General features: G+C 46.8%; 39 protein-coding genes. 22 read left to right on the forward strand and 17 right to left on the reverse strand.

Translation table 11 applies throughout. The annotated features are described in order from the left end of the window. The first annotated feature begins 122 nt into the window (after positions 1-122). Positions 123-3,194: a PVC-type heme-binding CxxCH protein gene (locus AC23N5_RS13555; protein WP_487755995.1), complete on the forward strand. Its 3,072-nt coding sequence runs from the start codon at positions 123-125 to the stop codon at positions 3,192-3,194. A 36-nt stretch (positions 3,195-3,230) separates the two neighbouring features. On the opposite strand, the gene AC23N5_RS13560 is transcribed toward AC23N5_RS13555, so the two are convergent. Beyond that, the gene (locus tag AC23N5_RS13560; protein WP_487755996.1) at positions 3,231-3,719 is read right to left on the reverse strand and encodes an SRPBCC family protein; all 489 of its coding nucleotides are present in this window, start codon (positions 3,717-3,719) and stop codon (positions 3,231-3,233) included. Positions 3,720-3,881: 162 nt separating this feature from the next. Continuing rightward, the gene (locus AC23N5_RS13565) at positions 3,882-4,910 is read right to left on the reverse strand and encodes a PDDEXK nuclease domain-containing protein (RefSeq protein WP_487755997.1); all 1,029 of its coding nucleotides are present in this window, start codon (positions 4,908-4,910) and stop codon (positions 3,882-3,884) included. A gap of 341 nt (positions 4,911-5,251) precedes the next feature. Here AC23N5_RS13565 and AC23N5_RS13570 point away from each other — a divergent pair, with 341 nt between their 5' ends. The 6 genes from AC23N5_RS13570 (at position 5,252) to AC23N5_RS13595 (ending at position 11,853) form a co-directional block, all read left to right on the forward strand. Next, a complete protein-coding gene (locus AC23N5_RS13570) occupies positions 5,252-6,418 on the forward strand; it encodes an FG-GAP repeat domain-containing protein (protein WP_487755998.1) in 1,167 nt (388 codons plus the stop codon). A gap of 56 nt (positions 6,419-6,474) precedes the next feature. Next, the gene (locus tag AC23N5_RS13575; protein WP_183970967.1) at positions 6,475-7,212 is read left to right on the forward strand and encodes a (Fe-S)-binding protein; all 738 of its coding nucleotides are present in this window, start codon (positions 6,475-6,477) and stop codon (positions 7,210-7,212) included. 65 nt (positions 7,213-7,277) lie between these two features. After that, positions 7,278-8,636 (forward strand): lactate utilization protein B, encoded by a 1,359-nt coding sequence (locus AC23N5_RS13580; protein ID WP_487755999.1) that lies wholly within the window; start codon positions 7,278-7,280, stop codon positions 8,634-8,636. 107 nt (positions 8,637-8,743) lie between these two features. Then, the gene (locus AC23N5_RS13585) at positions 8,744-9,322 is read left to right on the forward strand and encodes a LutC/YkgG family protein (RefSeq protein ID WP_487756000.1); all 579 of its coding nucleotides are present in this window, start codon (positions 8,744-8,746) and stop codon (positions 9,320-9,322) included. 86 nt (positions 9,323-9,408) lie between these two features. Continuing rightward, on the forward strand, positions 9,409-10,788 hold the full coding sequence (locus AC23N5_RS13590; RefSeq protein ID WP_487756001.1) for a neutral/alkaline non-lysosomal ceramidase N-terminal domain-containing protein: 1,380 nt from the start codon (positions 9,409-9,411) through the stop codon (positions 10,786-10,788). A 42-nt stretch (positions 10,789-10,830) separates the two neighbouring features. Next, a complete protein-coding gene (locus tag AC23N5_RS13595) occupies positions 10,831-11,853 on the forward strand; it encodes a PDDEXK nuclease domain-containing protein (protein WP_487756002.1) in 1,023 nt (340 codons plus the stop codon). Between the two features lie 165 nt (positions 11,854-12,018). On the opposite strand, the gene AC23N5_RS13600 is transcribed toward AC23N5_RS13595, so the two are convergent. From AC23N5_RS13600 to AC23N5_RS13615, 4 genes are all read right to left on the reverse strand, one after another. Then, on the reverse strand, positions 12,019-12,342 hold the full coding sequence (locus AC23N5_RS13600) for a hypothetical protein (protein WP_487756003.1): 324 nt from the start codon (positions 12,340-12,342) through the stop codon (positions 12,019-12,021). After that, positions 12,335-12,586, reverse strand: a complete 252-nt coding sequence (locus tag AC23N5_RS13605; RefSeq protein WP_487756004.1) for a hypothetical protein — start codon at positions 12,584-12,586, stop codon at positions 12,335-12,337. The genes AC23N5_RS13600 and AC23N5_RS13605 overlap by 8 nt, the downstream gene beginning before the upstream one ends. Before the next feature lie 314 nt (positions 12,587-12,900). Further along, on the reverse strand, positions 12,901-16,203 hold the full coding sequence (locus AC23N5_RS13610) for a S41 family peptidase (protein ID WP_487756005.1): 3,303 nt from the start codon (positions 16,201-16,203) through the stop codon (positions 12,901-12,903). Positions 16,204-16,212: 9 nt separating this feature from the next. After that, positions 16,213-17,202, reverse strand: coding sequence for an ABC transporter ATP-binding protein (locus AC23N5_RS13615; RefSeq protein ID WP_487756006.1), 990 nt, complete (start codon positions 17,200-17,202; stop codon positions 16,213-16,215). A 48-nt stretch (positions 17,203-17,250) separates the two neighbouring features. Here AC23N5_RS13615 and AC23N5_RS13620 point away from each other — a divergent pair, with 48 nt between their 5' ends. The 6 genes from AC23N5_RS13620 to AC23N5_RS13645 all read left to right on the forward strand — a co-directional run bounded on the left by AC23N5_RS13620 (position 17,251) and on the right by AC23N5_RS13645 (position 26,453). After that, on the forward strand, positions 17,251-18,183 hold the full coding sequence (locus AC23N5_RS13620) for an SGNH/GDSL hydrolase family protein (protein ID WP_487756007.1): 933 nt from the start codon (positions 17,251-17,253) through the stop codon (positions 18,181-18,183). A 126-nt stretch (positions 18,184-18,309) separates the two neighbouring features. Then, the gene (locus AC23N5_RS13625; protein WP_487756008.1) at positions 18,310-20,106 is read left to right on the forward strand and encodes a M14 family metallopeptidase; all 1,797 of its coding nucleotides are present in this window, start codon (positions 18,310-18,312) and stop codon (positions 20,104-20,106) included. Positions 20,107-20,139: 33 nt separating this feature from the next. Beyond that, entirely contained in the window at positions 20,140-21,957 is a 1,818-nt protein-coding gene (locus AC23N5_RS13630; RefSeq protein WP_183970976.1) for a M14 family metallopeptidase, read from the forward strand. A gap of 225 nt (positions 21,958-22,182) precedes the next feature. Beyond that, entirely contained in the window at positions 22,183-23,751 is a 1,569-nt protein-coding gene (locus tag AC23N5_RS13635) for an N-acyl-D-amino-acid deacylase family protein (protein WP_487756009.1), read from the forward strand. 83 nt (positions 23,752-23,834) lie between these two features. Then, a complete protein-coding gene (locus AC23N5_RS13640; RefSeq protein ID WP_487756010.1) occupies positions 23,835-25,667 on the forward strand; it encodes a tetratricopeptide repeat-containing sensor histidine kinase in 1,833 nt (610 codons plus the stop codon). Positions 25,668-25,703: 36 nt separating this feature from the next. Beyond that, the gene (locus AC23N5_RS13645) at positions 25,704-26,453 is read left to right on the forward strand and encodes a glycosyltransferase family 2 protein (RefSeq protein WP_487756011.1); all 750 of its coding nucleotides are present in this window, start codon (positions 25,704-25,706) and stop codon (positions 26,451-26,453) included. A gap of 16 nt (positions 26,454-26,469) precedes the next feature. Here AC23N5_RS13645 and AC23N5_RS13650 read toward each other — a convergent pair whose 3' ends face one another. The 4 genes from AC23N5_RS13650 to AC23N5_RS13665 form a co-directional block, all read right to left on the reverse strand. Beyond that, positions 26,470-26,865, reverse strand: a complete 396-nt coding sequence (locus tag AC23N5_RS13650; RefSeq protein WP_487756012.1) for a type II toxin-antitoxin system VapC family toxin — start codon at positions 26,863-26,865, stop codon at positions 26,470-26,472. Continuing rightward, positions 26,865-27,071 carry a hypothetical protein gene (locus AC23N5_RS13655; protein WP_487756013.1) on the reverse strand — a complete coding sequence of 69 codons (207 nt, stop codon included), beginning with the start codon at positions 27,069-27,071 and terminating at the stop codon, positions 26,865-26,867. Before AC23N5_RS13655 ends, AC23N5_RS13650 begins: the two co-directional genes overlap by 1 nt. A 133-nt stretch (positions 27,072-27,204) precedes the next feature. Beyond that, the gene (locus AC23N5_RS13660) at positions 27,205-28,272 is read right to left on the reverse strand and encodes a branched-chain amino acid aminotransferase (protein WP_487756014.1); all 1,068 of its coding nucleotides are present in this window, start codon (positions 28,270-28,272) and stop codon (positions 27,205-27,207) included. Between the two features lie 248 nt (positions 28,273-28,520). Next, positions 28,521-29,072 carry a cob(I)yrinic acid a,c-diamide adenosyltransferase gene (locus AC23N5_RS13665; RefSeq protein WP_487756015.1) on the reverse strand — a complete coding sequence of 184 codons (552 nt, stop codon included), beginning with the start codon at positions 29,070-29,072 and terminating at the stop codon, positions 28,521-28,523. A 92-nt stretch (positions 29,073-29,164) separates the two neighbouring features. Between AC23N5_RS13665 and AC23N5_RS13670 the strand changes: the two genes are divergently transcribed. Continuing rightward, positions 29,165-29,596, forward strand: a complete 432-nt coding sequence (locus AC23N5_RS13670; RefSeq protein ID WP_487756016.1) for an ABA4-like family protein — start codon at positions 29,165-29,167, stop codon at positions 29,594-29,596. Here AC23N5_RS13670 and AC23N5_RS13675 read toward each other — a convergent pair. Beyond that, positions 29,593-29,931 (reverse strand): Uma2 family endonuclease, encoded by a 339-nt coding sequence (locus AC23N5_RS13675; protein WP_487756017.1) that lies wholly within the window; start codon positions 29,929-29,931, stop codon positions 29,593-29,595. The genes AC23N5_RS13670 and AC23N5_RS13675 overlap by 4 nt on opposite strands. A gap of 66 nt (positions 29,932-29,997) precedes the next feature. On the opposite strand from AC23N5_RS13675, the gene AC23N5_RS13680 reads away from it, so the two are divergent. Both AC23N5_RS13680 and AC23N5_RS13685 read left to right on the forward strand, forming a co-directional pair. Then, on the forward strand, positions 29,998-31,713 hold the full coding sequence (locus tag AC23N5_RS13680; RefSeq protein ID WP_487756018.1) for an IlvD/Edd family dehydratase: 1,716 nt from the start codon (positions 29,998-30,000) through the stop codon (positions 31,711-31,713). A gap of 135 nt (positions 31,714-31,848) precedes the next feature. Beyond that, positions 31,849-32,670 (forward strand): mechanosensitive ion channel family protein, encoded by an 822-nt coding sequence (locus AC23N5_RS13685; RefSeq protein WP_183970988.1) that lies wholly within the window; start codon positions 31,849-31,851, stop codon positions 32,668-32,670. Between the two features lie 2 nt (positions 32,671-32,672). On the opposite strand, the gene AC23N5_RS13690 is transcribed toward AC23N5_RS13685, so the two are convergent. Further along, positions 32,673-33,599 (reverse strand): Ppx/GppA phosphatase family protein, encoded by a 927-nt coding sequence (locus AC23N5_RS13690; RefSeq protein ID WP_487756019.1) that lies wholly within the window; start codon positions 33,597-33,599, stop codon positions 32,673-32,675. Positions 33,600-33,731: 132 nt separating this feature from the next. Between AC23N5_RS13690 and rpsU the strand changes: the two genes are divergently transcribed. Next, the gene (rpsU, locus tag AC23N5_RS13695) at positions 33,732-33,926 is read left to right on the forward strand and encodes a 30S ribosomal protein S21 (RefSeq protein WP_028522494.1); all 195 of its coding nucleotides are present in this window, start codon (positions 33,732-33,734) and stop codon (positions 33,924-33,926) included. 67 nt (positions 33,927-33,993) lie between these two features. Here the strand turns inward: rpsU and AC23N5_RS13700 are convergent, their stop codons facing one another. From AC23N5_RS13700 to rsfS, 3 genes are all read right to left on the reverse strand, one after another. Further along, positions 33,994-34,281, reverse strand: coding sequence for a YciI family protein (locus AC23N5_RS13700; protein WP_183970990.1), 288 nt, complete (start codon positions 34,279-34,281; stop codon positions 33,994-33,996). A gap of 119 nt (positions 34,282-34,400) precedes the next feature. Next, on the reverse strand, positions 34,401-36,377 hold the full coding sequence (gene ftsH / locus AC23N5_RS13705) for an ATP-dependent zinc metalloprotease FtsH (RefSeq protein ID WP_487756020.1): 1,977 nt from the start codon (positions 36,375-36,377) through the stop codon (positions 34,401-34,403). Positions 36,378-36,495: 118 nt separating this feature from the next. After that, positions 36,496-36,879, reverse strand: coding sequence for a ribosome silencing factor (gene rsfS, locus AC23N5_RS13710; protein ID WP_028522491.1), 384 nt, complete (start codon positions 36,877-36,879; stop codon positions 36,496-36,498). Positions 36,880-36,917: 38 nt separating this feature from the next. Here rsfS and AC23N5_RS13715 point away from each other — a divergent pair, with 38 nt between their 5' ends. Both AC23N5_RS13715 and gldD read left to right on the forward strand, forming a co-directional pair. Next, positions 36,918-37,682: a biotin--[acetyl-CoA-carboxylase] ligase gene (locus AC23N5_RS13715; RefSeq protein WP_487756021.1), complete on the forward strand. Its 765-nt coding sequence runs from the start codon at positions 36,918-36,920 to the stop codon at positions 37,680-37,682. Between the two features lie 130 nt (positions 37,683-37,812). Continuing rightward, on the forward strand, positions 37,813-38,400 hold the full coding sequence (gldD, locus tag AC23N5_RS13720; RefSeq protein ID WP_229601229.1) for a gliding motility lipoprotein GldD: 588 nt from the start codon (positions 37,813-37,815) through the stop codon (positions 38,398-38,400). Here the strand turns inward: gldD and AC23N5_RS13725 are convergent. Continuing rightward, on the reverse strand, positions 38,397-39,092 hold the full coding sequence (locus tag AC23N5_RS13725) for a TapB family protein (protein WP_183970993.1): 696 nt from the start codon (positions 39,090-39,092) through the stop codon (positions 38,397-38,399). The genes gldD and AC23N5_RS13725 overlap by 4 nt on opposite strands. 38 nt (positions 39,093-39,130) lie before the next feature. Continuing rightward, positions 39,131-40,006: a geranylgeranylglycerol-phosphate geranylgeranyltransferase gene (locus tag AC23N5_RS13730; protein WP_487756022.1), complete on the reverse strand. Its 876-nt coding sequence runs from the start codon at positions 40,004-40,006 to the stop codon at positions 39,131-39,133. Positions 40,007-40,173: 167 nt separating this feature from the next. On the opposite strand from AC23N5_RS13730, the gene bshA reads away from it, so the two are divergent. The 3 genes from bshA to AC23N5_RS13745 are packed head-to-tail and all read left to right on the forward strand — an operon-like array spanning position 40,174 to position 43,112. Then, positions 40,174-41,370, forward strand: a complete 1,197-nt coding sequence (gene bshA / locus AC23N5_RS13735) for an N-acetyl-alpha-D-glucosaminyl L-malate synthase BshA (RefSeq protein WP_487756023.1) — start codon at positions 40,174-40,176, stop codon at positions 41,368-41,370. A 20-nt stretch (positions 41,371-41,390) separates the two neighbouring features. Further along, a complete protein-coding gene (locus AC23N5_RS13740) occupies positions 41,391-42,152 on the forward strand; it encodes a 5'-nucleotidase C-terminal domain-containing protein (protein ID WP_487756024.1) in 762 nt (253 codons plus the stop codon). A 39-nt stretch (positions 42,153-42,191) separates the two neighbouring features. Beyond that, on the forward strand, positions 42,192-43,112 hold the full coding sequence (locus tag AC23N5_RS13745) for a bifunctional metallophosphatase/5'-nucleotidase (RefSeq protein ID WP_487756025.1): 921 nt from the start codon (positions 42,192-42,194) through the stop codon (positions 43,110-43,112). Positions 43,113-43,318: the final 206 nt, after the last annotated feature.

Here is a 43,318-nt window from a genome sequence, read left to right on the forward strand (position 1 = left end):
GTATTGAGCAAAGTTTTTATTTTTCCACGAAAAAATAGAATGATTTTGGGTAAAAAAGGGTAAGGTTGCCATTTTAGTAGCAAATCCTCTACCCCTTGACCACGATTTCTTCTTCTCGAAAAATGAAAAACATCATTTCGTTTCCTCCTAAACCCTTATTACTTAGTACGGGCTTGTTGTTGCTATATGCGCAGGGTTGCAGTGTACCGCAAAAACAAGTAGTTTCTAAAGATAAATTTGCCGACCACGTTCGCACTACCGAGTTTCGGACGCCTGAGCAAGAACGTCGAGGGTTCACGCTGCCGCCAGGTTTTGAAATTACGCTTTTTGCGTCCGAACCCCAGATTGCTAAACCCATCAATATGGAGTTTGACGACCGCGGGCGGTTGTGGGTTTCGCACTCGCTTGATTATCCGATGCCTGCGGTTTCGGGGGGAGGGAAAGATAAAATCACCATTTTAGAAGATACCAACGGCGACGGGAAAGCCGATAAATTTACTGATTTTCAGGATGGGCTTAATATCCCTATTGGCATCATGCCCGTAACCGACGGTGCTATTGCGTACAGCATTCCCAACGTCTATCATTTTACCGATGCCAACAACGATGGCAAAGCCGACCACCGAAAAGTGGTTTTGGGGGAGTTTGGCTACAAAGATACCCACGGAATGGTGAGCAATTTTGTACGTGGGTTTGACGGTTGGATGCACTCGTGCCACGGTTTTACCAATACGTCCAAAATCGCGGGTACCGACGGTGATTCGGTGACGATGGTGTCGGGCAATACGTTTCGCTTTCGAACCGACGGCAGTCGCGTAGAACAAACGACCTACGGGCGGGTCAATCCGTTTGGATATGCCTACGACGAACGCGGGTTTTTGTACTCCGTCGATTGTCACTCCAAACCCATTTACCAGCTCATTAAAGGCGCTGATTATCCGCATTTTGGCAAGAAACCAACGGGGATTGGTTTTGGCCCCGAAATGATGAGCTATGAACTAGGCTCAACGGCGCTTTCGGGCTTGGCGTATTACATTGGCGAGCAGTTTCCTGCCGAATACCGCAACAGTTTTTACAACGGCGACGTGGTTACGTGTCGCATCAACCGCAACACCATTACCTACAATGGCTCAACACCCGTGGCGCACAAAGAAGCCGATTTTTTGGTCAGCGACGACCCTTGGTTTCGTCCCGTGGATGTGAAAGTTGGCCCCGACGGAGCGCTCTATATTGCCGATTTCTACAATCGAATCATTGGTCACTACGAAGTACCGCTCAATCACCCAGGCCGCGACCGCACCAGTGGACGTATTTGGCGGATTACTTACAAAGGCAGCTCGGCCCAACCCTCTTTGAAAGATTGGTCAAAAGCCTCTATCGACGAGTTGGTGGCAGGGTTGAGCCATCCCCAGCTCAACGTTCGTCTAAAAATAGCGGATCGTTTGGTGGATGGCTGGAAAGAAAAGGCTATTCCGTCTGTGTCGCAGTTGCTAGCCTTGCCTACTACCGATGCCAAGGTGTTTGTACAGGGTCTTTGGATACTTCATCGCTTAAACGCCTTGCCCGCTTCGGCCTTGGAAAAAGCCCTGCATCATCCCGACCCACTGGTGCAAGTACACGGGTACCGCGTATTGGCGGAGTCGGCGGCCATTAGCGATGCCCATCAGGCATTGGCCGTGGGAGCATTGGCCGATAAAGACTCTTTTGTACGCCGAGTAGCGGCCGAAGTTTTGACCCGTTTTCCTGCGTTGAAAAATATCGCTCCATTGGCGGATTTGTACCAACAAACCAACGACGAAGATTCGCATTTGAAATACACAACCCTGCTAGCTATACGTACAAATTTGGCTGCAAAAGGCATGATTCGTCAGGTGGCAAGCGCGACTTGGAGCGAGACCCAACGGGCTATTTTAAGCAAAGCGGCGGTGGATGTTTCCTCGCCCGAAGTGGCATCCTTTGTTTTGGAATATGCTACCCAACGCTCATTGCCCACCGACGAGTTGGCCAAGTACCTGGAATACACGGCTCGCTACACGGATGCCCCTGCGCTCAACGAAACCATTGGCTCTTTGGAAAAACGTTACGCAGATAACCGCGAAGGGCAATTTGCGTTTTATAACGCGCTGCGAAGAGGATTGGCGCAGGGAGGAAAAACGGTGACTAGTCGTATGCAAGAGTGGGGGACAACACTGGCAAAGCAGTTTTTGGAACAACCGTTGGTGGAAAAAGAAACGGCGCAGCAAGTGGCGCGGCGGGTGCAAGCGGCCGAGGTAGCGGGCGAGTTTAAGAGCAAATCGTTGGAGCCGTCGGTGCTTCGTTTGTTTAAAAATACCCAAGCCGACGACCGAGTGCGGGTAGCCGCTGCCAGTGCGCTCATGAGCACCGACGCACCTGCGTACACGCCGCTGATTGGCGGGGTGTTTTTGGAACGTTCGGAAAAGGTATCCTTACGGGAAAAACTGGTTGGGGTACTGACGCGTACCCATACGCCTGAAGTAAACGGATGGCTGCGAAAAGGACTAAACGGGGGAGCGCGTAGCTTACAAGGGGTGATTGCGGCGGCGTTGGCCAACTCCGAGTCGGGCATTGACCAATTGCTCAATGCCTTAAAAGAAGAAGAAATCAATGTGGACGTGGTTAGGGAAGGAGCGGTGAAAGAGCGCTTGGCGTCGAAGATGATGCCTAAGCAGCAAGCTTTGCTCAACGAATTGACGGCGGGGAGCGCCAATGAGTTTGAGGAACGTCAGCAGTTGATTCAGGCGCGTTTGGCGGGTTTTGAGTCGTCGAATGCAACGGCCGAGGCGGGCCGAAATGTATTTGTACAGAATTGCAGTTCGTGTCACCAAATCAAAGGTGCGGGTGGGTTGATTGGCCCGCAGTTGGACGGGATTGGGAATTGGGGTAAAAAAGCATTGGCTGAAAAAATATTAGACCCCAATCGGAATATCTCGGAGGCGTTTCGGAATTACAACATTACGCTCAACAACGGCCAAACCATGACGGGACTGTATCGCCGCACGGAAGGACAAACGATGATTTTTGCCAACAACGCAGGACAGGAGTTTTCGGTAGTGAAAAATGACATCAAAGACTACAAAGCCTCTAAATACACCCTCATGCCCGACCAATTCAGAAATACCATTCCTGAAAAGGACTTTTATGCGCTTTTGGGATTTTTATTGAAAACGAAGTAGTGGATGGTGATAGTTGATTGAACATAATAAACGTGGCTAATGGGACGCCAATAGGTGGTCGAGTTCATCCAAGGTCGCCGTAAATCCTTCTTTGAAGCCCATTTCAATCATTTTCTCCATCCGTTCGAGGGAGTCATTGTAAATGATAATGCTGACTTTTGTCTTGCCGTTTTCCTCCCTGAAACTATACTCCCAATCAGAACCTGGTAGTTCGGGGTTTTCGTCGGCATCCGCAAATGCGTTCAAGTACTTAAAATTGGTTTTGGGCGTAATGGAAGTATATTTCTGAACCGCCCACATCATGTGCCCTTCGGGACTTACCATGGCATAAAACCTTCTGCCACCAACCGTAAAGTCCATTACTTTGGTTTTAGATGCCCAAGGTTTAGGAGCCCACCATTGGTCAAGAATTTCTTGTTTTGTGAAAGCATCCCAAACCAGCGAAAGGTCAGCGGCAAATTCGCGGGTTATGAAAACCGATTTAGCGGCTTTATCAACGGTAAAGTCAAACAATAAATGGTTCATGTTTAGTATGTTTAAATGGTTGATAATTGGTTTTTTAATTGAGAAACTGACTGGTTGCAAATATATGTGCAACTTTTCGGTTTCTCAAAATTTGTCTTAAAAAAAAATAAACGTAGCTTAAACGTTGGGTAGGTGTGAAGGAATGAGGAGTTTGTCGATGACTTATTGATTGTTTTCTTGTTCAATCGCCGAGATTTCGTTCATTATTAAGGCTTGTAGCTCATCTTTGGGCAATAAGAGTTGATATTCGGCTACGCCAATGGGTTTGTTGATGTCTTGCAGTGCAATTTCTACATCCAAGTGATCTTTATCGGCACAAAGAATGATTCCAATGGATTTGTTTTCATTTTCGCCTTTCTCTAATTTATCGAGCAAGGATAGGTACAAATTCATTTTGCCGACGTATTCTGCTTTAAAGCTGCCTATTTTCAGTTCGATAGCCACCAGCGAACGCAAACCCCGATGGAAAAAGAGCATATCTATAAAATACTCTTTGTTATTGTATTCCAAACGGTATTGGTTACCGATAAACGTAAAGCCTTTACCCAACTCCAACACAAACGATTTTATTTTTTCTACTAATCGTTTTTCCAATTCCGCTTCTTTCACTTTTTCGGTTATGCCTAAGAAACCAAGATTGTACGCATCTTTAAAGACTTCGTTGGCATAATCAGCATCAATTTCGGAAAGTGTTTTGTTAAAATTATGTGCTTTGATTTGCTTTTGGGCGTAGGCGTAACTGTCCATTTTTATGGCGTTGAGTAGCCAATCTCGACTCCAACTTTTGGTTATGGCCTCAGTGGCGTAATAGGTAACGGCTTCAAGCGACTGAACTTTGTTGATTAACAGCAAGTTGTGCCCCCACGGCAAAACTGCGACAGCCTGTCGCAGTTTTTGGTCTGCCAAATGGTAACGCTCATAAAAACGCTTCATATCCCACAAATTGCGAGGCGACAGGCCCATGTCGGGAAATTCGTTTTTCAGGTCAATAGAAAGTTGATTGACCACTCCGCTGCCGTAGCCTTCTGAAAGCTGTTTTTCAAAAAGTAATTTGCCCAAATTCCAATAAACTGACTGCGTGGCACTGTTGAGTTGTTGGGCAATAACAATGCGGGCTGTGCGAATTTGTGCTATCGCTTGTTTGAGCACACTGTCGTAGTCTTCTCTGTTTAGACTTAGTTTTTTACTCATTTCTATGCTGTTGTTTTTGGAAACAATCCCTTTGTCTGAATCTTGTTCATCCTTTAATTCTGTAAATTCTTATTCAGACAATGAGGAAAAGAGTTTTTGCATTAACTCGGACTCACTTATGCGGGTTTTAGTGCTCATTACTCTTCTTCAATAAATACTTCCAGAGTTCTTGCAATTTCGTTGGAGTCTAATGAATTTTTGAAAGGTCAAAGATAGGAAGGCAGACTTTACGTTCGCCCACTTCTCCGAAAAAACAAACCAACTGTGGGTAAAAAAGGAGGGGAGGGACACTTTAATTAAAAATTCTCACCCCTTTTCTAAACTCCTTTTTCTCCCCAAAAATGAAAACGCATTCTTTGTCTCTAGCCCTTGGGCTACTTCTAGTGTGGATGAGCTTGCCTGCTTCTGCGCAAACCAACCGCCCCATCAAATTTCAAAAACAAGTGCTCACGAAAATGTTTTTCTCCGAAGGCGTAGCCGTGGGCGATGTCAACCGCGACGGAAAAAAAGACGTGTTGTCGGGTGCGTTTTGGTACGAAGCCCCCAACTGGAAACAGCACGAAATTGCCAAAGGCGATACATTTACGGTCAACGGTGGCTACAGCAATTCGTTTTTGAACTTTAGCATGGACGTCAATCAAGACGGTTGGATAGACTTTATCCGTGTCGATACCCCAGGGGAATCGGTGGTTTGGTACGAAAATCCCAAAAATAAAGCGGGGCATTGGAAAGCGTACACCATTCACAAATCCATTGGAAATGAGTCGCCTGCTTTTACAGATCTCGACGGCGACGGACGTCTTGATATCATCGGAAACGACCCCGAAGCCAAGCAAATGATTTGGCTCAAAGCTCCTTCCAAAAAAGGTGATACCGAGTGGAAACGCTACGTGATTAGTACCGACAATATTGGAATACACAAATACACCCACGGCTTGGGCGTGGTGGACATGAACGGCGATGGGCGGTTGGATGTGCTGATGCGTGAAGGTTGGTGGGAAGCCCCTGCGGATCGTACGCAGCCTAATTGGACGTTTCACCGTGCCAATTTGGGGGAAGAATGCTCGCAAATGTACCTACTCGATGTCAATAAAGACGGCCTAAAAGACGTCATTAGCATGTCGGCGCACAAATACGGCATGTGGTGGCATCAGCAAGGCAAAGATGCGCAAGGGAATCCAACATGGGAAAAACACGAAATTGGGAAGCTATTTTCACAAACCCACGGCTTGGCCTTGGCCGACATCAACAAAGATGGAAACCCCGATTTGGTGACGGGCAAGCGCTTTTTTGCCCATAATGGCAAAGACCCAGGGGCGTTTGAGCCTGCGGTATTGTATTGGTTTGAGTTTAAACCTGGCCCTAACCCAACGTGGATTCCGCACCAGATTGACGATAACTCAGGTGTAGGGTTGCATTTGGTGGTCGAAGACATGAACCGCGACGGGCTGCTGGACATCATTACTGCAAACAAAAAAGGAGCCCACGTGTTTCTTCAACAGAAATAAATAAAACAGGTGCGTACAGGACAGAATTTTGAAAGAAGCTGTCGTATGTTTGTCGTATGAAAGTTGGTTTATTCATCCCGTGTTATGTAGATCAGTTTTACCCCAAAGTGGGTATTGCTACACTCCAATTGTTAGAGAAATTTGGTTGTGAGGTGGGGTATCCCGCCAACCAAACCTGCTGTGGTCAGCCCATGGCCAATTCTGGCTATGAACACCTGACGCATGATTGCAACCGCCTTTTTGTTCAAAATTTTGCTGATTTTGACTACATCGTGGGGCCGTCGGGTAGCTGTGTCTTGCACATCAAAGAACACTTGCATACCGAAGGTGAGGGGGAAGCGAAAGCGACGCACATCCGCCAACGGGTGTATGAACTGACGGAGTTTTTGACCGATGTGCTCAAAGTCGAAAACCTATCGGCGCATTTTCCGTATCGGGTAGGGCTGCACCAAAGTTGCCACGGGCAGCGCGGATTGCACCTTTCGCAGATGTCGGAGTTGGTAGCGCCTGCGTTCTCAAAACCTGAAAAGCTCTTGCGAATGGTCGATGGAATAGAACTGGTACAACTCACGCGTAGAGACGAATGTTGTGGATTTGGTGGAACGTTTTGCGTGGCCGAAGAAGCAGTTTCGGCGCGTATGGGTGTTGACCGCATTGACGACCACATCAAGAACGGTACCCAAGTCCTGACAGGAGGCGATATGTCGTGTTTGATGCACTTAGAGGGCATCATTCGCCGCCGCGAGTTGCCCATCAAAGTAATGCACATCGCCGAAATCTTAACGGCGAATTAACCTCATCTTATATCCCTCTCCTGACGGGAGAAGGATTTTTACATTCTCCTAGAAACTAGTCGGTTATGAATCATTCTGAGGCTGCTGATAAATTTAATAAAGATTTTGACCGCACTACCTGGCACGACGAAACGCTCTGGTGGGTGCGCCAAAAACGCGACCGAGCGGCGTTTGCTATTCCCGAATGGGAAGATTTACGCAACACGGCGTCGCAGATAAAACACAACGTACTGTCCAACTTAGACACGTACTTGATTGAGTTTGAAAAAAATGCCAAGGCCAACGGCGTCACCGTCCACTGGGCTGCCGATGCGCACGAACACAATCAAATCGTCCTTTCGATTTTGAAAGAGCAAGGCATCCAACAAATCGTGAAAAGCAAGTCGATGCTGACCGAAGAGTGCCATTTGAATCCTTTTTTGGCCGAAAATGGCGTTGAGGTGATTGATACCGACTTGGGCGAACGCATCGTGCAGTTGGCCGACGAGCCACCAAGCCACATCGTAATGCCCTGTATTCACTGGAAAAAAGAGGAAATCGGCGTTTTGTTTCACAAACATTTGGGTACGCCCGAAGGCTGCGCTGACCCATCGACGTTGACGTTGGCCGCCCGCGAACACCTGCGCGAAAAGTTTTTGACGCGCCGCGTGGCATTGACGGGCGTGAACTTTGCTATTGCCGAAACGGGAGAATTTGTGGTCTGTACCAACGAAGGTAACGCCGACATGGGTACGCACTTGGCCGACGTCCACATTGCGTGCATGGGCATCGAAAAAATCGTCCCTAAACGCAAGCATTTGGGGGTTTTCTTACGGTTGTTGGCGCGTTCTGCTACGGGACAGCCTATTACAACTTATTCGAGTCATTTTGCCAAGCCCCGCGAAGGGCAACAAATGCACATCATATTGGTGGACAATGGCCGCTCTCGGCAGCTGGGACGGGAGGAGTTTCGTAACTCGCTCAAATGTATCCGTTGTGGGGCTTGTATGAATACCTGTCCTGTGTACCGTCGCAGTGGCGGACACAGTTACCACAATGCCGTGGCAGGACCGATTGGGTCGATTTTGGCGCCCAATTTGGACATGACCAAAAACGCTGATTTGCCGTTTGCAAGTACGTTGTGCGGAAGTTGCTCGAACGTTTGTCCAGTCAAAATCAACATCCACGAACAACTTTACAGCTGGCGACAAGTACTTACCAAAAGCGGACATTCACCCACTGCCAAAACGATAGGGATGAAAGCAATGGCGGCGGTATTATCGAGCCCATCGGTGTATCGTTTTTCGGGAAAAATAGGCCGTTTGACGTTGTCAAACACGCCGTTTGTGGTCAACAATTCCCTGAATCCGTGGTATAAACAACGCGAAATGCCAGAGCCTCCCAAAGAGTCGTTTGGCGAATGGTATAAAAAGAATCGGAAGTAAATTCTGCGGTTTGACTATCGCCTACGGTCTGACTATCGTCTGACCTTTGTTTGATGAAAATAATTTAAACAATCATTCCCCCATTGGGGGGCAGGGGGCTAAATAAAATGAGTCGTGAAAAAATACTGGCGGCCGTGGCCAAAAACAAACCCACGCTGACACCGCTACCAGATATACAAGATTTTGGGAATCCTTACAGCGATTTGGTCGCGCAGTTTACTTCGGTACTGACGACCATCGGTGGTACGGTGGTGGAAGTGCGCAGTTGGGAAGAAATCCAACAGTACGTTCAAACGCACTTTGCGGGGCGGCGTATGGTCACCAACCTTGCCCCATTGGCAGACATGGCCCAACAAAGTTGGCTAACGTCTGATCCTCATTCGTTGGACGACGTAGGATTGGCCATTTTACAAGGACAATTTGCCGTGGCCGAAAATTCGGCAGTGTGGGTTACCGAAGCCGAAATGGGGCAGCGAGTGACGCCTTTTATTGCTGAAACGCTGGCATTAGTCATAAAAAAATCGGCGATTTTGCCCAAGATGCACCACGCCTACGCCCAAATTGGTGCGGCCGAATACGGTTTTGGTGCTTTCATCGCAGGGCCTTCCAAAACCGCCGACATCGAACAATCGTTGGTCTTGGGCGCGCACGGCCCTAAGTCGATGGTAGCCTTTTTGATAGATTGAAAAAAAGGTGAAACTTTGCTAAAAGTGGCTTCCCGAAAGTGCATTAACTTTCGGGAAGTTTTTTATACAAGCAATTTTTCATTCCTATGCGATTCTTAAAGATTCTTCTCAAAGTACTTGGCGTTATTTTATTGCTAATTGTCGCCTTGTTGGCCTGTATGCTCGCTCCCGTCGATGATACGCCTTACCAACAAACCAGCTATTACCAAGACTGGAAAAAGTCGGTAAGCGGTTTAACCTCCACGGTCACAGATGCTAGTCATAATTCCTCATCCGTAATTCCTAATTCATTAAAAGTCGGTTGGGCCAAAGTAAATTTTACGCCCAAATCTCCGACTCCTACGGCGGGTTACGGAGTGCGTCGCGGGGCCTTGTACAAATCGGTGCATGATTCTATTTACGTTCGGGCGGTGGTGTTTGACAATGGAAATACCAAAGCGGCGATGGTGGTGGCCGATTTATTGATTCTTCCCCCCGCCGTGACCGAGCAAATAAAAACCAAGCTTTCGGCGACGGGGATTCCATTTGAACAAGTGTATTTTGGGGCAACCCACACCCACAACAGCATGGGAGGATGGAGTGGCGGCATTGTGGGCGAACTCTTTGGTGGGAAATTTAATCCCGACAATGTGACGTGGGTGGCCGATGCCATCGTAAAAGCCGTGACTTTGGCACAAAAAGACCTAAAACCTGCTACGGTGGCCTATCATCAGTTGGCCGATACGGCAAAAGTACGCAATCGGGCGTTTGATGAAGGAACAATTGACCCGTTTGTACGTACCATTCAGCTCGTACGCAGCGATGGGCAAAAAGCCTTGATTTGCTCGTACGCGGCTCACTCTACGATTACAAGTTCGGACAATATCGTTCTCTCTCGCGACTACCCGGGTGTATTAGTCGATTCGTTGGAAAAAGGCGAAGCCAACTTTGCGGTATTTCTTTCGGGAGCGGTCGGAAGTATGGGGCCTAAAGTGGGCGTAGAGTCGGATTCGGATTGGGTCAAAGTAGCCACCGAAGCCGACAGCTTGGAGTCGGACGTGCAAAAACAATTGCTCCAACTGAAGCCCTTTGAAAACCCTGCCTTGCGCATCGAAACGCTCACCATTCCGCTTCGCGAGCCTAATCCCCGCGTTACGTTGGGGTGGCGACTACGTCCGTGGGTATTTCATTGGGCGTTTGGCGATTTTCCCAATTACGTAAAAGCGCTACGCATTGGCAACGTTCTAATGGTAGGTTTTCCTTGCGATTTTTCGGGGGAATTGGTGGCAGAGATGAGCACTTACGCCGAAAAAAAGGGCCTTAAATTGATGGTAACAAGCTTTAACGGAGGATATATCGGCTACATTACTCCCGACAAATACTACGGCCGAGATACCTACGAAACCCTCACCATGAACTGGTTTGGTCCGTACAACGGCGCGTATTTTCAGGAAATTGTGCGGGATTTGGTGGATAAGATGTCGTAGGGGAAGCTCATTTACTATCAATAAATTATTTCCTCTAGAGCTATGGATATAAACCTAACCATCGAAACTTACGAACAACGCCTGCTCGAACAGCTTTTAAACCTAATTGAGCAGAGTAAAAAACAAGTAGCTATTCAGGTAAATAGTGAATTGACATTGCTATTTTGGCAAGTAGGAAAACACATCAATGAATACGTTCTTCAAAATCAAAGAGCCGATTATGGTAAGCGTATTTTTTCGACACTCTCAACAAAATTGAAGGAAAAATACGGGCGAAACTTCGAGGAAAAAAACCTGCGAAGAATGTCGCAATTTGCCGAGCAATTCAACGACTTTCAAATTGTCGTGCCACTGGCACGACAATTAAGTTGGTCGCACTTCCTTATTTTGTTACCTCTCAAAAACCGAGAAGCTCAACTGTTTTATGCTCAAAAAGCTGTACAGGACGCTTGGGGCAAAAGAGAACTGCGAAGTCAAATCAATCAAAAGGTTTTTGAACGCACTACCATTGCCAATAGCCAACTGCCGATTACAGAGACGTTGATTGCGCCCAATATCTTCAAAGATCCCTATTTTCTGGAATTTTTGGGATTGAAAAATGACTACCTCGAAAACGACCTTGAAAATGCTATACTCCGAGAACTCGAACAGTTTATCTTAGAGTTAGGGCGGGGTTTTGCGTTTGTCGAGCGCCAAAAAAGAATGATTATTGATGGCGAGGATTTTTACCTAGATTTACTTTTTTATCATCGTAAACTCAAACGATTAGTCGCCATTGAGCTCAAAATTGGGAAATTTCAGGCAAAGTTTAAAGGGCAAATGGAGCTGTATCTGAAATGGCTCAACCGCTACGAGCGACAAGAAGGGGAAGAAGCTCCTATTGGTCTTATTCTATGCGCCGAAGCCAGTCACGAACAGATTGAACTCCTCGAAATGCACAAAGATGGGATTATAGTAGCTGAATACTGGACAGAGCTTCCGCCTAAACATGAATTGGAGGCCAAACTTCATCAAGCTTTAATCGAAGCAAAAGAAAGAATCGAAAACCGTAAGATGTTGGGATAAACGTTTCAGGAAATTGTGCGGGATTTAGTGGATAAGATGTCGTAGGGGAAGCAAAAAAGATAAACGAGCAGGTTGTAAGCAGCCTTGGAAAGGTTTTTCAACCTTTCCAAGGTTCAATGCTATTTCTCAGAGCGGCTGTGACGAATAGGATGGAGACTTTATGATTTAATCTAACTCATCCAGCAGTTCTTTCAATTCTTTTTCAGAAATAGTGCCTCTGATTTGCTTATCATAAATAGTTAGTAAAATAACTTCTTCATTGTCAGTAACAACGTAAGTAATAATCCTTGCCCCTCCACTTTTGCCCTTACCCTTACTTTTTATGGCTAATCGTATTTTATAGCAATCTTGCCCCAACGGAGTACCAAGCGTTGGATTTTCTTGAAGTTGTTCGCCTAGTGTAGCTAATTCTTGCCTGAGTGACGCATATTTTTTAATTAATGGCTTGGCCTCCCGCTCAAAACTTCGGGCAGCTCTTACGCTATACATTCTCTAAAAATTCGGTCAAAGTTCTCAGTTTTATTTTGCCTTCACGGTGTAATTTGGCATCTTGCAAGCCTTCTTTTATCTTAGCTTTTAGCTCTTTTTTACTCATAATAGCACCATCAGCATCTGCTTCAATAAGCATCGAAGCCAATTTAGCTCTATCTTTTGGTGGCAATTGCCTTGCCAATTCTACCAACTGACTAAGCGTGAGTTGAATGTTGGCACTAAAATTTAGTGTTGCTTCCATTATCCTAGTGAATAAGTTTTTTTTGCTTTAAAATCATGAATAAGGGCATCAATGACTATAAAAAGCTGCTTACGGTCTTAACAATGGCCTCTATTTAAGTCAAAAATTATGTACAAGTATAGAACAAATCTTATTAGTTTGAAACATAATTAGCCTGTAAAATATTGCCAATTGTTTTTCAATTTGTGCCCTAGCTTGTACCCCTAAACTCCGATTTGGGACAAGCCCTGAACTGCCTCTCCAATTCAAAACGACAAACGGGCATATTGTAAACAGCCTTGGAAAGGTTGAATAAACCTTTCCAAGGTTCAACGCTATTTCTGCGGTCTTCGGTAACGAATAGGAGCTGCTGGCTCGGGTTTGAGCGTGACGCCTTGGGTTTTTAGCAAGTCCAATGCCACTTGCACCGATTTTTCGAGTTGCGGGTCTTCTCCCTTGGCTACTTTGGCGGGGTCTTGGTGTACCTCAATGTCAGGGGCAATGCCTTCGCCTTCTACCGCCCATTTTCCGTCCACGTCATAAAAACCACCGCGCGGAGCTACCATGCGTCCACCGTCGATAAACGGTGGCGTGTCCCACGTACCGACCAATCCGCCCCACGTGCGGGTTCCTACGAGCGGGCCTACTTTGGCTTGGCGGAACAAAAACGGCATCAAGTCGCCGCCCGACCCTGCGCGCTCGTTGACAATCATTACTTTAGGCCCCCACAAGCCTGACATCGGCGTCGTGAAAGGTTTGTGGTCGTTGGCGCGGCTGTTGAAATATCCTTGCAGTTTTCGGGCCAATACGTCCACGATGTAGTCAGCAGCTGAGCCACCGCCGTTGTTGCGTTCGTCGATAACTGCGCCTTTTTTGTCTTGTTGGGCAAAATAATAACGGTTAAAATATTCGTAACCACCGTTGCCCGTGTTGGGAATCCAAACGTAAGCCAATTGTCCCTTAGAAAGCTCATCCACCTTACGGCGATTGCCTTCCACCCAAGCCCGCGTTCGAAGCTGGGTTTCGTTGGCGACGGGCACGACCGTAACCGATTTGGCCGTGGCCAAATCAGGCGTAGCATTGACCTTAATTTTAATTTGTCGGTTGGCCGTGCCTTCCAGCAAACTGTAAATATCCACGTCGGCGGTGAGGGGAATACCGTTGATTTCCAATAAATAATCGCCTTCTTTTACGTCGATGCCAGGGCTAGACAAAGGCGCTCGCAAGTCAGGATTCCAGTTTTCGCCCGTCAGAATGCGCTTGATGCGGTAAAAGCCGTTTACGATTGTAAAATCAGCCCCCAAAAGCCCCGCAGGGTTGTTGTTGTCGAGGGTTGGGAAATCACCTCCTGAGGTATAGGAGTGCCCCACGGCCACTTCGCCCCCCAAAATATCCACCACGTAGTTGAGGTCGGTGCGGTGGCGTACGTGTTCTACCCAAGGTGAGTACCACTTATAGATGTCGTTCCAAGGAGCTCCGTGTACATTGCTGACGTACAAGAAATCGCGTTGATAGCGCCATCCTTCGCGGAAAATTTGCTTGTATTCGGCTTTCGGGTCCACCCATAGTTTCATTTCGCTGGTGTTGAGGCGACCGTCACCCATTTTTGCCGTGGCGGCGGTTGCATTGGCGATTCCCCACGTAGTTCCGCTGCGGTAAAGCAGGTTTTTGCGGTCGTGCGAGGTAATTGCTCCCTGAATTCCTTTCAAAAACTCCTCCCGTTTCTGGTCTTTCAACGTGTATTTGTGCAGCGTCACGCCCGATTGGTCAGCGACGTTTTCGGTAAAAAATAAACTACCTTCAGGCCCTGCAATGATTTCGTCGTATTCTTTTAATGCTACTTTGGGAAGTGCCAAAATCCGCTGGTCGATGCCTTCTAGGTCAATTTTTACCAAAATTTCTTTTTTGGCTTCCGCGGGTTTTTCGTCTTTTTTAGGCTCGGTTTTGGCCTTGTCGTCGGGTTTGGCAGGAGCAGCTTCTTTCTTTTCTACTTTGGGGGCTTCTTCCTCGTCGCTTTTGGGCAAAAAAGGCGAAGGTTCACCTTTGGCCAGAATGACCATATACACGCCGCGCGTAACGGGACGCTCGTACGAGCTCATGTCGAGCCAGCCCGTATTGAGGGCAAAGTTGGTACTGGCCAAAAAATACAAATACTTTCCACTCGCATCCCACACGGGCGACATCGCATCCGACATCCCATCGGTCAGTTGGTGACTAGCGCCTGTCTCGATGTTATAGACCTTGATGGCCTTGTATTGATTGTCCAAAAGACGGGCGTAGGCAATCCATTTGCCATCGGGTGACCACACGGGGTTAAGGCTGCGGTTGGGGTGGGCATAGCGCTCGGTGTCTATTTTTTTGGGTTGCCCCGTTTCGGTATTTATCACCCATAAATTATAATCAGTATCGGTGTAGGCAAGGTGTTTGTTGTCCGACGACCACGCGGGGCGGAAGTAAAACGTAGGTGAAGGCAACGAAATCGCTTTGGGTTTTTGAAGCCCTTCTTGGTCCGAAACCATCAGTTGATATTCACCGCTCGCGTCCGAAAACCACGCTATTTTCTGCCCGTCGGGCGACCACGTAGGGTAGCGGTCGGCCACGCCTGAACTGTGACTGATGTTGCGCCAATCGCCGTTTTCTTTGGGTACGGTAAAAATATCGCCACGGTATTCAAACAACGCGCGTTTGCCCGTAGGAGAAAGCGACGCATTGAGTAAGCCTCCCGAACGGACGTCCTGCCAACGCGGCGTAGCCCACGTAAAATCCCCTTGAACGTTGATAACGAGCTGCTTGGCTTGCCCCGTTTGGGGGTCGAGCAAATGCAAATAGCCGCCTTGTTCATACACAATGCGGTCGTTGGAGGCGTCTAAGCTTTTTACGTCAAAATCTTTGTGGAACGTTACCTGTTTGAGTTCGTTGGTTTTGGGATTAAACGACCATACGTTGTTGGCATAATCGCGTTCCGACAAAAAGTAAACGACGTTTTTGTACCAAACAGGGTCGGTATGGCGTTCGCGGTCGGTTTGGGGAGTAGTTTTGAGCGAGAGCGTTTTCAAATCCACAATCCAAATCGGCTGGGCTTGTCCGCCTCGGTAGTTGCGCCACTCGGGATCCCAAAAACCAATGGTTTGGTAAGCCGCCATTTGTCCATCGGGCGACACTTCCCCCGCGTAGGCTTGCGGCATGGGAAGTTCTTCTTGGAAACCTCCCTTAAAACTCACTTTTAATAATTTGGTCAGGGCCGTTGGGTAGCCGCTTCGTCCCGAACGAAAGACAATACTGGCGCCGTCGGGTGTCCAACCTTGCACAGCATCTTCGCCTGGGTGCCACGTAAGGCGTTTGGGTTCACCGCCCATGGCAGGCATTACATACACGTCGGTGTTGCCGCCGTACTGGGCCGAAAAGGCAATCATGCTGCCATCGGGCGAAAAATGCGGAAGCGATTCGGTGCCTTCGTGCGTGGTAAGGCGGCGGGCAGAGCCACCGTCGCGGTCGGCCATCCACAAATCATCGGCATATACAAACACCACCGAGCGGTCGCTGACGGTAGGCTGACGCAAAAGCCGTGTGCCTTGGCCGATGGCCGACACGCTGCACAAAACCCCCGCCGCGAGGGAGAGTAAAGACGTTAGTTTCATAGAAAGTGGTTAGTAGGTTGTTGGAAAAAGATACGTCAAAAATACGCTTTTCTCTTTGGGAAACGCAATCGGAGCATACACGATAAACGATTGTTGTTCAGCAATTAACTGAATTCGGTAGCGGCTGCCTTCAAAAATGCTTCGCTCTACCGTTGCCCAAATGCCTTGTACGCCTTGGGTTTCGGTGATGGTCAGTTGCTCAGGACGAATCAGCAAGGTGTCAGACGGTTGGGGAGGAGTTCCAAAAAACTGCTCAAACGTGCTGCGAGGCACAACATTGATTTCTCCCGTCAACTCCGCTACGTACTCACTGATGGGCTGTTGATATACTTCTTGGGGTGTGCCCACTTGTAATAGTTTCCCTTGGTATAAAATTCCCATTCGGTCCGACAAACTGAGGGCATCGGGGGCATCGTGGGTGACAAAAATGCAGGCAGTCCCCGTTTCTTCGGCCAGCGTGCGGATGGTTTGGGTGAGGCGACGGCGGTTGGCAAAATCCAAATGCGCAAATGGCTCGTCGAGGAGCAGCACTTTGGCTTCTTCGGCCAGCGCGCGGGCAATGGCGGTGCGCTGTTTCTCTCCACCCGACAGCGATTTGGCGGGTTTGTCGGCCACTGTTTCTAAGTGGCAAAGCTCGATAAGCTCGTCCACCCGCTCGTCGCGATAGACTTTTTGGTAATACCGAAGCGCGTACGCAATGTTTTCCCGAACACTGATGGGCAACGACAGATTATAATCTTGGTGAACAATTTTAATATCGGGATGCCCAGGAATGAGCTGGTCGCTGGCGAGGCGTAATTTTTCGCCGTTGAGCCAAATCTCACCTTCGTCGGGGTCAATTAGCCCCGCTGCCAAACGCAATAACGTACTTTTTCCCGAACCACTTTCGCCCAAAAGACCAAGAATTTCGCCCGTTTGAAGTTCCAATTGAATGTCGGATAAAACCGATTGAGGTGGGTAGTTTTTAGAAAGATGACGTAATTCTAACAAAGAGTACATTCCGACGTTTAGTTTCTTTTGTTGGTGAACACAAAACAAGTTGATAAAATGCCATTTCTACGAATTCTTCTCTTTTTGTTGGTTGCTCAATTGAGTTTCTCCCAAGGCATCCCGCCGCAGGTACGTCGGGTGTTGTTTGTGGGAAATAGCATTACGTACGCAGGAAGTTACGTAACCGACATTGAAGCCTATTTTGTGACGCATTATCCGCAGCGTTCGATTGAATTTATCAACGTAGGGCTACCCAGCGAAACCGTTTCGGGGCTGTCGGAAGAAGGCCACGCGGGTGGACGTTTTCCCCGTCCCGATTTGCACGAGCGCCTCGACCGTGTGCTCAAAGCTACCAAACCCGACTTGGTCTTTGCCTGCTACGGAATGAACGACGGTATTTATTTGCCGTTTGGGGAAGACCGTTTTCAAAAGTTTCGGGAAGGAATCGAATGGCTGCACGAAGAAGTAGAAAAAACGGGCGTAAAAATTGTTCACCTTACTCCTCCTATTTTTGACGAATTGCGCGGGAAAAATGCAGGTTACGCTGCCGTTCTCGACCGATATTCTGATTGGTTGCTGAGTTTACGGAAAACCAGAAAGTGGGAAGTTATCGACATTCATTACCCCATGAAAACCTACCTCGACGCCCACCGCAAAATCGACGAGCAATTTGGTCTTTCGGGCTTTGCTTTGGCCGAAGATGGTGTGCATCCTGGCGAGGTTGGGCACTGGATTATGGCCAAACAAGTGCTTTTGTATTTGGGTGAAAAACAGGTCGCTAAAGCGGGGACACCCAAGAGCGCCCTGCCCGACCGCCCCTCGTCGGAAGCGGTTTTTAAGTTGGTTCAACAACGCCAAGCGATGATGAAAGATGCCTGGCTGACCGCCACAAAACACCAACGCCCCGAAATGAAAGTAGGACTTCCGCTGGAAGAAGCTCAAAAGAAGGCGGCGGAGATAGAGCAGGAAATCAGGGCGCTATTAAAATAAAAAAGGAGCCAAAACTTCGCCTTATCTCTATACAAATTTGGTTTTTATCGCTCTCTTTACCTGATTGGGTAGAAGTGTCACATTTCTTGTAGTAAATTGCCGTGTCAAACTAAAAACCAAACCCAAATGATTCGTCAATTACTCTACGGAGGAGTGGTGGCGTTGGTAGGAATGGCGTCCGTCAGTCAGGCGCAGACGTCCTACAACAATCACGCCCAACTTTCCACTCGTCTCAAAAACCTCTCCACAAAATACGCTGCCCAAGCCACCGTTAGCTCGATTGGCAAGAGCGCAGGCGGGCGCGACCTGTGGTTGCTTACGCTTGGAAAAGGAGATGCGACCAAAAAACCTGCCATCTTGGTCGTGGCAGGTCTAAACGGCACGCACTTAGCTGGAACGGAGTTGGCCATTCAAACGGCTGAAAAAATGCTTGCTTCGGCCAATGCTGATAGTATTGCTAAATTATTGACAACCAAAACGTTTTATTTTTTGCCAAGCATGAATCCTGATGCGCAGGAGCAGTTTGCGGCAAAGCTAAAATTTGAACGTACTGGAAATGATACCAAAGCCGATGACGACCGCGATGGCCGCCTCGACGAAGACCCGTTTGAAGACCTCAACGGTGACGGAATGATTACTTGGATGCGGGTAGAAGATCCAACAGGGTCGTTTGTTGCGAGCAAAGAAGACCCACGTATCATGGTGAAAGCCGACCCTACCAAGGGAGAAGTGGGTAAGTATTTGTTGCACAGTGAAGGGATTGACAACGACAAAGACCGCGTTTATAACGAAGACGGTCAAGGAGGTATCAACCCAGAGCGCAACTTTACGTTTGACTACCAAATTTTCGTGACAGGCTCGGGCGAGTACGCTGCTTCTGAACCCGAAGTACGCGCCTTGCTTGACTTCTTGTACCGTGCGCCAAATATTTTTGCGGTATTGACTTTTGGCCCTAACAACAACCTTAGCGAAGCGCCGCGTTTCGATGCGTCTAAAGTAGCTCGTCGTATCATCACGGGACCACTTTCTAAAGATGCCAAAGCGATGGAGCAAGTGTCGAAGTTGTACAACAGTCGTACGGCTATGAAAGATGCGCCAGCGATGCCACAAACCCGTGGAAACTTCTCGCAAACGGCGTATTTCCACGCGGGTCGTTACAGCTTTACTACCCCAGGTTGGTGGGTGCCTAAAGTCGAAGCCCCACGCGACTCTACACGTCGTGGTACTGGCGCTGCTGCTCCTTCAGGTGCAGGGGCTGCTCCATCAGGTGCCGCAGCTCCCGCAGCAGGTGGTGGCGGTGGTGGCCGAGCGGGTGGCATGATGGGCGGTGGTGGTGCGGCCGCTGCGGCAGCCGCAGCAGCTTCGGCAAGTGCTGCCAATGCAAGCGAAGACGATACTCGTTTCTTGAAATGGGCGGACAAAGAAAAATTGACGGGCGTTTTTGTGGATTGGAAAGCCATTCAACATCCTGATTTCCCTAACCAAAAAGTAGAAGTTGGTGGCGTAGCTCCATTTGTAAAATTGAACCCACCACTTTCTTATTTAGAGCCTGTTGCTGACAAACACCTCAAGTTTTTGTCGGGATTAGGTGCTCAAATGCCAGAAATTCAGTTGGTAAATGTAAAAACCGAATCACTTGGAAATAACTTGACGCGCATCACAGCGACGGTTATCAACAAAGGTTTATTGCCAACGTATGCCGAAATTGGTGACCGCGTTCGCTTTGTTCAAAAAGTAAAAACGGAACTTAAATTGGGCAGTGGCCAAGCGATTGTTTCAGGAAAACGTCTCAACCTCAGAGGTGCGTTGGGGGTAGATGAGTCAGAAGAATATACGTGGCTTGTGTCGGGTACTGGCAAACTTACGATTGAGGCTGGATGCCCAACGGCAGGCGTACAATCGACCGAGGTGACGTTGAAGTAAATTTGTTCCGCAAATCGTTAATCGAAATTTCCAATGAAAAAATACATAAAATCAATCATAACTGCTACGCTTTGCGCTCCTATGTACATGGGCGTAATGGCGCAAACAGCACCCAATATCGACGCTGACCTGACGGGAATGCGGGCGATTGGTTCGCCTGCCAATCCGAAAGTAAAATGGGCGTGGAATTATTACATGGATTACGCTGGTTTCAACAAACTCACCCAAGAGTTGGCCAAAGCGTATCCTGACTTGGTCAAATACGAATCTATCGGAAAGTCGTACCAAGGCCGCGAAATGTACGTCATCACCATCACCGATTTTAAGAGTGGCCGCCCTGAGTCTAAGCCTGCGTTTTGGATTGACGGGAACATCCACGCCAACGAGCTTCAAGGAACGCAATTTGCGATGTACACGGCTTGGTATTTGGCCGAAAGCTTTGGTAAAATGGATTTTGTAACGGACATGCTCAAAGGCCGTACGTTCTACATTTTGCCATCATTGAACCCTGATGCACACGAGAATTTTATTCATAAAGCCAATACCACAAGTTCGTCGCGTTCGGGTATGATGCCGTTGGACGACGACGGCGATGGCTTGGTGGACGAGGATTCGTACGATGATTTGGACGGTGATGGGCACATTGTAAACATGCGCCGCAAGTCACCAACGGGACGTTATAAAATTGACCCTGAGTTTCCTGAACGTATGATTTTGGCAAAGCCTGACGAAAAAGGTGAGTACGAATTGCTTGGTTTTGAGGGAATTGACAACGATGGCGACGGACGTGTCAACGAAGATAACCCTGGCGCATACGACCCGAACCGCGACTGGGGCTGGGGCTGGCAGCCAGACTATATCCAAGGTGGTGCATTGTTCTACCCTGGAAGTTTGCCCGAAACGCAAAACGTGAAGAAATTTTTCTATAGCCACTCAAACATCGCAGGAGCCCAAAGTTACCACAACTTTGGGGGAATGTTCTTACGTCCTCCTGGCGCGGAAGAAGATGCGATGTACGTTCCACAGTCGGACATCGCCGTGTATGATGTCATCGGAAAAACGGGAGAAAAGATGATTCCTGGGTACCGTTATTTTGTACTTTGGAAAGATTTATACACCGTTTATGGTGGTGAAATCGACTGGATTGGCCTAGGACGTGGGGTGTTTATGTTTTCCAACGAAATCAATACTGCATACCGCATGTTTAACAAAAATTCAACCGAAAATAGAAACCAAAACGTTGAATTTGAGGAGTTTGATAAGTATTTGTTGTTGGGCGATAGCTACGTAAAATGGAAGCCATTCAAGCACCCACAATACGGTGATATTGAGATTGGTGGAACGAAAAAGAACTACATCCGTAACACCCCAGGTTTCTTGTTGGAAGAAGAAGGACACCGTAACATGGCCTTCACGATGTTGCACGCGTACCACATGCCTAAAATCGAGATTGTGGACATCAAGTCACGTGCTTTAGCCAATGGACTTAGCGAAGTAACGGCTACGATTCAAAACCAACGGGCTATCCCGACCCACTCAGCGCATGACCTTCGTTTCAAAATCGAACGTCCTGATTACATTACCTTGAAAAACGCGCAAGTTGTAGCGGGTATGATTGTGGAAAACGATGATTTGGGTCTTACGCGTGAGCAAAAATACAACCCACAAACGATTGAAGTCCCTAACCTTCCTGGTACGGTTGGTGGTGGCTTTGGCGGCGGTGGTGGGCCTTTCGGCGGCGGTGCTGGCGGTAATGCCGTAAAAGTTCGCTGGATTGTGAAAGGTAAAGCCGACAAATGGACGGTAGAAGTCGATAGCCGCAAAGGGGGTATCGTTTCAAAAACCCAATAAATAGTGCCCCGATTTTAGGGAACGAACAATAACTTTAAAAGCGGTTGGCGTGATGTCAACCGCTTTTTGTATTTTTAATGTGAAGCGGGTTGCTCACAACCCGCGCCTATGTTGTTAGGGGGACATAACCCCGTCGCGCAAAGTAATCGGGTTGTGAGCAACCCTCAACACATAACCCGCTTCACAGCACAACGTATTTATCAATCAACCAAACCACTTTTTACAATGAAACACTTTTGCTTGACGCTGGCTGCTCTTTTGGTACATCTAACGCTTTTTGCTCAACAATACGATTTGCTGATTCGAGGAGGGAAAGTAGTAGATGGGACGGGCAATGCGTGGTTTAATGCCGATGTAGCCATCAAAGACGGAAAAGTTGCAAAGGTAGGTTCACTACCTTCTGCCACGGCCAAACGCATCGTAGATGCCAAAGGATTGATTGTTTGCCCAGGTTTTATTGATGTTCATACCCACATTGAAGAAGACGAATTTCGTGTCCCCACGGCTGATAACTTTATTTATGACGGCGTAACGACCGTCGTAACGGGAAACTGTGGCTTGTCGAACGTGGATTTAGGACGTTATTTTGGGCAATTAGACAGCCTCAAAACCTCCGTTAATGTAGCGTCGATGATTGGTCATAACGACGTTCGCCAAGCCGTGATGGGTACCGTCAATCGCCCTGCTACGCCCGACGAACAAAAAAAGATGGAAGCCCTGGTAGAAAAAGCGATGAAAGACGGAGCCGCAGGGTTGGCAACGGGCCTGATTTATATTCCAGGGACTTTTTCTACGACTGACGAAATCGTGGGATTGGCGCGGGTAGCGGCTCGCTACGGCGGCGTGTATGCGTCGCACATTCGTTCGGAAGGTGATGACGTTCTCAAAGCCATCGAAGAAGCAGTGTTAATAGGCCGAGAAACGGGCATTCCTGTTCAAATTTCACACTTTAAAGTAAGTGGGCAAAACAACTGGGGGCGCTCGAAAGAAACCTTGGCGGCGGTCGAAAGTGCGCGCCGCGAAGGCATCGACGTCACGATTGACCAATACCCTTATACTGCCAGTAGCACAGGTTTAACGACGTTGCTGCCGAGTTGGGCGTTGGCAGGTGGGCAAGATTCTATCAAAGCCCGCGTGGCTAATCCTATTACGCACGAACGGATGGTGAAAGACATGGTAGCGACCCTCAAGCGCCGCCAACAAAAACATTTTACGTATGCGGTAGTCGCTTCCTACGACCCAGACCCATCGCTTAACGGAAAAAACTTAGAGGAAATCAACCTCCTCAAAGGACGAAAACACAAAGCGGAAGCTGAGGCCGAAACCATTTTAGAATTGGTGCTGAAAGGCAACGCCAGCATGGTTTTCCACGGAATGGGTGATTGGGATGTGGAAAACATCATGCGTTATCCCCAAAATATGTTTGCGTCGGATGCGTCGATTCGGGTCTATAACTTTGGTGTCCCTCACCCGCGTGGTTATGGCACCAATGCGCGTGTGCTGGGCTATTATGTTCGTCAAAAGAAAATCATTCCGTTGGAAGAAGCCATTCGCCGCATGACTTCGCTTCCTGCCCAAAAGTTTAGACTGCAAGGCCGAGGACTCTTGCAATCAAACATGCAGGCTGATGTGGTTGTATTTGACGAAAATACCATCATCGACGCCTCTACCTACGACCGTCCTCACCAGTATTCTAAGGGCATAAAATACGTGGTGGTGAATGGTCAATTGGTGGTAGATGAAGAAAAACACACGGGGTTACGAGTGGGGAAAGTACTGCGTATTTTTAATTAATTGACCACTAACTAAATTGTGTTAGTGTTGCTGCAAGAAAATTAGGAAATTCGCCTAATAAAATCAGAAGAGGAAATTCTTGTATGAGATGTTGGCGATATATTGGAATAGTGCTCTGGGCGTTGGGAACGGTGGTGTGCGCCCAGAATAAAATGGTCGATAGCTTACGGCATTGGCTAGATACGCATCCTGCACTCGATAGTGCGCGGGTAGTGACCTTGCACCGCCTTTCGTATCGGTTGTCAGAAATCGACCAAGCGGCTGCGTGGCGTTATGCCAACGAGGCCAATCAGTTGGCCAAACAGCTTAATAATCAAGTGAATTTGGGCCAAAGCTTTATCAATTACGCCATTTTGGAGTCGTTGGAAGGAAATTATGCCAAAGGCCAAGAGTATTATTTAAAAGCCCTGCGACTGTTTGAACAATCGGGCTGGGAGCGGGGGCAAGCGATTTGTTTGAATAACATTGCCGAAAATTATAAGTCGATGAATCAGCTTCCCAAAGCCTTGGAATATACCTTTAAGGCACTGGAACTGAACCAAAAGCAGGAAAAGCCCGAAAAACGAGGAATGGCCGTCAACCATGAACAAATCGGAGACTTGTATCGACGAATGGGGCGCTACGAAGAATCGTTGAAATACTTGCAAAAAGGGCTGGTTTTGGCCAAAGATGCCGACCAAAATTACCAAATTTTACCCCAAATTTTGCTAGGCATTGGCCGTAATTACAACCACCGCCGAGAGTTTAGTACGGCGCTCGACTACCTCAACCAAGCCATTGAACGAAGCCAAATTCACGGCGAAAAATTGCTCCAAATTCAGTGTTACCAAGAAATAGCCCAAACGTACCGATTGCAACAAAACTTTGAAGAAGCCAAAGAATATTTACAAAAGGCTTTTGAGACGGCGCAGGAATTTGGGTCGCTGGTAGAAACGGCCAAGCTGAACAAAGAACTAGCTGATTTGGAAGAATTGCAGGGAAATTACCGCGACGCGCTGACGTATTTTCAGAAATATAAAGTCCTCAACGATTCGATTGAACAAAAGAAAAACGTCGTGCGGGCGGAGTTGGTGGAATTGAAATACAATGCGTTTGAAAAAGACAAAGAAAACCAACGTTTGAAACAAATCAAGGCCGCGCAAGAGGCCGAATTACACCAAAAAACGGCACTGATTGTGGCTTTGGCGTTGATAGTAGTGTTGTTGATGGGCTTTATTGGCTTCGCTTTTTACCAAAATCGACTGAAACAAATCCGTGATGCCCAAAAAGTTCAGGCCGAAACCATCCGCCAAATGCAGTTATCAGATAAAATTCGGACCCAAATTGCCCGCGATTTGCACGATGATTTAGGCGCAACCTTGAGTGGGGTCGCCATGCTGAGTCAGGCTGCCAAACGCCAAGTGAGAGAAACAGACAGTCAACTGCGGGAGTTGCTGGATTTGATAAGCGTTAATTCCCAACGGACAGTCGCAACGATTCGCGATATTATCTGGACTACCCGCCCGATGAACGATAGTTTGGAGAGCATGTTGAACAAAATGAAAATTTTTGCGTCCGAAATGCTCGACCCCAAAGGGATAAAATACGAATTTTGTGTCGCGAACGACCTAGAAGAGTACAAACTCCCGTCGAACCAACAGTACAATTTCTATTTGATTTTTAAAGAAGCTATCAACAACGTGGCCAAATACGCCCAAGCCCGACACGTTTGGGTGCAAGTATTCAAAGAAAACGATCGCCTGCATCTGCGCATCAAAGACGATGGCGTGGGCTTTGATAAAGAGGCGGTTCGGGGCAGCGGCAATGGCTTGTTTAACATGGAAAAACGAGTAGAAGAACTGGATGGGAACTTACTGGTGCGTTCGGTCATTGATGAAGGAACGGTGATTGCTCTTACGCTGCCCTTGGCGGCTTAATCACCGTTTCGTAACTATTTCAACCAAACGAAGCCTGTGTTACTTCCCCTTTCGGCGGTGATTATCACCGTAAACCAAGAGAAAAAAATCGCTAAAACGATTGAAGCCCTCAAAACCCTGACCGACGACATCGTGGTGGTGGACTCAGGTAGCAAAGATGCCACCCGCACTGTGGCCGCAGCCTTGGGCGCGCGTGTTTTTGAGCGGCCGTGGCCTGGGTATTCGGAGCAAAAAAACTTTGGAAACGACCAAGCTAAGTACGATTGGATTTTGTCGGTGGACGATGATGAGGTTGTTAGCGACGAACTTGCAAAAAGTATTCGCGCGGCGTTTGCGTCGGAGCCGAAGACCGATGCGTTTAATTTACCTTTTCGAACCGTTTTTGCTGGAAAACTCATTCGCTTTGGCGGCTGGAATCCCGAAGCCCACATTCGGATTTTTAACAAGAAAAACATTCATTGGAACACCGACGCCGTCCACGAGGGACTCACCATTCGCCCCGAACATTCGGTTCAAAAACTCTCGGGCTACGTGTATCATTACACGGTAGATACCTTGGAACAATTTGCCCAAAAAACGGATCGTTATAGTACACTATTTGCCGAAAAAGGAATGAAAGCAGGAAAAAAAGCAAATTTTATAAAGATTTACCTCAGCCCAGCCTTTCGCTTTTTGGTAGAATATGTGGTAAAATTGGGCTTTTTAGACGGATACTACGGCTGGTTTATTGCCAAAGAAAACGCACGCTACACGTATTTGAAGTATAAGAAGTTGGGGGAGGCGTAAAATACCCATGTTGTGTTTAGGCTTTTACAAGTGTGATAAGGTTTTCGTAGAGACTAAATTTCTCATCGGCGGAGATAATTGGTAAACCTTCTGAAATGGCAGTGGCAATAATAAGTCGGTCGAAAGGGTCTTTGTGAGATTCTATCAACGGTACGGTAGCATACGAAGAAATATGAGAGGCAGTAATAGGGAGAAATGAAAAGTTATCAATCGTGGCTTGGTGTATCAAGTCATCAATAGACAAGGTTAGTTCGGGTAGTTTACCGATTTTTTGTTTAATGGCAATCTCAAATAGGCTAATGTGGCACACAAAAACTTGATGACTTTGGAGCAATTCTTTAACTTGGTCAGATAGTTTAGTCGGACTGATAATGCTCCAAATAAAAATTTGGGTATCAACAATATAAGCCATTACATGTACTCTTTTAGATCGTCAAGTGGTTCGTTGAAATCTTCTGGAATACTGTATTTGCCTTCTAGGCTCCCTAATTTAACCCCTTTGGGGGTATCAGAATCATTCATAAACAAAATAACAACTTCGGATTTTTTAATTTTTGGAGGAGTTTCAGTCATTGTCAGTACTCCATTCTCATAAATCCCTTTAATTGCGGTGTACATAATTAATCATTTTTTACAAATCTAACATTTCAGCGACTCAAAACATTCGAAAAAAGAAAAACAAAACCCTATCTAAGCAAAAAATCGTCAGACGGCATTAAACCGTCCGACGATTAAAGAGAAAGTTATGGATTTACGCCTTTACAATCCAGCCAAACGGGTCTTCTACTTTACCCGTGCGGAGGTCAGTTAAGAAAGCTTTTACTTTTGCCACAAAAGAGTCCTCGGTTACGGCAGGGAGTTCGTAATCGACACCTTCGTAGCCAATAACGCCAAACGGCGACACCACCACGGCCGTACCTGCGCCGAAAGCAGCTTCCAAACGACCTTCTTTCAACGCGTCGATTATTTCTTTTACCGCTACTTTACGCTCTTCGACTGGAATACCCCAATGACGTGCAATGTCCACGATGCTCTTGCGGGTCACGCCGTTGAGGATAGTGTCTGAAGTAGCAGGAGTAATGAGTTTTCCGTCCATGAAAAACATCACATTCATCGTCCCTGATTCTTCCACGTATTCGTGGTCGCGGGCATCGGTCCAGATGATTTGGTCGTAGCCTTGTTGCTGAGCCAAACGCGCAGGGTACAACGAACCAGCGTAGTTGCCAGCGCATTTGGCGTAACCTACCCCTCCTTCAGCCGCGCGGATGTAGTGTTGTTCTACTTTCACACGAGGAGGTTTTGAATAGTACTTGCCTACGGGGCTAGTAAAAATGATAAACTTGTACGTATCAGAAGCTTTTACGCCAATGTACGCATCTGTCGAAAACATGTACGGACGAATGTAAAGCGATGTATCAGGAGCAGTAGGAACCCAAGCAGAATCCAAACGAAGCAATTCTGTGAGGCCGCCCATAAAAATTTCTTCTGGGATTTCGGGCATGCACATCCGTACGGCCGATTTGTTGAAACGCGCCCAGTTGTCCAATGGACGGAACATGAGCACTTCACCCGCGTCGTTTTTGTAGGCTTTCATACCTTCAAAAATCGCTTGTCCGTAGTGGAGAGAAGCTGTAGCAGGGCTGAGGCTGAGGTTGGCGTAGGGTACAATTTGAAGGTTAGTCCATTCGCCGTTGACGTAATCGGCGACAAACATGTGGTCGGCATAATGGCGACCAAATACCAAATTGTCGAAATCTACTTCATGGATACGCGAAGCTTCTACGCGTTGAATTTCCATGGCCAATGTGTCCGTTGTCATTGTAATTGGTGGTTTACTGTATAGAGATTGACTGAAATTAGTTGTCAATGCAAATATTTTTATTTTTCCTCGAAAACCCAAGAAAATCTTGATTTACTTATCAAATACTGGCAAATAGGCAGGGGGCAAATGTGCAAGAGGCAAATAGACAAGGGGCAAGTTTGCAAGAGGCAAATGTGCAAGAGGCAAAAAAGAAAAACTTGCCCTTTGCCAACTTGCTCCTTGCTTCTTGCCCTTTGCGAACGTGCCTACTTCTTCCGCCCTGCCCATTTAATTTCTTCTACCCCCAATTCTTGTGCCATTTTACGCGAAAGCACAAACAAATAGTCAGAAAGGCGATTTAAGTACCGAATTACCTCCGATTCTACCGTTTCGGCTTCGTTGAGGGCAATCACCAACCGTTCTGCTCGGCGGCATACCGTACGGGCCACGTGCGTAAAAGAAACCGACGGATGCCCGCCTGGCAAAATAAATGCGCGCATCGGTTCTAATTCGGTATTCATCTCGTCCATGGCGAGTTCGAGGGCGGTAATGTCTTCTTCGTGTAGGTCGGGGATGAAATGTTTTTTGTTGTCGGGTTCCGAAGCCAAAATAGAACCAATTGTGAACAAGCGGTCTTGGATGTATTTCAAAAAATCGCGCCGAAGAGCGTTTACCTCTTGGTCGCGCACCAAACCGATGTACGAATTAAGCTCATCGACGGTGCCATACGTATCAATGCGCAAGTCGGCTTTGCTCACCCGCGTTCCGCCCACGAGCGAAGTCGTGCCTTTATCTCCAGTTTTTGTGTAAATTTTCATCGTTGTTGCCGAGATTTGTCTCTTAGAATAGGCAACAAACTTACCCGCAAAAGGGTTTTATTCACAAATCTTGCTCAATAAAATAAACAACGATGGAAACCGCCTTTCAACTTGCCAATCTGCTGGTATTTCCGCAGTGGATGCTCATGATTTTTGCCCCTCAATGGAAAGGGACGCAATGGCTGGTCAAGAGTTACCTGGTACCAGTGCTCTTGGCTTGTATGTATGCGTATTACATCTTTAGCGGAGCGCCGCTTGATTTTCAGGATTTTAGTAGTTTTTCGGGCATCAAGAATCTATTTGCCAAAGGGGGAGATACGGCGCTGTTGGCAGGATGGATGCATTACTTGGCCTTCGACTTGGTGGCAGGAAGTGCGGTACTTCAAGATGCGCAGCAAAAGAATATCCCCCACCGTTGGATTGTGCTACCGCTATTTTTCTGCTTTATGCTAGGGCCTGTGGGGCTGCTGATGTATTGGCTGGTTCGTTTGTTTAAAACCAAACGAATGGGAGGCGAAAATTAGGTCGTTGCTGAATTGGATTCGTCGGTAGGGGTTGGTAGTTGAACTTTTTTGTAGATAACTGATAGAGGCAGTTGAATATTCAATGCAGGTAAATCAATGCGTTCGTTAATGTCACTGTAAAACTCTACATACCAGCGCTTTCCTTCACGGTTGAATACTTCGACCAAGCATTCTTCTTGTTCGATAATTAGGTAATACTCCAACGTAGGTAGTTGCGTGTATTCGGCTAATTTCGTCACACGGTCGGTATTGATGCTGCTTTCTGATAATACTTCTTCTGTCCCAAAACTACAACTATTAGATTTTACACCTTTTTGCCTTTTAAAAAAGAACACAGGGCTTGTTACCTGGCTACTTATCAGTGTCACTACAAACGGTGCAATCGCACTTTTCAGAATTAAATGGAACAGAAACTACGCAGCCAAGACTGGTTTGGCAAAGAAGGTAAAGACGGTTTTATTTACCGTAGTTGGATGAAAAACCAAGGCCATGCGCCGCATCAATTTAAGGGAAAACCTGTCATCGGGATTTGCAATACATGGTCAGAAGTAACACCTTGTAATGGCCACTTTCGTGATTTGGCACAAAGTGTCAAAAACGGGATTTACGAAGCAGGTGGTTTCCCATTGGAGTTTCCCGTGATGTCGTTGGGAGAAACCCTCATTCGTCCTACGGCTATGTTGTATCGCAATTTGGCAAGTATGAGCGTTGAGGAAAGCATTCGTGCCAACCCGTTTGACGCCATTGTGTTGTTGACTGGTTGCGACAAAACTACTCCTTCGCTCATCATGGGGGCAGCTAGCGTTGATTTACCGACGATTGTACTACCAGGTGGACCGATGTTGGCAGGGCGTTTTCAAGGCAAAGCCATTGGTTCGGGTACCGACGTATGGCGTTTTGCGGACGACGTAAAAACGGGTAAAATGACGCCTGAGGAGTTTGAAGAAGCCGAAAGTTGTATGAGCCGTAGTATTGGCCACTGCTCTACGATGGGAACCGCTTCTACGATGGCTACGATGGCCGAAGCGCTCGGATTGACGCTCCCAGGCTTGTCGGCGATTCCTGCGGCCGATTCCCGCAAAAAAATGAACGCGCACATGACAGGGATGCGCATCGTTGAGATGGCGAAAGAAAACCTGACGCTCTCAAAAATATTGACCCGCGAAGCGTTTGAAAACGCCATTATGGCCAATGCTGCCGTAGGAGGTTCGACCAATTTTGTCTTGCATTTGTTGGCGATTGCGGGACGTATGGGCGTTGATCTTACCCTCGATGACTTCGACCGCGTAGGCTCACGGATGCCTTTTTTGCTGAACGTGATGCCTTCAGGAAAGTATTTGATGGAAGACTATTTCTACGCGGGAGGTTTGCAGGTGGTGATTAATGAGATAAAAGAATTTTTGCACAAAGATGTTATCACGGTCAATGGTAAATCGTTGGTAGAAAACTCAGAAAGCGCTAGAAACTGGAATCCAGATGTGATTGCTTCACGCGCTGAGCCGATTTTGGAAGAAGGAGGTATTGCGGTAATCAAAGGTAATTTATGTGAAAATGGTGCGGTGATTAAGCCTTCGGCGGCTTCGGCGCATTTGATGAAACACACGGGGCGTGCGGTGGTGTTTGAAACCATCGAAGATTACCACGCGCGCATCGACGATCCTGAGTTGGACATCGACGAAACTTGCGTAATGGTACTTAAAAACGTAGGGCCAAAAGGCTACCCAGGAATGCCCGAAGTAGGAAATATGGCTTTGCCGAAAAAGATTTTGGACAAAGGAGTTTCGGACATGGTGCGGATTTCGGATGCGCGTATGAGCGGAACGGCCTACGGTACGGTGTTGCTGCACGCGTCGCCCGAAAGTGCCATTGGAGGTAACTTGGCTTTGGTCAAAGACGGTGATTTGATTGAAATCGACATCCACGAACGCTACATTCACTGGCACGTATCCGACGAGGAAATCGCCCGTCGTCGCGCGGAGTGGAAGCCGATTGATTTAGGATACAACCGTGGTCATAACAAATTATACATCGAGCACGTGACGCAGTCGCACGAAGGCTGTGATTTTGATTTTCTTGTGGGTAAATCGGGCAGCGAAGTAAGTCGCGAATCGCATTAATTGTTTGAATTCTAAAAAGTTTCCCCGCAGATAGCACGGATTTTAAAAGCGCAGATTTTCACAGACTTTGTTCTGCGGAACTCTGCGTTTTTATTGTTCAGCGAGTTTCTGCGGGGAAAAAAAATGGTACACTGAATGGACTTTCTATACTCTCCTCTTTTTCGCATCAAAAACCACGAGATTACGCTTGCTACGTTGGTGGTCGTAGTTCTGATTTTAGTAGGAGCACGGTTGCTGGTGGCGATCGTCCAACGAGTGCTGCGTGAAGGTGTTTTCAAAAAACGCCAAATCGACGAAGGGCGGCAGCACGCCGTCATGCAACTTGTTCAATATGCCATGTATGTTTTTGCGGCCTTAGCTGTATTGCAAACGGTCGGTATTGAAATTTCCCTGTTGGTGGCAGGTTCGGCGGCGTTGTTGGTAGGAGTGGGGTTAGGATTGCAAAAAACGTTTAATGATTTGGTCGCGGGACTCATTATTTTGTTTGAAGGAAGCATCGACGTGGGCGATATTGTTGAAATCGAAAAAGCCGTAGGGCGGGTAGTGAAAATTGGCCTTCGTTCTTCCAAAATCCAAACCCGAGATGGTATTGCCATCATTGTCCCCAATTCGTATTTTATCAATGGCACCATTATCAATTGGTCGCACAGTCGTTCGCAGACGCGTTTTAGCATTAAAATTCCTGCTTCGTACCAAGCGGATCCGAAGAAAGTAAGAGCCATCATCAACGACTGCGCTCAACGACACGAGAAAGTGGTAGCGCAACCCATGCCTCACGTACGAATGCAAGATTTTGCTGAGTCGGGAGCCGTGTACGAATTGTTGTTTTGGACTGCCGACGCCTGGAATATCGACCTCATCAAGAGCGACTTGCGTTATTCAATCTTTGAAGAGTTTACTAAAAATAACATCGAAATTCCGTACCCGCAACGAGTGGTTTGGATAAAGCAACCGTAAGGCTACCCCAGTGCCCACTGCATCATCCCTTCCTTGAGGGCGTAAGTTGTGCTGCGTATTTGCTTGAGTTGCAAGCTACGTAGTACGTGCGCAATCAACACTGCTCCAGGAACAATCATTTCTACGCGCAATTCAATCATGCCAGGAATTGCCATGCGCTCTTCGCGAGGGAGGGTCGTAAGTAAGTCGTAGGCGCGGTAAAATTCGGCCAGAGGCAATTCAAAACTCGTTTGCGTAGGGGAGGGGAGTTGGCCTAATCGGTGCATAAAATCCATGTCAACGAGTGTATCAAACGAACCCGATGAACCTACCAAGGTTTGGGGCGCATATTGATGGGCGGCGTTGACAAGAGGCAATAGCTGTTCTTGAAAATAACTATGCATTCGTTGAATTGCGGATGGGGAAATGGGGTCAGTCAAAACAAATTTCTCTAACAAACGCTGACCACCGATTTCAAAACTTTGCTTCCAAAAAATACGCGAAGCATTCCCAATAATAAACTCAACACTGCCGCCACCAATGTCCATCAGCAGTGATGGAGCTTCGCCAAGGTCAATGCCTAACCGAACGCCTTCATAAATGAGCTCAGCCTCGCGAGCTCCGCTGATGACTTCGATAAGAATACCCGTTTCGCGGGCGACAATCTGACAAAATTCCGCTCCGTTTTTAGCATTTCGAATGGCACTCGTTCCGACTGCTTTCACGTTTTGCAGTAAAACGCCGTGCGCGTCGATGTGTTGGCGGAACAACCTTAAGACCGTCAACGCACGCTCAGTGGCCTCTTCGGTAATTTGGCCTTGATTGATTCCCGCTTTCGCAATTTTGGTGGGTAGTTGCTCTTTGAAGCATTGATGAAGGGTATCTCCTTGTTTTTCAACAATCAATAGGTGGAAGGTGTTGCTTCCGAGGTCAATAATGGCGTATTTCATGCCTTCAGAAATGTACTCAGGGGAGTGTTATGAATAAGTTGAAAGAAAAAATACAAAGAAAATTGATTTTTTAAAAGGAGACACTTATTTTTGCACTCCGTTTTATAAAAAGAGAAAAAAACACTAACAAATATGTTGCTTATACAAGTTAAAGAAAACGAATCAATTGACAAGGCACTTAAGCGTTTCAAAAAGAAATTTGAAAAAACTGGTGTTTTGAAAGAGTTGCGTTCACGCTCGGCTTTTACGAAAAAATCAGTACAACGTCGCAAAGAAGTAATTCACGCAACTTACGTGCAGAAAATGCGCGAAAACGAAGTAATCTAAGTCGATATTCTTCCTTAGAAAATATACTTTAAGGCACTACGCTACGGCGCAGTGCCTTTTGTTGCTTCTATACATCTGCCTTCCGAAACGGTTTGACGTCTATCTTCTCCCAGACGTTGCCCGTTACATAAGGGTCATTTTGTAGCCACTCGTTCATGTGGCTTTCGGTGTCAAAATCAACGACCATCATCGACCCCATCATTTTCCCCTCGGGACTAAGCAAAGCGCCTCCCATTACAAAATGGCCACCTGCCTTTAAAATTTTAGCGCCCTCTAAATGACGCTCCCGAACCGACATGCGGCGCTCAAGGGCCTGCTCGTCGGTATAATCATAAGCATGTACTACGTAAAGCATATTGGTTAAGTTTAATGAATGTGAAAGATACGCATGTTGTAAAAAAGAAGTGAAATAAAAAAAGGTTAGAGAACAGGATGCTGTTACTCTAACCTTTTAAGAAGTGAACGAACTGCGTTTTAGGCGTTATTTTCGGTCGAATTTTCTTCTTTAGATTTGCTATTCATGAACTCTTGGTAAACCGTTTCTCTTTCAAAAGGACGTTTACCAATCAAGCGCTCTAGGTCGCTTTGGAACAAAATTTCTTTTTCCAAAAGCTCTTGCGCAATGATTTCAAGAGCAGAAAGATGCTGGGTAAGAAGTGCCTTACTACGGTTGTAGGCTTCGTCAATGATTTTGCGAACTTCTTCGTCAATCATACGCGCTGTTTCTTCCGAATAAGGCTTGTTGAATGAGTATTCCGACTGTTTAGAGTCGTAGTACGACATGTTACCGATTTTATCGTTTAAGCCATAGACCGTAACCATGCTGTGAGCAAGTTTTGTAACACGCTCAAGGTCGCTAAGGGCACCTGTCGATACTTTGCCAAATACAACATCCTCGGCGGCACGACCTCCAAGGGTCATACACATTTCGTCTAAAAGCTGTTCTGAACGGTACAAATACTGTTCGCGAGGTAAATACTGAGCATATCCTAAAGCCGTCATACCACGTGGTACAATCGTCACTTTGACCAATGGGTCAGCATGTTCCAAGAACCAACCTGCTACGGCGTGACCTGCTTCGTGGTAAGCCACAATTTTCTTCTCGTCGGGCGAGATAATTTTGTTTTTCTTTTCCAAACCACCAATCACGCGATCCATCGCATCTTGGAAGTCTTGCATTGTTACTTCTTCACGGTCGCGGCGAGCGGCAATAAGGGCGGCTTCGTTACAAACGTTGGCAATTTCTGCTCCTGCAAAACCTGGCGTTTGGGTAGCCAATTTTTTAGGGTCAACGTCTGGGGCCAATTTAATTGGTTTCAAATGTACCTTGAAGATGGCCTCACGACCAACAATATCGGGTTTGTCCACCGAAATCTGACGGTCGAAACGGCCTGGGCGAAGAAGCGCAGAATCGAGTACATCAGGACGGTTGGTGGCCGCCATAATGATGATACCAGAGTCGGTAGCAAAACCGTCCATTTCAACCAACAGTGAGTTGAGTGTGTTTTCGCGTTCGTCGTTTGCGCCTGGCATACCACCACGGCCACGTGAGCGACCTACGGCGTCGATTTCATCAATAAAGATAATACAAGGTGCTTTTTCTTTGGCTTGTTTGAAAAGGTCACGTACACGAGCGGCACCTACCCCCACAAACATTTCAACGAAGTCAGAACCCGAGAGCGAAAAGAAAGGTACGCCAGCTTCGCCTGCTACTGCTTTGGCAATAAGGGTTTTACCTGTACCTGGAGGGCCTACTAGAAGAGCGCCTTTTGGAATTTTAGCACCAAGCTTTGTGAATTTGGTAGGGCTTTTGAGGTAATCCACGATTTCCATGATTTCCTCTTTGGCTTCTTCCAAACCAGCCACGTCGTTGAAGGTAATCTTAACTTTGTTTTCAGCGTCAAAGAGCGTTGCCTTTGAGCGGCCAATGTTAAAGATTTGACCACCAGGGCCACCTCCACCTGTCATACGACCTAGCAAGAAGTACATGGCCAAAATCATAATGATAAGGAAACCCCAAGTACCTAAGAAACCTGTCCAGTCGCTCCGACGATCAAAATCGTAATCAATGGAGTCGCTGTCAGGTTTAAGTTTTTGAAAATCGTCCAAAAATTTATCGGCCGATGTCACCTCAAACTGAAAGTGAGGCCCGCCGTTGTTGAAGTACGCCTTGTTATCAAAAAGAGCGCGGTATTTTGGATCTTCGAGGGCTTTGGCGTTAAGGGTTACTTCTACGTATTCACTATTAACGATAACGATGCTTTGCACTTCGTGTGCTTGCACCATCTTCTCAAATTTCTTTTGCGTAATGGGGCGAATGGCCGTATTGCGACTGAAAAAGGTGATTCCCAAAATCGCTAACACCAAGGCCGCAATAATCCATCCCTGATAGCCCGTACGGCGTGGATTGCGGTTGTTGGGGTTTAGCGGGTTGCCATTGTTTTCGGACATGATTATTTATTGAATTAAATTAACGGGTTTTGTGGTGTATTCGCCTGAATACGTTTGGAGTGGTAGGTAACTACAAACGTATTATCAGACCAACACTATTTTTAAGGGTAATGTTCAATTAGGCGAACTCTTCCTCTACCAGTGTGATTTTGGCGTCACCCCAAAGTTGTTCGAGCCCATAAAATTCGCGCCGTTCTTTCTTGAAAACGTGAGCAACTACGTCCACATAGTCAATGAGTATCCACTCTTTGGCTTCTTTGCCTTCGCGCTGCCAAGGGTGTTCTGAGATAATTTTATATACCTCTGTCTCAATAGAATCGGCGATGGCATCGACTTGGGTGTCGGAGTTACCAGTACAAATTACAAAGAAGTCCGTAATGGCGTTTTTAATGTCGCGCAGGTCCATCACTACTACGTCCACTGCCTTTTTTTCCTGCATTCCTTTTACTACAAGATGGCACAGTTGTTCTGAAGATATACTATCTGATTTGCGTTGTTTCATGCGTTAGTCTTAAATTGCATCCCTAAAAATAAGAAATATTGTACAAAATTAAGTCCAAAACGCTTTTTATTGGAAAAAATTTGATTTATCTGCCAACTTGTCAGTCAACAAACGATGAAGCGGCGGATTTGGTGCGCCTTGGGCAGGGCTGGGAAGGAACTGTTGTCATAACTGACTTCCAAACGGCAGGCCGTGGGCAGCGCGGAAATCAATGGTTGGCGCAGGCTGGCGAGAACTTTATGCTCTCGCTCATTCTACGTCCTCACTTTCTGAGCCCATCTCAGCAATTTCGTCTCAACGTCGCCATTTCAGTGGGGATATACGAATTCTTTAAGCCTTATTTGGGGGAAGCTCTTAAAATAAAATGGCCCAATGATGTCTATGTGGGCGATCAGAAACTGGGTGGAGTATTGATAGAAAATTCTATTCAAGGCGCCCGACTGGAAGCGTCTATTGTGGGAATGGGATTAAACATAAACCAACTTTTATTTGAAAACCCACGGGCTACCTCCTTGCGTAAAGCCACCCAAAAAGAATACGTGCGGGAAGAGCTTCTGCCCGATTTGTTGGCCTCGCTTGAAAAAAACTACCTGCTTCTTCGCAATGGCCATTTTGATGCTTTGAAGATGCGTTATTTACAAAGTTTGTTTCGTTATCAAGAACAACACAATTTTCGGCAGGCAGAAAACGTATTTACGGGGATGATTGTGGGCGTAACCGATGCAGGACTCTTGGCGGTTCAAATCGACAATCGATTAGCGTATTTTGACTTTAAAGAGATTAGTTACGAGTTTGTGAGTTGAATTCGGTTGTAAGCAACCTCATGTACGTTTGGTTGTGAGCAACCAAACACACTGTATGAGCTTTATTGGTAAAAATAAATAGTTTTGACAGAATAAAATGGTAAACGTTAGTAAAAGATTGGTCAAAAAAATGGTTTGGGCAATCATGCCACTTTGTGCGAGCATGGGCGTGAGTTGTTCTTCTTCTGAATCTGATTATGTCCCCAAACCAAAAGGATTCCCGCGCCTCGATTTGCCTGCCCAAGTTTACCAACCGATGAAAGAAGATCATCCGTACTCGTTTGAATATTCAAAAAGTGCGGTGATATTGCCTGATACCTTTAGTGACGCCGAACCTCACTGGATTTTTATTGCGTATCCTTCCCTGAAAGCCAGTATTCAGTTGACGTACAAGCCTGTCCAAAACAATCCACAGCGCCTTGGTGGATTTATCAATGATGCCTATAAATTGGCTGGTCGGCACCAAATTAAAGCGACAGGGATTCGGGAACAAGTAGTAAAAACAAAGTCGGGGCAGCGGGCCGTGATGTTTGATTTGGAGGGCGATGTGCCAAGCTATGTCCAATTTTTTACCACCGATACTACTACCAACTACCTTCGCGGGGCGCTTTATTTTTCGGTAGCCGATAAGCAAGATTCGTTGCAGCCTGCCATCGACTACCTTCGCAAGGACATCGTTCACTTGCTGAATACCCTGAAGTGGAAGAAAAAATCTTAAAAAACTTTTGACAAAACGCTGTAAGCCATCAATTTGTCTTTACGGTAAGTTTCGGTTTTGATGTCCCACAAAACGCCAGGAGCGCGGTAACTAACCGTCTGGAAGTCAAAGGAAAGGTTGACGATTGTTTTGGTGGCCACACTCATGTCAGCTGTGACTTTGTAGGCGTTGTAGGTACCTGCGGGTACCGTAATGCTCTCTTGGCTTGCGACCTTTCTATTCTTCAAATTCAAGTTGTAAGTGACATTCATAGAGCCGCCTACGGTGCCATCGCCCGTGAGAGAAGCATCTTTGAGGGTACTGCCTACGGTATAGGTGTCGCCGTATGTGAGGTCGTTGGAGGTAAACGTCATTTTGGCGTCTTTCATCATGGGGTTATCTTGAGTGGCCATCATGGCGCTCATGTCCACCATAAATTCATTGCCTTTGCAGCGGCACTGGTAGCTGTTGGTCATTTGGGGCTTGTCTTTGGCATCAAACGATTGCACTTCCATTTTCATTACCATCGTTCCATTGTCATTGGTTACATCTTTCACAGTGTAAAGGAGCCGACCCGTAAGTTTGTCTTTGGCGTTGTAGTTGAGCAGCTCAAAGCCCGACCCCGCCTTCATTGTAACGCCAAGGCAAGACTGAGCCTGAAGCTGTAGGATTAAACCAATGAGGGTAAAACATGTAATCAAAAACCGTTTCATACGCTTGAAAATTGAGGTGAAATATTAAAGGTAAAGGATTAATACGCTAACCAGATCATACTCAGCATTCCGATAAGCATAACAAGTTTACACAAACTACTTAACGAACCAAATTCTTTTTTGGTGTCGGCGCGGGTAAGACGATATACCAACCAGCCAATGAGTCCAAGAAGTCCTACAAACATCCACGTCAATTGGGAGTTTTGCAGCCAATGCGCAGCCAGAAACAAACTGGGAACAAAAATGGCAATGAGCCCGTAAAGAAAGACCTTAGTGCGTCGAATCCCCCAAATGATGGGCAGAGTTTGGCAGCCGTGAGAAGCATCGCCGCGGACATCTTCCATGTCTTTGATGATTTCACGAATGAGCGAGATACCAAAGGCAAACAAGGCATACAAAATAACCAACGAGCGATTTTGGGGGTAATAAACGGCTAAAATAATGAGGGAAAGACCCGTTAGAAAGGCAACAATGAAATTGCCAATGAAAGGTCGTTTCTTGAAATAAGAGGCATAGACCCAAAGAAGCGTAACCGATAACACACTCAGGAGAAATACCCATTTATTCACCAACAGCCCTAAACCACAGCCCAGAATATTGAAAACTTGGTGGGTCGTAATGGCGACGCGGCGCTTGAGGTATCGCCCAATGATGACGCGGTCGGGTTTGTTGATAAGGTCGATTTTGATGTCAAAATAGTCGTTGATGACATAACCTGCTGCCGCGACAAGCACGGTAGAAAGCGTGATAAGAAAAATCTCTTTTTCGAGCAAAATACTTTTCCAGTCGCTGATAGGGCCAATTAAAAACAGGCGGGTCATGTATTGCGTCAGGGCAATCATGAGTAGGTTAGGCCAGCGGATAAGCCGCATAAACCCAAGCGAAATGTCTTTGATGGTGAGGCGGCGTTTCACAGATAGGACGAATTATGGGTTTGTGGATGTTTTCAAAGCTGTATGCAAAACAACGGATAAGTTAGATGCGTTTCGGGACTTCACAAAATCTTTATACAGAATGTGGAGAAAAAATTGCATTTTTTTTGTTGTGCCGAATAATACCTCAACTAACTCCCCGTCCGCGAATGAAAATCGGAATTGTTTGTTATCCAACATTTGGTGGTAGTGGCGTAGTCGCTACGGAACTTGGAAAGGCGCTTGCTGCTGTCGGACATCAAGTTCACTTCATCACTTACTCACAACCTACGCGCTTAGATTTTTTCAGTGAAAATATTTTTTACCACGAAGTTCATATTCCCAATTATCCGTTGTTTCAGTATGCCCCGTACGAGTCGGCGCTGTCGAGCGCGATGGTGAACGTGGTGAAGACCGAAAAATTAGATGTTTTGCACGTGCATTATGCCATTCCGCACGCCTCAACGGCCTACATGGCAAAGCAAATTCTCAAATCGCAAGGCATCCATATCCCCGTCATCACAACTTTGCACGGAACCGACATCACGCTCGTGGGCAAAGACCGCTCGTACGAACCTGTGATTACGTTTAGCATCAACCAATCGGACGGTATTACGTCGGTGTCGGAGTTTTTAAAACAAGCTACCTACGATTATTTCCCCATCACCAAAGACATTGAAGTGATTCCGAACTTCATTGACTTAGATCGTTTTAAGAAACAGAAAAAAGACCATTTCAAGTTGGCAATTTGTCCCAACGGTGAAAAATTGCTGGTGCATACTTCCAATTTCCGAAAGGTAAAACGGATTGAAGACATTGTGTTGATGTTTGAAAAAGTACGCCATGAAGTACCGAGCAAATTGCTGTTGGTGGGCGATGGCCCCGAACGTGCCAAAATAGAAAATATGTGCCGCGACTTGGATTTGATGCAATGTGTTCGCTTCTTGGGGAACTTAGATGCGATTGAGGAAGTACTTTCGGTGGCAGATTTGTTCGTAATGCCTTCTGAAACAGAGAGTTTTGGTCTGGCGGCGTTGGAGGCAATGGCTTGTGAAGTTCCTTTGATTACGTCCAACGCAGGTGGATTGCCAGAGTTGAACGTGCAAGGAGTTACTGGTTTTATGAGCAACGTGGGCGATGTTGAAGACATGGCAAAAAATGCAGTCTATATTTTACAAGACGAAAATTTGCCTCGTTTTAAAGCCAATGCATTGGCCCGGGCCAAAGAATTTGAGTTGGCGAATATTTTGCCACAGTACGAAGCCTATTACGAAAAAGTAGTGGCCGAAAGTCTAAACGCATTGACCGAACCATTGGTAGCATCAACCGACCGCCCAATGCGCGAAGTATTGGTAGGCAAACACTGAGGAATCAATAAACAAAAACCATGAGAAAAATTGTATTGCCGTTGGCGCTGCTCGCTCTTTCCTTAGGAGCTTGTACGCGCTATTTTGTAGGAAAACCCGTTAAACTTCAGCCGATTGCAGTCAGTGACACGGTTACTGCACCGTCTTCGGCTTTGTCACAAACGGTGGATAAATACCTTAAACCTTACCACGACACTTTGGACGCCCAAATGACGGCGGTGCTGACGACTTCACCTCGTCGGTTGACCAAAGGTACACCCGAATCAGAACTGGGGAATTTGATGGCAGATCTTTTTCGGGAAATGGGACAAGAACGTTTTGGTAAACCCATTGACGTGGCCGTGACCAACAACGGAGGAATTCGGACAGACTTGCCGCAAGGAAATATTACCCTTGGAAAAGTATATGAAGTAATGCCTTTTGACAACGATTTGGTAGTACTTACGCTTTCGGGCGCCACCATGCAAAAAGTGATTGACTATTTGGCTCAACGCAAGGAACCTCAGTCGGGGCTAAAACTTGTTGTTGACAAGGCGACCAACAAACCAAAAGAAGTGCTGATTGGCGGAAAACCGCTTAATACGGAGCAAACTTATACGCTGATTACAAGCGACTACATGGCAATGAGTAGCGACCTAGCACCTGTTGTAAAGAACAATCAAGGATACCAAGCGTTGAATTATCTCATGCGTGACGCCATGGCGGACTACTTGCGGCGCAAAGGAAAACAAGGTCAGGCGATTGACCCTAAAAAAGACGGCAGAACGACCGTCGTTGAGTAAGTAGTCATATTTGAACCAACTTGTTGCTTTATCATTATCATGCAAAGACGTATATTTCTTCAACATATTTTTGGGGCCACTGGGGCCGTAGCTTTAGGGGCGTTACCTTTTGAAACGTGGGCGTCGCCTCAGGCAAAAGAAGTTAAAATCACCATTTTACATACCAACGACCAACATAGTCGCTTGGAGCCATTTCCAAAAGGCGACCGCATGGCGGGGCGCGGTGGCGTGGTGAATCGGGCGCGAATTTTGAGCAAAATTCGTTCGGAAGAACAGAACGTGTTGCTTTTTGACGCGGGTGATATTTTTCAAGGAACACCCTATTTCAACTTCTACAAAGGCCGCCCTGAAATCGAACTGATGAGCCAAATGGGCTATGACGCCGTGACAATGGGTAACCACGATTTCGACGGAGGACTTGACCTGTACGTAAATCAAATCAAGGCGTATGCCAAATTCCCTGTCCTGGTGGCCAATTATGATTTTGCGGGAACGTCGATGGAAGGATTGGCCCAGCCGTACAAAATTTTCAACGTTCAAGGAGTGAAAGTAGGCGTGTTTGGCATTGGAATTAGTCCCGATGGCTTAATTCCGCAAAAGTTGTTTGGTGGAACGAAATACCTCGACCCCGTAAAAACCGCCAACGAAACTGCCGCGATGCTCCGCAACGAAAAGAAATGTAGTTTGGTGGTTTGTCTTTCGCATTTGGGCTATAAAATGAGTGATGGTGAAATGTCAGATTTAGTGATGGCACCGCAAACCAAAGATATCGACGTGATTATCGGAGGACATACGCATACGTTCTTAAACGAACCTACAATACTGAAAAATCAAGCAGGAAAGTCGGTGATTATCAACCAGGCAGGCTGGGGTGGTGCAAGCCTTGGACGTTTGGATTTTAGATTTGACCGCGTTTCTAAAAAAGTCTATTTCGAAAGCCAAGCCGTACCTGTTCAATAATGGTGTCACGGGTATTCATTCGTGCATCGTGCAGCGGGTTTTGAGAAACCCGCTGGCTACAAACGTTGCGCATCTCCGATGCTTGGAAATGATGTTTATTCGTGCAGCAGGTTTCTCAAAACCTGCTGACTACAAACGTTGCGCATCTCCGATGCTTGGAAATGATGTTTATTCGTGCAGCAGGTTTCTCAAAACCTGCTGACTAC

Source organism: Runella sp. R5_40 (assembly GCF_057652295.1).

What these genes read in the sequence shown, in the direction of transcription:
- AC23N5_RS13555 (WP_487755995.1), top strand. Translation starts at nt 123, where the DNA reads ATGAAAAACATCATTTCGTTTCCTCCTAAACCCTTATTACTTAGTACG.
- AC23N5_RS13560 (WP_487755996.1), bottom strand. Translation starts at nt 3,719, where the DNA reads ATGAACCATTTATTGTTTGACTTTACCGTTGATAAAGCCGCTAAATCG.
- AC23N5_RS13565 (WP_487755997.1), bottom strand. Translation starts at nt 4,910, where the DNA reads ATGAGTAAAAAACTAAGTCTAAACAGAGAAGACTACGACAGTGTGCTC.
- AC23N5_RS13570 (WP_487755998.1), top strand. Translation starts at nt 5,252, where the DNA reads ATGAAAACGCATTCTTTGTCTCTAGCCCTTGGGCTACTTCTAGTGTGG.
- AC23N5_RS13575 (WP_183970967.1), top strand. Translation starts at nt 6,475, where the DNA reads ATGAAAGTTGGTTTATTCATCCCGTGTTATGTAGATCAGTTTTACCCC.
- AC23N5_RS13580 (WP_487755999.1), top strand. Translation starts at nt 7,278, where the DNA reads ATGAATCATTCTGAGGCTGCTGATAAATTTAATAAAGATTTTGACCGC.
- AC23N5_RS13585 (WP_487756000.1), top strand. Translation starts at nt 8,744, where the DNA reads ATGAGTCGTGAAAAAATACTGGCGGCCGTGGCCAAAAACAAACCCACG.
- AC23N5_RS13590 (WP_487756001.1), top strand. Translation starts at nt 9,409, where the DNA reads ATGCGATTCTTAAAGATTCTTCTCAAAGTACTTGGCGTTATTTTATTG.
- AC23N5_RS13595 (WP_487756002.1), top strand. Translation starts at nt 10,831, where the DNA reads ATGGATATAAACCTAACCATCGAAACTTACGAACAACGCCTGCTCGAA.
- AC23N5_RS13600 (WP_487756003.1), bottom strand. Translation starts at nt 12,342, where the DNA reads ATGTATAGCGTAAGAGCTGCCCGAAGTTTTGAGCGGGAGGCCAAGCCA.
- AC23N5_RS13605 (WP_487756004.1), bottom strand. Translation starts at nt 12,586, where the DNA reads ATGGAAGCAACACTAAATTTTAGTGCCAACATTCAACTCACGCTTAGT.
- AC23N5_RS13610 (WP_487756005.1), bottom strand. Translation starts at nt 16,203, where the DNA reads ATGAAACTAACGTCTTTACTCTCCCTCGCGGCGGGGGTTTTGTGCAGC.
- AC23N5_RS13615 (WP_487756006.1), bottom strand. Translation starts at nt 17,202, where the DNA reads ATGTACTCTTTGTTAGAATTACGTCATCTTTCTAAAAACTACCCACCT.
- AC23N5_RS13620 (WP_487756007.1), top strand. Translation starts at nt 17,251, where the DNA reads ATGCCATTTCTACGAATTCTTCTCTTTTTGTTGGTTGCTCAATTGAGT.
- AC23N5_RS13625 (WP_487756008.1), top strand. Translation starts at nt 18,310, where the DNA reads ATGATTCGTCAATTACTCTACGGAGGAGTGGTGGCGTTGGTAGGAATG.
- AC23N5_RS13630 (WP_183970976.1), top strand. Translation starts at nt 20,140, where the DNA reads ATGAAAAAATACATAAAATCAATCATAACTGCTACGCTTTGCGCTCCT.
- AC23N5_RS13635 (WP_487756009.1), top strand. Translation starts at nt 22,183, where the DNA reads ATGAAACACTTTTGCTTGACGCTGGCTGCTCTTTTGGTACATCTAACG.
- AC23N5_RS13640 (WP_487756010.1), top strand. Translation starts at nt 23,835, where the DNA reads ATGAGATGTTGGCGATATATTGGAATAGTGCTCTGGGCGTTGGGAACG.
- AC23N5_RS13650 (WP_487756012.1), bottom strand. Translation starts at nt 26,865, where the DNA reads ATGGCTTATATTGTTGATACCCAAATTTTTATTTGGAGCATTATCAGT.
- AC23N5_RS13655 (WP_487756013.1), bottom strand. Translation starts at nt 27,071, where the DNA reads ATGTACACCGCAATTAAAGGGATTTATGAGAATGGAGTACTGACAATG.
- AC23N5_RS13660 (WP_487756014.1), bottom strand. Translation starts at nt 28,272, where the DNA reads ATGACAACGGACACATTGGCCATGGAAATTCAACGCGTAGAAGCTTCG.
- AC23N5_RS13665 (WP_487756015.1), bottom strand. Translation starts at nt 29,072, where the DNA reads ATGAAAATTTACACAAAAACTGGAGATAAAGGCACGACTTCGCTCGTG.
- AC23N5_RS13670 (WP_487756016.1), top strand. Translation starts at nt 29,165, where the DNA reads ATGGAAACCGCCTTTCAACTTGCCAATCTGCTGGTATTTCCGCAGTGG.
- AC23N5_RS13680 (WP_487756018.1), top strand. Translation starts at nt 29,998, where the DNA reads ATGGAACAGAAACTACGCAGCCAAGACTGGTTTGGCAAAGAAGGTAAA.
- AC23N5_RS13685 (WP_183970988.1), top strand. Translation starts at nt 31,849, where the DNA reads ATGGACTTTCTATACTCTCCTCTTTTTCGCATCAAAAACCACGAGATT.
- AC23N5_RS13690 (WP_487756019.1), bottom strand. Translation starts at nt 33,599, where the DNA reads ATGAAATACGCCATTATTGACCTCGGAAGCAACACCTTCCACCTATTG.
- rpsU (WP_028522494.1), top strand. Translation starts at nt 33,732, where the DNA reads ATGTTGCTTATACAAGTTAAAGAAAACGAATCAATTGACAAGGCACTT.
- AC23N5_RS13700 (WP_183970990.1), bottom strand. Translation starts at nt 34,281, where the DNA reads ATGCTTTACGTAGTACATGCTTATGATTATACCGACGAGCAGGCCCTT.
- ftsH (WP_487756020.1), bottom strand. Translation starts at nt 36,377, where the DNA reads ATGTCCGAAAACAATGGCAACCCGCTAAACCCCAACAACCGCAATCCA.
- rsfS (WP_028522491.1), bottom strand. Translation starts at nt 36,879, where the DNA reads ATGAAACAACGCAAATCAGATAGTATATCTTCAGAACAACTGTGCCAT.
- gldD (WP_229601229.1), top strand. Translation starts at nt 37,813, where the DNA reads ATGGTTTGGGCAATCATGCCACTTTGTGCGAGCATGGGCGTGAGTTGT.
- AC23N5_RS13725 (WP_183970993.1), bottom strand. Translation starts at nt 39,092, where the DNA reads ATGAAACGGTTTTTGATTACATGTTTTACCCTCATTGGTTTAATCCTA.
- bshA (WP_487756023.1), top strand. Translation starts at nt 40,174, where the DNA reads ATGAAAATCGGAATTGTTTGTTATCCAACATTTGGTGGTAGTGGCGTA.
- AC23N5_RS13740 (WP_487756024.1), top strand. Translation starts at nt 41,391, where the DNA reads ATGAGAAAAATTGTATTGCCGTTGGCGCTGCTCGCTCTTTCCTTAGGA.
- AC23N5_RS13745 (WP_487756025.1), top strand. Translation starts at nt 42,192, where the DNA reads ATGCAAAGACGTATATTTCTTCAACATATTTTTGGGGCCACTGGGGCC.